This window comes from Sphingomonas sp., assembly GCF_003248515.1.
Taxonomy (GTDB): Bacteria; Pseudomonadota; Alphaproteobacteria; order Sphingomonadales; family Sphingomonadaceae; genus Sphingomonas_I.
Genome location: NZ_QFOB01000001.1, coordinates 56000 through 113670, shown reverse-complemented (window position 1 = coordinate 113670; position 57671 = coordinate 56000). Strand labels below are relative to the sequence as shown.

48 protein-coding genes and 1 tRNA gene (2 of these 49 running past the window's edge) are annotated in these 57671 nt (G+C 66.6%); 25 read left to right on the top strand and 24 right to left on the bottom strand.

What is annotated here, in order from left to right:
• Positions 1-161, bottom strand: the beginning of a protein-coding gene (locus tag DI605_RS00525; protein ID WP_293967777.1) for a response regulator transcription factor. It extends 481 nt beyond the left edge of the window; the window shows 161 of its 642 coding nt (coding positions 1-161); it begins with the start codon at positions 159-161; the stop codon falls past the left edge of the window.
• Positions 162-223: 62 nt separating this feature from the next.
• Here DI605_RS00525 and DI605_RS00520 point away from each other — a divergent pair, with 62 nt between their 5' ends.
• The 10 genes from DI605_RS00520 to DI605_RS00480 all read left to right on the top strand — a co-directional run bounded on the left by DI605_RS00520 (position 224) and on the right by DI605_RS00480 (position 14988).
• Complete coding sequence (locus DI605_RS00520; protein WP_293967774.1) at positions 224-1318, top strand: efflux RND transporter periplasmic adaptor subunit; 1095 nt, start codon at positions 224-226, stop codon at positions 1316-1318.
• Position 1319: 1 nt separating this feature from the next.
• Positions 1320-4388 carry a CusA/CzcA family heavy metal efflux RND transporter gene (locus DI605_RS00515; RefSeq protein WP_293967771.1) on the top strand — a complete coding sequence of 1023 codons (3069 nt, stop codon included), beginning with the start codon at positions 1320-1322 and terminating at the stop codon, positions 4386-4388.
• Entirely contained in the window at positions 4385-4687 is a 303-nt protein-coding gene (locus DI605_RS00510; protein WP_293967768.1) for a DUF3240 family protein, read from the top strand. Before DI605_RS00515 ends, DI605_RS00510 begins: the two co-directional genes overlap by 4 nt.
• Complete coding sequence (locus DI605_RS00505) at positions 4684-5934, top strand: TolC family protein (RefSeq protein ID WP_293967765.1); 1251 nt, start codon at positions 4684-4686, stop codon at positions 5932-5934. Before DI605_RS00510 ends, DI605_RS00505 begins: the two co-directional genes overlap by 4 nt.
• Before the next feature lie 124 nt (positions 5935-6058).
• On the top strand, positions 6059-8452 hold the full coding sequence (locus DI605_RS00500; RefSeq protein ID WP_293967762.1) for a heavy metal translocating P-type ATPase: 2394 nt from the start codon (positions 6059-6061) through the stop codon (positions 8450-8452).
• Between the two features lie 293 nt (positions 8453-8745).
• On the top strand, positions 8746-9957 hold the full coding sequence (locus tag DI605_RS00495) for a site-specific integrase (RefSeq protein WP_293967759.1): 1212 nt from the start codon (positions 8746-8748) through the stop codon (positions 9955-9957).
• A gap of 687 nt (positions 9958-10644) precedes the next feature.
• A complete protein-coding gene (locus DI605_RS21470; protein WP_367120011.1) occupies positions 10645-10827 on the top strand; it encodes a helix-turn-helix transcriptional regulator in 183 nt (60 codons plus the stop codon).
• The gene (locus DI605_RS00490; protein WP_293967757.1) at positions 10824-12893 is read left to right on the top strand and encodes a phage/plasmid primase, P4 family; all 2070 of its coding nucleotides are present in this window, start codon (positions 10824-10826) and stop codon (positions 12891-12893) included. Before DI605_RS21470 ends, DI605_RS00490 begins: the two co-directional genes overlap by 4 nt.
• A gap of 9 nt (positions 12894-12902) precedes the next feature.
• Entirely contained in the window at positions 12903-13355 is a 453-nt protein-coding gene (locus DI605_RS00485) for a hypothetical protein (protein WP_293967754.1), read from the top strand.
• An 835-nt stretch (positions 13356-14190) separates the two neighbouring features.
• Positions 14191-14988: a hypothetical protein gene (locus DI605_RS00480; RefSeq protein ID WP_293967752.1), complete on the top strand. Its 798-nt coding sequence runs from the start codon at positions 14191-14193 to the stop codon at positions 14986-14988.
• On the opposite strand, the gene DI605_RS00475 is transcribed toward DI605_RS00480, so the two are convergent.
• From DI605_RS00475 to DI605_RS00465, 3 genes are all read right to left on the bottom strand, one after another.
• Positions 14985-15146 carry a hypothetical protein gene (locus DI605_RS00475; protein WP_293967749.1) on the bottom strand — a complete coding sequence of 54 codons (162 nt, stop codon included), beginning with the start codon at positions 15144-15146 and terminating at the stop codon, positions 14985-14987. The genes DI605_RS00480 and DI605_RS00475 overlap by 4 nt on opposite strands.
• Complete coding sequence (locus tag DI605_RS00470; RefSeq protein ID WP_293967746.1) at positions 15143-16480, bottom strand: hypothetical protein; 1338 nt, start codon at positions 16478-16480, stop codon at positions 15143-15145. The genes DI605_RS00475 and DI605_RS00470 overlap by 4 nt, the downstream gene beginning before the upstream one ends.
• 325 nt (positions 16481-16805) lie before the next feature.
• Positions 16806-16882, bottom strand: a tRNA-Arg gene (locus DI605_RS00465).
• Between the two features lie 102 nt (positions 16883-16984).
• Here DI605_RS00465 and DI605_RS00460 point away from each other — a divergent pair.
• Positions 16985-17470: a hypothetical protein gene (locus DI605_RS00460; RefSeq protein ID WP_293967743.1), complete on the top strand. Its 486-nt coding sequence runs from the start codon at positions 16985-16987 to the stop codon at positions 17468-17470.
• 43 nt (positions 17471-17513) lie between these two features.
• Here the strand turns inward: DI605_RS00460 and DI605_RS00455 are convergent, their stop codons facing one another.
• The 5 genes from DI605_RS00455 to DI605_RS00435 form a co-directional block, all read right to left on the bottom strand.
• On the bottom strand, positions 17514-18029 hold the full coding sequence (locus DI605_RS00455) for a GNAT family N-acetyltransferase (RefSeq protein WP_293967740.1): 516 nt from the start codon (positions 18027-18029) through the stop codon (positions 17514-17516).
• Entirely contained in the window at positions 18026-19021 is a 996-nt protein-coding gene (gene hemB / locus DI605_RS00450; protein ID WP_293967737.1) for a porphobilinogen synthase, read from the bottom strand. Before hemB ends, DI605_RS00455 begins: the two co-directional genes overlap by 4 nt.
• A gap of 191 nt (positions 19022-19212) precedes the next feature.
• The gene (locus DI605_RS00445; RefSeq protein WP_293967734.1) at positions 19213-19740 is read right to left on the bottom strand and encodes an SMI1/KNR4 family protein; all 528 of its coding nucleotides are present in this window, start codon (positions 19738-19740) and stop codon (positions 19213-19215) included.
• Between the two features lie 96 nt (positions 19741-19836).
• Positions 19837-20850, bottom strand: a complete 1014-nt coding sequence (gene galE, locus DI605_RS00440; protein ID WP_293967732.1) for a UDP-glucose 4-epimerase GalE — start codon at positions 20848-20850, stop codon at positions 19837-19839.
• Between the two features lie 3 nt (positions 20851-20853).
• Positions 20854-22989, bottom strand: a complete 2136-nt coding sequence (locus DI605_RS00435; protein ID WP_293968838.1) for a penicillin acylase family protein — start codon at positions 22987-22989, stop codon at positions 20854-20856.
• Positions 22990-23234: 245 nt separating this feature from the next.
• Between DI605_RS00435 and DI605_RS00430 the strand changes: the two genes are divergently transcribed.
• Positions 23235-24458: an amidohydrolase family protein gene (locus tag DI605_RS00430; RefSeq protein WP_293967729.1), complete on the top strand. Its 1224-nt coding sequence runs from the start codon at positions 23235-23237 to the stop codon at positions 24456-24458.
• A gap of 50 nt (positions 24459-24508) precedes the next feature.
• Here the strand turns inward: DI605_RS00430 and DI605_RS00425 are convergent, their stop codons facing one another.
• The 9 genes from DI605_RS00425 to recR all read right to left on the bottom strand — a co-directional run bounded on the left by DI605_RS00425 (position 24509) and on the right by recR (position 34332).
• Positions 24509-24859: an ArsC family reductase gene (locus tag DI605_RS00425; RefSeq protein WP_293967726.1), complete on the bottom strand. Its 351-nt coding sequence runs from the start codon at positions 24857-24859 to the stop codon at positions 24509-24511.
• A 70-nt stretch (positions 24860-24929) separates the two neighbouring features.
• A complete protein-coding gene (locus DI605_RS00420) occupies positions 24930-25130 on the bottom strand; it encodes a DUF4169 family protein (RefSeq protein ID WP_293967724.1) in 201 nt (66 codons plus the stop codon).
• On the bottom strand, positions 25130-26014 hold the full coding sequence (locus tag DI605_RS00415) for a diacylglycerol kinase family protein (RefSeq protein ID WP_293967721.1): 885 nt from the start codon (positions 26012-26014) through the stop codon (positions 25130-25132). Before DI605_RS00415 ends, DI605_RS00420 begins: the two co-directional genes overlap by 1 nt.
• Before the next feature lie 67 nt (positions 26015-26081).
• Positions 26082-26282, bottom strand: coding sequence for a hypothetical protein (locus DI605_RS00410; RefSeq protein ID WP_293967718.1), 201 nt, complete (start codon positions 26280-26282; stop codon positions 26082-26084).
• A 134-nt stretch (positions 26283-26416) separates the two neighbouring features.
• The gene (locus DI605_RS00405) at positions 26417-28246 is read right to left on the bottom strand and encodes a diguanylate cyclase (RefSeq protein ID WP_293967715.1); all 1830 of its coding nucleotides are present in this window, start codon (positions 28244-28246) and stop codon (positions 26417-26419) included.
• An 87-nt stretch (positions 28247-28333) separates the two neighbouring features.
• Positions 28334-31006, bottom strand: a complete 2673-nt coding sequence (gene ppc, locus DI605_RS00400) for a phosphoenolpyruvate carboxylase (RefSeq protein ID WP_293967712.1) — start codon at positions 31004-31006, stop codon at positions 28334-28336.
• Between the two features lie 480 nt (positions 31007-31486).
• Entirely contained in the window at positions 31487-33142 is a 1656-nt protein-coding gene (gene groL, locus DI605_RS00395; RefSeq protein ID WP_293967709.1) for a chaperonin GroEL, read from the bottom strand.
• Between the two features lie 125 nt (positions 33143-33267).
• Complete coding sequence (gene groES, locus DI605_RS00390) at positions 33268-33555, bottom strand: co-chaperone GroES (protein WP_293967706.1); 288 nt, start codon at positions 33553-33555, stop codon at positions 33268-33270.
• 180 nt (positions 33556-33735) lie between these two features.
• Complete coding sequence (gene recR / locus DI605_RS00385) at positions 33736-34332, bottom strand: recombination mediator RecR (RefSeq protein WP_293967670.1); 597 nt, start codon at positions 34330-34332, stop codon at positions 33736-33738.
• A 258-nt stretch (positions 34333-34590) separates the two neighbouring features.
• Between recR and fmt the strand changes: the two genes are divergently transcribed.
• Together fmt and truA are read left to right on the top strand one after the other, a co-directional pair.
• Positions 34591-35502, top strand: coding sequence for a methionyl-tRNA formyltransferase (gene fmt / locus DI605_RS00380; RefSeq protein WP_293967667.1), 912 nt, complete (start codon positions 34591-34593; stop codon positions 35500-35502).
• Entirely contained in the window at positions 35499-36236 is a 738-nt protein-coding gene (truA, locus tag DI605_RS00375) for a tRNA pseudouridine(38-40) synthase TruA (protein WP_293967664.1), read from the top strand. The genes fmt and truA overlap by 4 nt, the downstream gene beginning before the upstream one ends.
• A 42-nt stretch (positions 36237-36278) precedes the next feature.
• On the opposite strand, the gene DI605_RS00370 is transcribed toward truA, so the two are convergent.
• The 3 genes from DI605_RS00370 to DI605_RS00360 form a co-directional block, all read right to left on the bottom strand.
• Positions 36279-36737 carry a DUF3617 domain-containing protein gene (locus tag DI605_RS00370; protein WP_293967661.1) on the bottom strand — a complete coding sequence of 153 codons (459 nt, stop codon included), beginning with the start codon at positions 36735-36737 and terminating at the stop codon, positions 36279-36281.
• 60 nt (positions 36738-36797) lie between these two features.
• Positions 36798-37808 (bottom strand): thioredoxin-disulfide reductase, encoded by a 1011-nt coding sequence (gene trxB, locus DI605_RS00365; RefSeq protein ID WP_293967658.1) that lies wholly within the window; start codon positions 37806-37808, stop codon positions 36798-36800.
• Positions 37809-38116: 308 nt separating this feature from the next.
• Positions 38117-38536, bottom strand: a complete 420-nt coding sequence (locus DI605_RS00360; protein ID WP_293968836.1) for a low affinity iron permease family protein — start codon at positions 38534-38536, stop codon at positions 38117-38119.
• 125 nt (positions 38537-38661) lie between these two features.
• On the opposite strand from DI605_RS00360, the gene def reads away from it, so the two are divergent.
• On the top strand, positions 38662-39195 hold the full coding sequence (def, locus tag DI605_RS00355; RefSeq protein ID WP_293967656.1) for a peptide deformylase: 534 nt from the start codon (positions 38662-38664) through the stop codon (positions 39193-39195).
• Positions 39196-39428: 233 nt separating this feature from the next.
• Here the strand turns inward: def and DI605_RS00350 are convergent, their stop codons facing one another.
• Positions 39429-39818, bottom strand: a complete 390-nt coding sequence (locus tag DI605_RS00350) for a four-helix bundle copper-binding protein (RefSeq protein WP_293967653.1) — start codon at positions 39816-39818, stop codon at positions 39429-39431.
• 122 nt (positions 39819-39940) lie between these two features.
• Between DI605_RS00350 and rmuC the strand changes: the two genes are divergently transcribed.
• The 7 genes from rmuC (at position 39941) to DI605_RS00315 (ending at position 53214) form a co-directional block, all read left to right on the top strand.
• Entirely contained in the window at positions 39941-41395 is a 1455-nt protein-coding gene (gene rmuC / locus DI605_RS00345; RefSeq protein ID WP_293967651.1) for a DNA recombination protein RmuC, read from the top strand.
• 98 nt (positions 41396-41493) lie between these two features.
• Positions 41494-42894 (top strand): APC family permease, encoded by a 1401-nt coding sequence (locus DI605_RS00340; RefSeq protein WP_293967648.1) that lies wholly within the window; start codon positions 41494-41496, stop codon positions 42892-42894.
• A 180-nt stretch (positions 42895-43074) separates the two neighbouring features.
• Positions 43075-44457: an efflux RND transporter periplasmic adaptor subunit gene (locus DI605_RS00335; RefSeq protein WP_293967645.1), complete on the top strand. Its 1383-nt coding sequence runs from the start codon at positions 43075-43077 to the stop codon at positions 44455-44457.
• Between the two features lie 127 nt (positions 44458-44584).
• Positions 44585-47779, top strand: a complete 3195-nt coding sequence (locus DI605_RS00330; RefSeq protein ID WP_293967642.1) for an efflux RND transporter permease subunit — start codon at positions 44585-44587, stop codon at positions 47777-47779.
• Positions 47780-47924: 145 nt separating this feature from the next.
• Positions 47925-51149 carry an efflux RND transporter permease subunit gene (locus DI605_RS00325; RefSeq protein ID WP_293967639.1) on the top strand — a complete coding sequence of 1075 codons (3225 nt, stop codon included), beginning with the start codon at positions 47925-47927 and terminating at the stop codon, positions 51147-51149.
• Positions 51146-52600: an efflux transporter outer membrane subunit gene (locus DI605_RS00320; RefSeq protein ID WP_293967636.1), complete on the top strand. Its 1455-nt coding sequence runs from the start codon at positions 51146-51148 to the stop codon at positions 52598-52600. The genes DI605_RS00325 and DI605_RS00320 overlap by 4 nt, the downstream gene beginning before the upstream one ends.
• Entirely contained in the window at positions 52561-53214 is a 654-nt protein-coding gene (locus tag DI605_RS00315) for a phosphatase PAP2 family protein (RefSeq protein ID WP_293967634.1), read from the top strand. The genes DI605_RS00320 and DI605_RS00315 overlap by 40 nt, the downstream gene beginning before the upstream one ends.
• A 21-nt stretch (positions 53215-53235) precedes the next feature.
• Here the strand turns inward: DI605_RS00315 and DI605_RS00310 are convergent, their stop codons facing one another.
• Together DI605_RS00310 and DI605_RS00305 are read right to left on the bottom strand one after the other, a co-directional pair.
• Positions 53236-54408 (bottom strand): S41 family peptidase, encoded by a 1173-nt coding sequence (locus tag DI605_RS00310; protein ID WP_293967632.1) that lies wholly within the window; start codon positions 54406-54408, stop codon positions 53236-53238.
• On the bottom strand, positions 54405-55388 hold the full coding sequence (locus tag DI605_RS00305; protein WP_293967630.1) for a hypothetical protein: 984 nt from the start codon (positions 55386-55388) through the stop codon (positions 54405-54407). The genes DI605_RS00310 and DI605_RS00305 overlap by 4 nt, the downstream gene beginning before the upstream one ends.
• On the opposite strand from DI605_RS00305, the gene DI605_RS00300 reads away from it, so the two are divergent.
• The 3 genes from DI605_RS00300 to dinB form a co-directional block, all read left to right on the top strand.
• Positions 55369-56379 carry an adenosine deaminase gene (locus DI605_RS00300; RefSeq protein WP_293967628.1) on the top strand — a complete coding sequence of 337 codons (1011 nt, stop codon included), beginning with the start codon at positions 55369-55371 and terminating at the stop codon, positions 56377-56379. The genes DI605_RS00305 and DI605_RS00300 overlap by 20 nt on opposite strands.
• Entirely contained in the window at positions 56376-56897 is a 522-nt protein-coding gene (locus DI605_RS00295) for a phosphoribosyltransferase (RefSeq protein WP_293967626.1), read from the top strand. Before DI605_RS00300 ends, DI605_RS00295 begins: the two co-directional genes overlap by 4 nt.
• A 72-nt stretch (positions 56898-56969) precedes the next feature.
• Positions 56970-57671: the 5' portion of a DNA polymerase IV gene (gene dinB / locus DI605_RS00290; RefSeq protein WP_293967624.1), read on the top strand. The gene runs 399 nt beyond the window's last position; 702 of the gene's 1101 nt are visible here — the first part of the coding sequence; the start codon lies at positions 56970-56972; the stop codon falls past the right edge of the window.

Genomic DNA, 57671 nt, shown 5'->3' with positions numbered 1-57671 from the left:
CCGCCCATTCCGGGCAGGCCGAGATCCACGATCAGCGCGTTGAAGCCGTCGCCCGCAAAGCCGGCCGCATCCTCCGCACTGGCGAGCCATTCGGCGGTGATGCCCGCGCGCGCGAGGCTGGCGATCGTGCGCCGCGCAAGCTCCGCCTCATCCTCGACCATCAAAATTCGCATGAGCGGCAAACTGACAGCATTTTGGCAGCTTCGCCAGATAGGGACGGGGCGTGGCCCACCTTTCCTTCTCGTCCGTCCGCGCGGTACCGCTCGTTCTTGCCGGCCTGCTCGCGGCCTGTTCGGGCGGGGAGGAGGCGAAGGCGCCGGAGCCCGCCGCCAGGCCCACGCCCAGCATGATCGCCCTCGCCCCGGCGGAGATGGCGCGGCTCGACATTGCCTTTGCGGCGGCGACGAACGCGACGGACATTCCCGTGGCGGAGGTGCCGGCGACGATCGCGCCGCCGCCCAATGCGCGCGTCGCGGTTGCGGCGACCATCCCCGGCGTCGTCACGCGGACGATGGTGGTGGAAGGCCAGCAGGTGCGCGCGGGCCAGCCGCTGGCCGTGATCGCCAGCCGCGAGGTGCTGGTGATGCAGGCGGCGATGGAGCGCGCGTCGGCCCGCGCCGGCGTGGCGCGCTCCACCGCGCAGAGGCTGGATCAGCTGGCCCGCGAGGGCGTGATCGCCGGTGCGCGCGCGGAGGAAGCGGCGGCATCCCGGCGCGAGGCGGAAGCGGATCTGGGCGAGCAGAGGCGGACGCTGGCCCTGATCCATGCCGGCCGCAGCGGCGGGAGCTACACGCTGGCCGCGCCGATCGCCGGCACGATCACCAAGGCCGCGATCCAGACCGGCATGCCGGTGGATGGGGCGAGCGCGCCTTATGTGATCGATGCGGCCGGCCGCTACGAGCTGACCGCGCAGCTGCCGGAGCGGCTGATCGGCGTGGTGCGCCCGGGCATGAAGGTGGTGCTGGATGACATGACCGGCACCGTCAGCAGCGTGGGATCCACCGTGGACATGCAGACCCGATCGGCGCTGCTGCGCGCGACCGTGCCCGCCTCGCCCGGCCTGGTCGCCGGGCGGGCGACGACCGTGACCCTGCTGAGGCCCGCCGATGCCGGCGCCATCGCCGTGCCGACCGACGCGATCGTCACGATCGACGGCAAGCCTGTCGTCTTCGTGCGCACGCCGCAGGGCGTGGCACGACGCGCGGTGACGAGCGCGGCCGCCGCCGGGGGACGCGTCGTGCTGCTGTCGGGCGTGAAGGCGGGCGAGCAGGTGGCGGTTTCGGGCACGAGCGAGCTCAAGGCGCTGGCGGCGAACTGAGATGCTGCGCGCGCTGGTCGCCTGGTCGCTTTCCTATCGATTGCTCGTGCTCGCGCTCGCGCTGGTCACGGCGGGGCTGGGCGCCTGGGCCTTCTCGACGCTGCCGGTGGATGCCTATCCGGATATCGCGCAGACGCAGGTGAAGATCATCCTCAAGGCGCCGGGGATGACGCCCGAGGAGGTGGAGACACGCATCATCGCCCCGATCGAGATGGAGATGCTCGGCCTGCCACGCCAGGCGGTGCTGCGCTCGACCGCCAAATATGCGGTGGCCGATGTCACGATCGATTTCGATGACGGGACCGATATCTACTGGGCGCGCCAGCAGGTTTCGGAGCGGCTGGCCGGGCTGCTGAAGGATATGCCGGAAAGCGTCTCCGGCGGGCTCGCCCCCATTTCCACCCCGCTCTCCGAAATCTTCATGTTCACGATAGAGGGGCCGCTCTCGCTGGCGGAGAAACGCGAGCTGCTCGACTGGACGATCCGCCCCGCGCTTCGCACCGTGCCGGGCGTGGCCGATGTGAATGCGCTGGGCGGCTATGTGCGCACCTATGAGGTGCGGCCCGATCCCATCCGGCTGGCGGCCGTTGGGCTGACGCCCGACGATCTGCGCCAGGCGGTCGAGCGCGGCAATCGCAACGATGGCGCCGGCCGCCTGGGCCATGGCGACGAGACGCTGATCGTGCGCGCGGTGGGCGCGATCCGCGATGCGGAGGATCTGCGCCAGATGGTGGTTGTCGCGAGGAACGACCGCATCGTGCGCCTTGGCGATCTCGCCATCGTCGGCGCGGGCAGCCTCACGCGCTATGGCGGGCTGACGCGCAACGGCAAGGAGGCGGTGGAAGGCCTCGTCCTGGCATTGCGCGGGGCCGACGCGCGCAAGGTGGTGGAGGGCGTGGAGGCGCGGCTGGAGGAGCTTCGCCCCGGCCTGCCGAAGGGCACCACGCTGGATGTATTCTATAATCGATCGGATCTGATCGAGCATGCGGTGGGCACCGTGCAGGAGGCCCTGCTCGAGGCGATCGTGCTGGTCGTGATCCTGCTGATCGTCTTTCTGGGCGATTGGCGTGCGGCGGCGATCGTGGCGACCACGCTGCCCATGGCGGCGCTCATCACATTCCTGATGATGCGCTACATGGGCATGTCCGCCAATCTGATGAGCCTCGGCGGGCTGGCCATCGCGATCGGCATGCTGGTGGATGGTGCGGTCGTGGTGGTGGAAAATGTCGTCGATCGGCTGGCCCATGCCGGCGAAAGCGCCGCGCCGCGCCTCAACATCGTGTTCCGCGCCGCTGCCGAGGTGATCCTGCCGGTTTCGGCCGGGCTGGTCATCATCGCGCTCGTCTTCCTGCCGCTGCTTTCGTTGCAGGGGCTGGAGGGCAAGTTGTTCGCGCCCGTCGCGCTGACGATCATGTTCTCGCTCGCGGCGGCGCTGTTGCTGGCGCTGACGCTGGTGCCCGTGCTGGCATCCTACGGGCTCCGGACCGGCCATCATGGCGAGCCGTGGATCATGCGCCGGCTCGCGCCGCTTTATCATGCGCTGCTGGTCTCCGCCTTTGCGCGCCGGCCAATCGTCTATGCGGTGGCGGCGATCGGGCTGCTCGTGGCGGTGCTGGCCTATGGCCGCGTCGGCAAGACCTTCATGCCGACGATGGATGAAGGCTCGGTGGTGATGCAGCTCACCAAGCTGCCCTCGATCGGCCTTGCCCGCTCGCTCGCCGTGGATGCGAAGGTGGAGCAGGCCGTGATCGCCGCCGTGCCCGAGATCGATGGCGCGATCGCGCGGACCGGGGCCGACGAGATCGGCCTCGATCCGATGGGCCTGAACGAGGGCGACATGTTCATGGCGCTGAAGCCGCGTTCCGAATGGCGCGGTACGAAGGAGGATATCGTCGCGGATCTGCGCAAGGTGATGGAAGGCATTCCCGGCATCGAGCCGGTCTTCACTCAGCCGATCGAGATGCGCGTGTCCGAGATGCTCACGGGATCGCGCGGCGATCTGGCGATCAAGATATTCGGGCCGGATCTGGCGACCCTTGCGGCTCTGGCCGGCCGCATCGAGGCGACCCTGCGTGGTGTGCGCGGCGCGGCCGAGGTGGTGACGGCGGCCACCAGCAACGTGGATTATCTCCAGCTCGACGTGGATCGCGCCGCGGCCGGCCGTTTCGGCCTGCCGGTCGATATGTTCGAGGATATGCTGCGCGCGCAGATAGAGGGCCTTCCCGCCGGCACCGTGATCGAGGCGCAGAAGCGCATCCCCGTCGTCATCAGGGGCGGTGACGAGATACGCGGCGATGCGGCCCGTTTCCGCGATCTGCAAATGGTGACCCCCACCGGCACCGTCGCCCGCGTGAGCGATATCGCCCGCGTGACCGAGACGCAGGGCCCCGTCATCCTGAGCCATGAAAGTGGCGGGCGCTATGCGCTGGTGCAGGCTTTCGTCTCCGGCCGTGATCTGGTCGGCTTCGTAGAAGAGGCGAAGGCGAAGGTGGCGGATGATGTGCCGTTGCCACCCGGCTATCGCCTCGTCTGGGGCGGCCAGTTCGAAAATCAGCAGCGTGCTGCTGCCCGGCTGATGCTGGTGGTGCCGGCCGCGCTGGCGATGATTTTCCTCGTCCTGTTCGCGACGCTGAAATCGCTGCGGGGTGCGCTGCTGATCCTCGCCAACATTCCCTTCGCGGCGGTGGGCGGGATCGTGTCGCTCTGGATTTCGGGCGATTTCCTGTCGGTGCCGGCATCGGTGGGCTTCATCGCGCTGCTGGGCATCGCCGTGCTCAACGGCCTCGTCCTCGTCTCCTATTTCCGGCAGCTGCGCGAGGAGGGCGTTCCGCTGGCCGATGCGGTCCGCCTGGGGGCCGAACGACGGCTGCGGCCCGTGCTGATGACCGCATCGATCACCGCCTTCGGCCTCGTCCCCCTGCTCTTCGCGACGGGGCCGGGATCGGAAATCCAGAAGCCGCTGGCGATCGTCGTCATCGGCGGGCTCGTGACCTCGACCTTGCTGACGCTGGTGCTGCTGCCCCTGCTGTACGAGCGCTTTGGCGAAAGCCCGGCGGAGAGCGCGCGATGACGGGCGACGTGCTGTTGCGGCTGACCTGCGCGACGGGCGATGTCGATCCGCTCGTCGATGCGCTGCGCGCCGTCAGCGCGCCGCCGATCCATGTGCGCGATGAAATGGTACGCGGGCTGGATTTCGCCGATGCCGGTACGGCCGAACGCGTGACGGGCGCGCTGCGCCGGAGCGCGATCGAGCTGACCGTGCACGACAGGGATCTGGATCGCCTGATCGATGCCGCCGCCGGCACGCGGCGGCGCCTGCCCGTGCGCTGGATCGTGCTGCCGGTCCTGCGCGGGGGGCGGATCGCATGAGGAAGTCTCTTGTGATCCTCGCCTTCTTCGTGCCGGCGTCGCTCGTGGCGCAAAGCGTGGGCGCGCCCCCGGGGGTGCAGCAGGCCGATCTGCCGCCGGTGGAGCGCGTGCGTGACGCGCTCGAGCATCATCCCTCGGTGATCGCCGCCGATGCGCGGGTGGAGGCGGCACGGGGCGGCGCCGATGCGCTGCGTGCGGGGCCGCACGAAGTGACGCTGCAGGGCACGATCTCGCGGCGTCGCGTGGATGCGGAGGGGCGCGATTATCAGGAGTTCGATGGCACGCTGAGCCGCGCGATCCGGCTGCCGGGCAAGGCATCGCTCGATCGCAAGGCGGGCGTGCTGGGCATCGAGATCGCGGAGAATCGCGCGGAGGATGCGCGCCACCAGGCGGCACTGGCGCTGGCCGAACTCTGGTATCGCTGGCTGGGGGCGAGCGCGCGGCATCGCAATGCCGTTGCGACATTCGAAAATCTCCAGAGCGCGGCGCGCGCCGTCGATCGGCGCGTGGCGCTGCGCGATGCGGCGGCGCTGGATGCCGATCAGGCGGGTGCGGCGCTGGCGGCGGCGGAGCTGCGGATCGGCGAGGAGGCCGCCACGCGCGACCGCGCCCGCGCCGAGCTGGCGGCGACCTTCCCGGCGCTGACCCTGCCGGGCGATGCGCCGGAGATCGCGGTGAGCGATCCGCCCGATTCCACGCTGGAAACGCTTGCGGCCGAGGCGGTGGAACGCAGCCACGACATCATCGCCGCGGATCGGGAAGCGGATCGGCAAGGCGCGCTCGCCCGCCGGTCGCGGCTCGATCGGGTGCCAGATCCCTCGCTCGGCTTCCGTGCCTTTCAGGAGCGTGGCGGCCAGGAAAAGGGGCTGGGCGTCTATGTCTCGATGCCGTTCGGTGGCGGTTATCGCAGGGCGCTGGCGGATCAGGCGGCGGGCGATGCCCGTGCCGCCACTGCCGATGCGGCGAATGTCCGCCTGGAGGTGGAGGCGCATTCGGCCGGCGATCTGGCGGAAACCCGCGCCCGGCTGAGCGCCTGGCGCAGCGCGCGGGCGGCGGTGGCCCGCGCCGACGCGGCGGCTGCGAAAATGGCGCGCGGGCAACAGGTGGGCGTGATCGATCTGGGCGATCGCCTTTATGCCGACCGGCTCGCTTATGAGGCGCGCGCGGCCGAGATCGATGCGCGCGTCGCGGCGGCCCATGCCGTGACCAGGATGCGCATCGACGCGCACAGCCTCTGGATCGAGTGAGCCGGGGCCTCCGGCTGCGCGAAAAGGGCGCCAGCCGCCATTTTTCGAGTGATGCATGCTAGCCAGGGGCCGGGCAAAAGGTGCAGTCTCCCGCCGTCAATTCCGGTTGGGAAGGAACAGCAGGATGAACGGTCCGCACGCCCATGAAGCGCATGGCGGTTCGGGCGGGGCGGTCGCGGCGGGGATGGAGACCGATCCCGTGTGTGGGATGCGGGTCGATCCGGCGGCGACCGCGCATCATGTGGAGCATGACGGCACGATCTATCATTTCTGCAGCGCCGGCTGCCGCGCGAAATTCATCGCCGATCCCGGCAAATTCACGGGAGGCGTGAAGCATGGCGGGGCGCCCGCGTCGCCGCATCCGCCAGCGCCGTCTTCGCGGCTGGCGTCGGGCTCCGTCTGGACGTGTCCGATGCATCCCGAGATCCGGAGGGATGGCCCGGGCACCTGCCCGATCTGCGGCATGGCGCTGGAGCCGGCCGAGCCGAGCGCCGCCGATGGGCCGAATCCCGAACTGATCGATTTCACCCGCCGTTTTTGCGTGAGCGCCGTGCTGGCGGTGCCGCTGCTGCTGCTCTCCATGGGCGCGGACATGTTGGGCGTGCATCTGGTGCCGATGCGCTGGTCGCCCTGGGTGCAGCTTCTGCTGACGGCGCCGATCGTGCTGTGGGCGGGCAAGCCCTTTTTCGAGCGTGGCTGGGCATCGCTCCGAAGCCGCCACTACAATATGTTCACGCTGATCGCGACGGGCGTTGGCGCGGCCTTTCTCTACAGCGTGGTGGCCACGGTCGCCCCGGATCTGTTTCCGCCCTCCTTCCGCGAACATGGCGGCATGGTGCCGGTCTATTATGAAGCGGCGGGCGTGGTGGTGGCGCTCGTGCTGCTCGGGCAGGTGCTGGAGTTGCGCGCGCGCGCCGCGACCGGCCGGGCGATCCGCGCGCTGATGAACCTCGCGCCCAAGACGGCGCGCCGGATCGGGCCCGATGGCGAGGAACGGGAAATCGGGCTCGATGCGGTGATCCGGGGCGATCGGCTGCGCATCCGGCCGGGCGACGCGATCCCGGTGGACGGGGCGGTGATCGAAGGGCGTTCCTCGGTCGACGAATCGATGCTGACGGGCGAGCCCGCGCCCGTGCTCAAGACGCCGGGTGCCACGCTCACCGGCGGCACCGTCAACGGGACGGGAAGCCTCGTGATGGAGGCGCGGGCCGTTGGCGCGGATACGATGCTGGCGCGGATCGTCTCCATGGTGGCGGAGGCGCAACGCAGCCGCGCGCCGATCCAGGCGGTGGCGGACAGGATTGCGGGCTGGTTCGTGCCGCTGGTGGTGCTGGTCGCGCTCGCCACTTTCCTGGTGTGGAATATCGTCGGCCCGCAGCCGCGCTTCGGCCATGCGCTGCTGAACGCCATTGCCGTGCTCATCATCGCCTGCCCCTGCGCGCTGGGGCTCGCCACGCCGATGTCGATCATGGTCGGCACGGGCAGGGGCGCGCAGGCCGGTGTGCTCGTCAAGAATGCGGAGGCGCTACAGGCGCTGGATGGTGTCGATACGCTGGTGATCGACAAGACCGGTACGTTGACCGAGGGCAAGCCCCGGCTGGTGGCGGTGGAGCCGGCCGCCGGATTCGAGGGCGATGCCGTGCTGGCGCTGGCGGCCTCGATCGAGGTGCGATCGGAGCATCCGCTGGCGCTTGCGATCGTCACGGGCGCCCGCGAGCGCGGGCTTGCTGTGCCTGTCGCGGAAGAGTTCGAATCGCAGACCGGGCTCGGCATCAGCGGCCTGGTCGACGGGCGGCGGGTGGTGGTGGGCAATGCGGCGCAGATGCGGCGCGTTGGCGCCGATGCCGCCATGCTGGATGGCGCGGCCGAACGACACCGGGCCGAAGGTGCGGGCGTGATGCTGATCGCGATAGATGGCGTCGCGGCGGGCCTGATCGCCGTCGCCGATCCCATCAAGGCATCGGCGGGCGAGGCGATCGCCGCGCTCCATGCCGAGGGGCTGCGCATCGTGATGCTGACGGGCGACAGCCGGATGACGGCCGAGGCCGTGGCCCGCACGATCGGAGGGATAGATGAGGTCCACGCCGATCTGCGCCCCGAGGACAAGGCCCGCATGATCGGGGAACTGAAGGCTGCGGGCGCGCGGGTGGCAATGGCCGGCGACGGCATCAACGATGCTCCGGCGCTCGCCGCCGCCGATGTGGGCCTGGCGATGGGGACGGGGACGGACGTGGCGATCGAGAGCGCCGGCCTGACGCTGACGAAGGGCGATCTTTCGGCGATGGTGCGCGCCCGCCGGCTGGCGCGGGCGACGATGGCGAATATCCGCCAGAACCTGTTTTTCTCGTTCCTGTTCAACGGGATCGGCGTGCCTGTGGCGGCCGGCGTGCTGTATCCCGTGGCGGGCATATTGCTTTCGCCAATGTTCGCCGGCGCCGCGATGGCGCTCTCGTCCTTCACCGTGGTGGGCAATGCGTTGCGGCTGAATGCCGTGCGCCTGGAGGGGGGCAGGCGGTGAAGCCGGCACATTGACCACCCCCAAAGGGATGCGTCTCGCCCGAAAGGAAGGGGATGCTTCGGCGAAGCGGACCCATTTCATCCCGAAGGAGAAAATGGCGCGCCCGGAACGATTCGAACGTCCGACCCTCAGATTCGTAGTCTCGCGATCGATCGTTTGATGGGCTGCGCTGCGTTGCGCTGATCATCGATATCTCTCTGTAATAGCCAGGAACGTGTTGCGGTTGACTGCGCTGGCTGTTGCGGTGGATTGCTGCTTTCTGCTACTTGATCGCTACCTAGCGGAGTGATGGCATGAAGGCAAAGCTCACTGTTCGATCGGTCGAGGCCATGAAGGCGGAGGCCAAGGACGTGATCCTGTGGGACAGTGAGCTTGCCGGATTTGGTTGCAAGCTCACGCCCGCCGGAAAGCGCTCTTACTTTCTGTATTATCGCACCAAGGACGGGCAGCAGCGACGGCCGACGATCGGCGCACATGGCCCGCTGAAGCCTGAGTCGGCGCGGACGATTGCTCGCGCTTGGCTTGCCGAAGTAGCGCAGGGGCGCGATCCTTCGCTGACCCGCGCGTTGGACAAGGCGGCGCCGACTTTCGACGCGCTGTGCGATCGGTATCTCAGCGACCATGCCGACGTGAGGAAGAAGGCCAGTTCGGCTGAGGGTGATCGACGGCTGATCCGGCTACACCTCCGCCCGGCGCTAGGACCGAAGAAGGTGGCAGCCATCACGCGCGGCGATATCCAGAGCCTCCATCATCGGCTCCGTGGCACGCCGTACGAGGCTAACCGCGTCCGCGCGCTGGCGAGCAAGATGTTCTCGCTGAGTGAGCGGTGGGGCATGCGCCCGGATGGCTCCAACCCTGCAACAAACATCGATCGTTACAAGGAAGAGAAGCGCGAACGATACCTGACCGGCGCTGAAGTGGCGCGCCTATGGCAGGAGCTGAACTCGGACGCGGCCGCCGCCAAGGTTTCGGCCAGCGCGATTGCGGCGATCAAAATGCTGATGCTGACTGGCCGCCGCTTGAATGAAGTGCTGGGCATGAAATGGGCTTGGGTGGACCTTGAGGCCAAGCTGCTGAAGCTACCGGATACCAAGGGTGGACGCCTTACGGTATCGTTGGGCGACGCTGCCGCAGCACTCCTTGCCGATCTAAAAGCGCAAGCCGGTAATCATCCCTACGTTATTCCGGGGGCGATTGAGGACAAGCCGTTGGTGAATCTTCAGAAGCCGTGGCGCGTCGTTCGGGCGCTGGCCGATTTGAATGACGTTCGTATCCACGATTTGCGGCACACCTTCGCCAGTGTGGGCGCGGGAATGGGCATGTCGCTACACATGCTCGGCCGTCTTCTCGGGCATACTCAGGCGGCGACGACGAGCCGGTATGCGCACCTCGCCCAATCGCCCGTACAGGCCGCTGCAGATGCGATCGGGGTGGAACTGATGCGGCTGACGACTGGTAGGGCAGACGGGCAGGCAACAGCACTGGCCTCCAGTACTAGGGCGTGAAGCAGTTTCTGGCTCGTTTGAGGTAACGACGCCCATCATACACCTCCAGCTTGCTGCCCATCGCACTGGCTGAAAGCCGCCAAACCGGGGGGTTCCGACCTGATAAAGTCTGAAGGGTCAGGAAGAATATCGACGTACTCGGCTCGGCGGCGTCGTTCACTGGATAGGCTGACACGCCAGCTACCAGCATGCAGCGCTCGACGTCTGGCTTAGATCTGGGCGAGGTCAGCATCTCTTTGACGGTCAACCCGTCAAAGAAGTCGGTGGCACTCGATGCGGCTGTGGCAACCGCAATCGCTGCTATCATCCCCACGATCGAGTATCTCACCGTCAGCCTCCATGTCTTTGGAGGCGTCCCGGCTGAAGCCGGCCGTTGGAACCCCTGCCCAAGGACAAGGCGATGCCGCTTTTGGGCTCTCACCTTGGACATGACGGCATCCAGCCGGCCGAGAAATCTCGACCGGGCCTTGAGCCATGAGGGTTCCACGCCTCGCGCGCGGGATTGACCGCCACGCATAAGCATCATGGCGCACGGGCAACGAGCGCGCAACGCCGCTCCGGGGCAGATACTGATCTGCTTTGAAAATCTGAGGGTGGTGATGCGCGGTTGACAGCCATTCCCTAGCATCGCGGATTCACGCCTGGGTAAGGCGGGGCTCGAAGCCAAACGCTTAGGAGAGCTACCCGATGCCTGCCCCCCACATGCTCCGAGAGACCGATGCTGCCGCATATCTTGGTCTTGCTCCCAAGACTCTCGCGCGCTGGCGATGGGCGGGCAAAGGGCCTGCGTTTCACAAGCTGGGTTCAGCCGTCCGCTACTCGGTCAGCGAGCTTGACGCCTTCATCTCTGGCGCGGCAGTCGCCCGGTGAACGCCCTTGCCGCAGCAGCATCGGAATATGGTGCGCAGGGACTTCCCGTCGTTGCTCTGCGGCCACGGAGCAAGGTGCCGGCGATGCGGCATGGCAAGAAGGATGCGACGCTCGACGCAGCATTGATCGCGCAATGGTTTCCGCCCGACACGGATAACAATGTCGCGGTCCTGACCGGCCAGCAATCCGGCTTGATTGTGGTTGACGTCGATACCCGTAATGATGGCGACGCTGGCTTTGACCGTCTCGAACGAACCTACGGCAAGCTGCCCGAAACAAGGCGGGCCAAAACCGGTGGGGGCGGTTTTCACCTCTACTTCCGCCTTCCCGATGAAACGGAGGGGGTCAGCGATCATACTCATGTCGCCGGCTTTCAGGGTGTCGATCTGAAGGCGGACGGCTACGTGGTCGCACCTCCCAGCGTCCACCCATCGGGGGCGTCATATGCTTGGGAGAACGACGCGCCGATCGCGGATGCCCCCGATTGGCTTATCGAACTGGCGAGGGGCGGCAAGCGCATCAAGTCTGCCACAACGTCATCTGGCGCCGGCGTTCTGGAAGGGGGGCGTAACTCGGCCCTGTTCAGCTCCGTCTGCGGGATGCGCGCGCGCGGCATGCTGCCTGAAGTCATTCTTGCCGCCGCGCACGCCGAGAACACCGTGCGTTGCGTGCCGCCGCTGGAGTCCGACGAAGTGGAGCGGATCGTGAGCAGTGCGATGCGGTATGAGCCGGGGTCGGAACACGCTGAAACGGAGCTGGGCAACGCACGGCGGCTGGTCGATCTGCTTGACGGGATGGCACGGTATGAGAGTGCCTCACGAGACTGGTTCGTCTGGTCCGATAATCGCTGGTCGCGCGATGATGAGGGAGAGGTCACGCGCTTGGCAAAGCGGGTGGTGGACGGGCTGCTTTCCGCCGCGAAGCTGATCAATGATCCGGAGACGCTGAAGCGCCGCCTTGCCTTCGCGCACAGGTCGCAAACGGCCGCGCGCATCGCCGGCATGATCGAACTGGCAAAGACCGAACCAGGTGTGCCGATCAAGTTCGACGCTTTCGATCGCCAGCCGCATTTTCTGAACGTCAGAAATGGCATGGTCGATCTGGCAACCGGCCGGCTGCTGCCGCATGATCGCAACGCCTTTATCACACACGTCATCGACATCGATTTCGATCCGGCCGCAGCCTGCCCGGAGTTTGAACGGTTCGTGGCGGAGGTGCTTGGGCGCGATCCTGAACTGATCGAATACGTTCAGCGGGCAGTCGGTTATGCCGCTACCGGCGACACGCGCGAGCAGTGCTTTTTCGTGCTTCATGGCGAGGGAGCAAACGGGAAAAGTACCTTCCTGAACGCGATCCGTTCGGTGCTGGGCACCTACGCCAAGCACACGCCCACGGACACTTTGGTCGCCAAGGCGGGCGGCGCGTCCAACGATCTGGCGCGGCTCGCCGGAACGCGGTTCGTCACCGCGTCCGAGGCCAATGCCGATCAGCGACTTGCCGACGCGCTGCTAAAGCAGGTGACAGGGGACGAGCCAATCGTCGCACGGTTTCTGTTTAAGGAGTTCATCTCCTTCCGGCCGACCTTCAAGTTGTTCCTCGCGACCAATCAGCTCCCGCAGGTCAACGGGAACGATCCGGCCATCTGGAGGAGGATTCGGACGGTCCCCTTCAACCGGGTATTCGGGCCGGAGGAGCAGGATCGTCAGCTGGCCGACAAGCTGGCAGCTGAGAAAGCCGGGATACTCGCCTGGATTATCCGAGGGGCGATAAGTTGGTACCGGGATGGCTTGCCCACCCCGGCAGCTGTGCGCGCTGCCAATGCCGAATATCGCGCCGACATGGATTCGGTGGGTCAGTTCATCGAGGAGCGATGCGAAATCGCGGTGGACGCGGCTGTGGCCGCATCGTCTCTCTATGCAAGCTACCGGCACCATTCGAACGACAACGGCCGCGCGCCCGTCAACACCACGATGTTCGGCCGCACACTGAGCAAGCGAGGCTTCGCGCCCGACAAGCGTGGCGGCGTTCAACATCGCGTCGGCCTCAAACTCCGTCACGGTTTTTAGGAGATATCAATGAACTACCGTTCTCACACCTTCCTGACCCTGCTCTCCCACGCGGCGAATGAGGGGTTTCGCACTGGTCGCTTCGACCCGAATGGACCGAATGGAGAACCGATCGCCCCGCGTGCGTCAGTGTTATTTGACGCACCGCTGGGGGCAATCCCGATCCGGGCATGGATCGCCGACTGGCGCTTCGACGAAGCTCGCGTCGTCGTGGCCGCGTGGCCTACGCTTGATGTCGATCGCTGGATTGAGGCTGCGGGAGCGGACGAGCTTGCCGGGGAGGTCTTTGCACGTGGCTGGCTGGAGCGCGGTTCGAGGCTGCGGCTGGTCAACGTCTTCGAACCATCGATCTTTATGCGGCAAAGCCGTATCGCGACCATGAAGGGGCTGCCTGTCCCGGATGAGGTATGTGATCCGCTCGGCCTGTATCCATCGTACCTGCGCCATGCCGCTGCTGCATAGGACGGTAGGACGGTTAGGAGGGTTGATCGCGACGCTGTCCCATTCGCCGTTCACCGGACGATTAATGTGAAAACCGTCGTAACTGTCCTACCGTCCTGCCTTCCGAAAATGAGCCGACAGTGACGAGGCAACATGAAAGCGCGGTTTCGACGACCAATTCTCACTCAGGATCGACGGTAGCCGCTGACGAGATGTTGTGGCAGCCGGTCCGTCCGCCGAGACGAGGAGAGCCGCGCACGGCCTTTCACGCTCAGATGCTGATGCCGGGCTTCTCTCTCGCTTTTCATGCGGCTGCCCTAGGCCGCTCTCGCACGTCGATTATGTCATATCGCGCAGCAGCGATTGAGGCTGCGCGATCTGATCCAAGGGTTCTGGAGGCGGTCGATGCGGCTATTTGGGCGATGCGCCCGGAACATGGGCTCGCTATGGCCCAAGCTCGCGGCACGGCACAGCTCCCTTATTGGTCAAGGCTGGCGATATGCGACTATCGGAAGCGGGGGCTGTCTCGCCCTGCTATAGCTAACGCTTTTAGATGCTCGCTCGGCACGGTCGCCAACGTGCTGCAGGGCAAGGGCAGCTCCTACTCTCTCTTCTCAGGCGTACGCTGTCTCACCTCAGCCCAGCGCAATCCCCCGCGACGAATGAGAAGACCAGCACACAGAGTCGCCCCATCTGACCGGGCAGCCTAATCAGATTTGGGCGCTGGTTTAGAAGGCTTGCGGGGAGGCTTATTAGGGGCGGGGCGCCCTTGGCTTCCCTTACTGCTACCCTGTTCGATTGGGCCTCGTTGCTGTCGCTCTGGTTCTTTAGCCATATCTCAGGATAGAACACGAGCATGAGCTATGACAACAGGGTCGGAGAGCTAACGGTCCTCTGCGACGAAGTGCTTGAACAGGTCGTTCGGGAAGCCGAAACTCTAATCGCCGCGCAACTGGTTGTTGCTGGTGCAGCAGATCAGCGTGCAATGACCTTCGCTGGCTTTTTGATTGCCGCTGCAACTGCCGCGATCGGCGGCGTCGTGGCGCTGATTTTGAGCGACAAACCCGATTGGTCGGTGGTCACGATCGGCACGTCATATTCGCTGCTGATGGTAGTCGCATCGGGATGTGCGATTTGGAGCGCTAAGCCCGGGCCTTTTTCATTTCCCGGCAACGAGCCGTCGTGCTGGCACCCTGATCAGTGGCATGCTGGTGCATCTGGACCGCACGACCTCCACCAAGCTCGCGTGGAGCAGGCCGTTACGCTGCAAAGTCAGCTGGGAAAAAACAAGCGCTCCCTTGCGAAGAATAGCCGATGGATGCGTGTGGCAATGGCGCTGGCTTTTCTTGCGACGCTCGCAGGGGCGGTAGCCGTTGGTTGGTGGGGCGTTCATCGACGACAGACCCCCTCTGCGACGCGATCTGACAGACCCGGCGCCGCAACAGGGCCTCATAATCAAGAATGTGCATTCATTCCCGATAGAAAATCGGCGAGCGGTAAGGCCTCGAACGATCACTACGCTGCGCCCCCGGGCACTCCGATCGCAAGCCGTATGGCTCATATGGGTCGCAAAAAGCCTATGGCTCGCAGGCAAGGGGCCGAAAGCTCCCGCTGTACAGAAGCTCCCGTTTTGTCGGAAATTACAATGCGTTAGGCGTGCTGGAGAAACCGCTCGTTGGCCTGCCGTGTCAGCGTACAAACCATCTCGTCGATCGATCGGCGAGTTACGTCCTCAACCCGACGATCCAGATCCTGACGGCCGCCGATGCGATCACGGCTCGGCGCGGAATCCTGTGCGCTGCGCTTTCTCATCCTGCTTCTCCTCCGGTCCTGAATGCGGAAACTCGCGATAGGTAGCGCGGGTTCAACTCAGCCTTGAAATGGTGCTTGCGCTTGATCCACACAAACCCCTCGGCGCGCGTTATCAGGGCAACATCGATGGGTCCACCTACCGTGCCAGCATCGCGGGTCGCTTTTCTCTCCACGGCTGTAATGCTCACTAACGCCTCGGCTAACTCTATCAGCTCCTGTTTCGGCATCAAGGAGATTGTCTGCTTGAACTCACGTTCGATCTCATCGCGAACCCGATCCACAAACACGTCATATAGGGCTGGCAACTTTTCCTGCAAAAAGCTTGCCATATCGTTGATGGGAATTGCGCCGCCATTGGCATCCGAAATGTTCCACCCGAGGCCAGCAAACATGGCAGGAAGAGCCTTCCCCGCGAACTGATCTAAAAATTCTCTGCTACGGTATATAAGCCTAGCATCGCCTCCCCGGAGCAGGCGTTCGATAACATCAGTCTGGGCAAATGAAATGGCTGTCCCTAGCTCTTTCGTGCGGCCATTTGGCATCTGATCACGAGTAATTTCCACGTCATGAGTGACCTCGTAACGAAGGCGACCATTAAGAACACCATCTAAGATTACCGCATGAAGCGATGGAAATAGATCGTCTCCACCAAATCCGCAAACTACTAAACCGGTCCGGGTATCCTCATCTAATGTAACTAACATTTCTTTTAGCATTAATCCCTTGACGGATTTGGCATCTTTTTTTGTGATTCCTTTTTCGCCAAACATCTCGCCTATGATAGTCGATATTAGATCGCCATACTTTTTATCAGTATCCGACAGATTAACCGCATCAAGACTTTTAAGTTTACTAGTTTCGTCTAATTTCGATGACCGAACGTTTATCGCAGAAATAAGCAACTCGGAAACGACTGAGCGTTTTATGGTCCTTTTGCCCGAGCTAAACAGGTCTTGGATGTTTTCCATCACCGTCGCCTGCAGAAACGAAATTCGACTTTGAACAAATCGTCGTATAAAGTCGTTAGACTGATTCTCATTTACCGCTCGGTGGCGTCCCGCAAAATCAAGAAACGCTATTGACCATTCTTCAATTGAGGATGGTCTCTTATCAAATTTCTCTGTTCTGAAGTCCTTGATTATTAGTTCCCAAGGAACTCCCAAAAAATCAAGATTCCCGTTCACCATTATTGCTATTGGTTCGTCGGGCATAAGCTCAAACAGCTTGTCGCCGGTATCGAAAACCTTCTCTTGACCGTATCCGGTAATCGTAACAGCGCTATCCGCCGCGAGTGCTACACCAAGACGGTTGATTACAGCTATTTCGGTTGTCATTTTGCTTGGCTAGCTGGCAAATAGCTTCCTCGCAATGATCGTACGTAATCTGACGCATGGGGGGGGCATCGGGCAATCGGCCGCGCGCCGACGTGGAGGGGCGATCGACACGTACGGCAAGATAATGCCAACGCCTTGATGTCCGTATGAGCGGACCAAAAAAGCCGAAAATTATGAGCGATTGCCTGAGCTGACTATTGCATGGACGCAGCGGTGCATTGGGAAAAAGGGTGTTACCCTTTTGCGATCTGAGCCGGCAGCTACCTAAATGCTACTTAGCCCCGACCCGCTCGTCGGCGGATCCGGGCTAAGTGCATGGAAACTATGGCGCGCCCGGAACGATTCGAACGTCCGACCCTCAGATTCGTAGTCTGATGCTCTATCCAGCTGAGCTACGGGCGCTTGGGAGGCGCTCCACTAGTCGAAGGGCCGGAGGTGCGCAACCCGGCAATTGCGGGTTTCGTACGATTGTCGATTTGGGCGCGGGCCGATAAAGGCACGGCCATGCGCTCCGCCCTTCTTCTCCTGCTCGGCGGCCTGGCGCTCGCCGCCTGTTCGTCGACCCTGCCCGACGCGCCCGGCCTCGGCCCGCGCGCGATCGAGCATCGGCCGATCCTCCCGCCCGATGCGGCCAGCGAAGCGGAAACGCCGGAGAGCCCGGCGTTGGCCCAACGGCTGGCGAAGCTCGTCGCGGAGGCGAAAGAGGGCCATGCCACTTTCGAGAGGGAGCGCGCGGGCGTCGCCGGCGCGCTGGCGCGCGCGAAAGGATCGGCCGAGGGCAGCGAGGCATGGATTGCGGGGCAGGAAGCGCTGAGCGCGCTGGATGCCGCGCGGGCGACGGTGCGCAACGTGGCCGGCGAGATCGACGCGCTGAGGGTGGACCCGGCCTATCTCGGCACGGGCGACCGCGCCGCGATCGAGGCGGCGGCGGAGACTGTCGCCGCGCTTTCGAATGCCGAGGCCGATGCGGTGGACGGGCTGACGGGCTGATATCGGCCCGCCGATTTGCGCGCCGCGACGCCCTGTCGGCCGTTCACCGTCCCGATTCGCCGGCCAACCCCGCCGGACGCTCCGCCGCATAGACGATGTGCGCCGAGAGCGGATGATCCGCGGGGAAGGCCGGATGGGCGAAATCCAGATCGGGGCGGTGGCGCATGCCCAGCCGCCCCATCAGCGTCCACGACGCCCGATTGGCGGGCACTGTCCAGGCGAGGATGCGCGCGTGGGCCGTATGCGCCCAGCCCCAGGCGTCGCGCCGCAGCCGCCAGCCTATCTCCAGTTCGTCGACGACCGGCGTGCCGGCATGGCCGCCGGGACGGACGCCGCAGAAGCCCAGAAAGGCGCCGTCATCCCGCCGCTCGATCGCCCAGAAGCAATGGCCGATCCGATCCTGAAAATCGCGCTGGCGGGCGATGGCGGCCTCCACTTCGGCCAGCGACTGCGGGCCGCCGAGATGGGCCATGACCTCGCCGTCCGCGCACATCGCCGCGAAGGGCGCGATATCGCCATCGCGCCAGCCACGCAGGATGAGACGCCCCGTCTCGATCATCCGCCCATGAGCCGGGCGGCATGGAGCGCGTGATAGGTGAGGACGCCGGATGCGCCCGCCCGCTTGAACGCCATCAGCGTTTCCATGACGAGGCCATCGCGCTCACCGGCGCCGGCCGCGACCGCCGCCTCGATCATCGCATATTCGCCGGACACCTGATAGGCGAAGACCGGCACCTCGAACCGCCGCTTCACCAGCGCGACGATATCGAGATAGGGCAGGCCCGGCTTCACCATCACCGTATCCGCGCCTTCGGCCAGATCCAGCGCCACCTCGCGCAGCGCCTCCTCGCTGTTGGCGCTGTCCATCTGGTAATTCTTCTTGTCGCCTTTCAGCAGCCCGCGCGAGCTGACCGCATCGCGGAAGGGGCCGTAGAAGGCGGAGGCATATTTGGCGGCATAGGCCATGATCTGGACGTTGATCAGGCCCTCCTGCTCCAGCGCGGCGCGGATCAGGCCGATGCGCCCGTCCATCATATCGCTGGGCGCGATGATATCGGCGCCGTTGCGCGCCTGGTTGAGCGCCTGTTCGACGAGGATCTCCATCGTCTCGTCATTGAGGACGAGGCCTTCCCCGTCGAGCAGGCCGTCATGGCCGTGTGCCGTATAGGGATCCAGCGCCACATCGGTGAGGATGCCGATCGGCACGCCGGCTTCCTTGATGGCGCGCGACGCGCGGCACATCAGATTGTCCGGATTGAGCGCTTCCTCACCGCGCTCGCTGCGCAGGGCGGCGGGCGTGTTCGGGAACAGGGCGAGACAGGGTATGCCCGCGGCGGCGGCCTCCTTCGCCCGCTCCACCAGCAGATCGACCGACCAGCGCGAGACGCCGGGCAGCGTGGAGATCGGCTCTTCCACCTGCGTGCCCTCGGTCACGAAGAGGGGCCAGATCAGATCGGCGGGGGTCAGGATATTTTCCGCGACCATTGCCCGGCTCCAGGCATGGCGACGGGTGCGGCGAAGGCGGAGGGCGGGATAGGCGGCGTGAGTCATGCGCACGCCCTAGCGCCAAAGCGGGTGCGGTTGAACCGGATCGCGACGGCCGGAGGCGCGCTGAAGCGAACGAGGTCCATGCGACGCGCGCCCTCTCTCCGGAAGGCGATTTGGCATTCTACATCGTCGATGCGGAGGCCAACCCACCCCTCGAACACGGGTCTAAAAATCGAGGCTTGCAGCAGGCCTCGCTAGCTGACGGAAAGCCAATCGCTGACATATCGATCGACAAATTCCGAAAAGGAGGCTGCCACGACCTTCTCAGGGCCTCCGATCGTCACGATCGAGCCATAGGTGGCGTCATCTGCGCAGGAGATCGCCCAAGCCCAGCACCAGACGCAATGATCCAGAAAAAACAGATATTTATCCGCGTTCTCGGGTGTAAATCGAGAATCGTATTCTTCCGGGATATTTTTTATCCGTGAGAAGGGCCACCAGTTGCCCATTTCCTCATCCCAATTCTGGCGGACCGGAGAGGATTCGGAAAGGTAGGCTCGAAAGTCGGGCGGCAGCCTGATTTTATACCGTGCCTCGAGAGCGACGATTCGATCATCCGATATTCTCTCGATCGGCACCAAAACACCGGTCTTCGCCCACCATTCCTTCAGTTTCGAATGGGCGCTCACGGTTTGAGTTTCTCGCACCAGCGCCCAGCCGTCAAACATCAACAATCTTGGTGTCACGAAGATGCGATTGCGTGGCGTTGCCGTAAAAAGCATCTTCCGAACGCCGCTGTGCGAAGAGCGGAAGAGGTTGTCGCCGGACTATCGGGGGTCATGGCGACTGCGACGCGAGATTCCGCTCGCTCTAGTTCCTCAGCCTTCGCTGCGGCGTTCGGCCAATATGCGCTCCCAGGCGAGTGCGTGATCGACGATCAGGGCGAGATCGTCGCGCTTCGGGCGCCAGGGCAGGGTTTCGAGGATCAGGCTGTTATCCGCCACCAGCAGATCGGGATCGCCCGCCCGGCGCGCCTCCATCTTGCGCGTGATCGGCGTATTGGTGACGCGATCGACGGTATCCAGCACCTCCAGCACCGAATAGCCGCGCCCATAGCCACAATTCATGATGCGGCTTTCGGAGGGGTTTTCGATCAGCCATTCCAGCGCCGCGACATGCGCCTCGGCCAGATCGGAGACGTGGATATAATCGCGCACGCCGGTGCCGTCGGGCGTGGCATAATCGGTGCCGAACACGCCGACATGGGCGCGCTTGCCCGTCACCGCTTCCACCGCGATCTTGATGAGATGCGTGGCGCCCGCCGTGGACTGGCCGGATCGGCCGGCCGGATCGGCCCCGGCGACGTTGAAATAGCGCAGCGCGCAGAAATTCATCGGGTGCGCGGCCGTCACGTCGCGCAGCATATGCTCCGTCATCAGCTTCGACGTGCCGTAGGGATTGATCGGCCGGTTCGGCATGCCCTCGCGGATCGGCACCTCATCCGGAATGCCATAGGTGGCGGCGGTGGAGGAGAAGATGAAGTGCGGCACGCCCGCCTTCACTGCCGCCTCGATCAGGGCGCGGCTGGCGGCGGTGTTGTTGCGATAATATTTGAGCGGATCGATCACCGATTCCGGCACAACGATGGAGCCGGCGAAATGGAGGATCGCGCCGATCGCGTGTTCGGCAAGCGCGCGGCCGACGAGATCCATGTCCGCCACGTCGCCCTGCACGAAGCCCACGCCTTCCGGCACGGCCCAGCGGAAGCCGGTGGAAAGATCATCCAGCACCACCACCTGCCAGCCGGCATCCAGCAGGGCCAGCACGGCATGGCTGCCGATATAGCCGGCGCCGCCGGTGACCAGGACGGGGAAGGGCTTCGGACCACTCATGCGTTACTCTCCGGGGTGATAGGTGCGGGCCGCGTGGGCGGCGATGTCCGCAGGGTAGAAATGGACGGGGCGGAGCGCGCCCCCGGCATAACGTGATACCTGATCGGTGAAATGGGGCGAGGCCGGATCGCCGCTTTCGCCGCCCGCCGAGACCGCCCAGGCGCGCAGCCGCGGCCCGAACTCGACCACCGCCACGAAGCTGTTGCCGCTGGTGCCATACCATTTCTTCGTGCCGGGATAGGGCTTTGCCCCGAACGAGGCGAGCGAGCCCCAGAGCGCGGAGGCGAAGGGCACGGGCGAGGAGGGCTTCGCATCGTCGAACGTCTGCACGATCGCGCCGTCATTGCGCTGGAAGCGATTGATGTCGCCCCATTTCACGCGCCAGCCGCCGAACAGGCCGGTCAACTCCGCAACGGCGCGATCAAGCGCCGCGAGGCGCGCGGGATCGTCCAGCGCGTCCATGCGCGCCCAGGGCGATTTGCCCGCCGAACAGGGCCCGTCGAGGATTGCGGTGCACATCTGCGTGCCCCAATAGACGGCGAGTGTGGTGGCTTCGGACGCGGCGCCCCAGCGATCGTCCCAGTCGCGCAGCAGGGCGACGGGATCGGCCAGCCTGGCCTTGGCGGTATCACCCGGGGCCAGGCGATCCCAGGCGGCGGTGAGCAGGGGCACGTTGGTGGCGAAGGTGGGCAGCCAGCTGTCATACGCGGCGGCGATCAGGCCGGGGGCATCGAAATCGTGGCGCCCGGTCAACAGCTTCGTCGCATGTTCGCCGCGCGGATTTTCGCCGACCATATCCATGTAGCGCGGGAAATCGGCCTTGCGGATGCTCCCCGGCCCGGCTGCGCCCCACGGCTCGTTATTCGTGTTCATCGCCCAGCCGCTCGGCGGATTCACCGCCCGGGGGAGTTTGGAGAGCGGGGTGAGGCCCTTCCAGTCGGTGGCGGGATCGCTGCCATCCACGGGGCGGCGATAATCGAAGCGATCGTCGCGCACCGGCACGAACTGGGGGTGGAGATAGGCGATCTCGCCCTTGTCATCGGCGAAGAGCGTGTCGTTCGAGCTGTTCGCCTGCAGGCCGGCGACCTTCAGGAAGCCCGCATAATCCCTCGTCTTGGTGCGCAGATAGCTTTGCTGGAGCGCGGGCACCGGTTTCCACATCATGCGGAAGGCGATGGGCTTGCCCATTTCCATGCGCACGAGCGGCCCGTGCGAGGAATAGAGGACGCCGAAGACGCGCCGGGCCTGCCTGCCGTCCGCGCCCTTGTAGGCAAGGGTGATCTGCCGGCTGGTGAGCGGGCGCCATTCCGTGCCGTAGCGGATCCCCTTCACGCCATTTCGCGTCTCGATCGTCTCGGCATATTCGTCCACCGCGTCGACCGTGCTGGAGGTGTGCATCCAGCCGGCATGATCGTTGAAGCCCTGATAGAGGAAGAACTGGCCCCAGGTGGCCGCGCCATAGGCATTCAGGCCCGCATCGCTCGTCATCTGCAGTTCGGAGCGGAAGAAGAAGCTGGTGTGCGGATTGATGAGGAGAAGGGCGTGGCCGTCCTTCGTATTTTTCGGCGCGATAGCGATGCCGTTGGAGCCGGTGGGCTCGATCAGGTGGCGGTCGGCGGCGAGGAGGATTTCAGGCTTTCCGGTGTAGAGCGCCTCCAGCGCCTTCAGATCGATCCGCTCAATGTCGCCGCCGATGCTGCCCTCGGTGAAGGAGAGCGCCATCCATGGCTCGAAACGGGTGAGGACGCGCGGGCGCACATCGGGGTGGGTGGCCAGATAGTGATTGAGGCCGTCCGCCCAGGCATCCATCAGATCGCGCAGCCATTGCGGGCTGGCGTCATAATCGCGCTGGAGCTGATCGGGATCGACATAGAGGCGCTGGCGCAGATCGGCCCAGATCGCCTTTTCGCCCTCGGCCTCCGCCGTGCGGCCCAGCGCCGTCAGATAATTGGCCTCGATACGGGGGAAATCATCCTCGGCCTGCACATAGATCATGCCGAAGACGGCATCTGCATCCGTCTTTCCATGAACGTGGGCGACGCCCCATTCGTCTCGGGTGATGGTGACGCGGGCGGCCCGTGCGGTCCAGGCCGCTTTCTCCACCTTGTCGCCGATCGCGCGCGCCTGATCCGGTGCCATGCCGGTCTGGCCCCAATAGACCATTCGCGGTTTCGCGAATGCGGGTGCGGCATGGACGGCCGATGTGCACAAAGCGAGCGCAAGGGGCAGCCGTAGCCACCCGCCTTTGGCCCACCCGCCTCTGGCCATGTGCTTCGTCCCCTTTATGCTCGGGTACGGATGGCTACCGGCGATGGTGCGGCGCGGCAAGGAGGGAAAGATTGGGAAAGTGGCGGAAACGGGCGGGATGCTGCCTCGCGCTCCTGATGGCGTCTCCGCTCCCGGCGGCCGGCCCGGCCATCCTGCTGAAGCCCGCCCGCATCTTCGATGGCGTCACGCCGGGCCCGCATGAAGGCTGGCAGCTTCTGGTGGAGGGCGATCATATCGCTGCGGTCGGCCCCGCGCTGGCCGTGCCGGCGGGAACGCGGACGATCGACCTGCCGGGGATGACGCTGGCACCCGGCCTGATCGAGGGGCACAGCCACCTGTTCCTCCATCCCTATGACGAGACGCCGTGGGACGATCAGGTGCTGCACGAGCCGCTGGCGCTGCGCACCGCGCGCGCCGTGGCGCAGGCGGAGACGACGCTGCGGGCGGGCTACACCACGGTGCGCGATCTGGGCACGGAGGGCGCTGGCTATGCCGATGTCGGCCTCAGGCTGGCGATCGACCGGGGCATCGTCCCCGGCCCGCGCATCCTGGCGGCAACGCGCGCGATCGTGGCGACCGGCGCCTACGGGCCCAAGGGATTCGAGCCGGGCGTGCCCGTGCCGCAGGGCGCGGAGGAGGCGAGCGGCGTGGACGGCGTGGTGCGCGCCGTGCGCGGCCAGATCGCGGCCGGGGCGGACGTGGTGAAGCTCTACGCCGATTATGCCTGGGGCCCCGGCGAGCCGCGCCGGCCGACCTTTTCGCAGGCCGAACTCTCCGCCGCCGTCGCCGCCGCGCACGATGCCGGGCGGACGACCGCCGCCCATGCCTCGACCGAAGAAGGCATCCGGCGCGCGATCCTCGCCGGTTTCGACACGATCGAGCATGGCGACGGGGCGACGCCGGAACTGATGCGGCTGATGGCGGTGAAAGGCACGGTGCTGTGCCCCACGCTGGCCGCCACCGATGCGATCCAGCATTATCGCGGCTGGAACGGCGCCGAGCCCGCGCCCGCTGCCGTGCAGACCAAGCGGCGCGAACTGGCGGAGGCGATGAAGGCGCATGTGCGGCTGTGCGTGGGCGGCGATGTCGGTGTGTTCGCGCATGGCACGAACGCGCGCGAGGCCGAACAGATGGTGGCGGCCGGCATGGCGCCGGCCGAAGCGATGATCGCGCAGACATCGGGCAATGCGAAGGCGTTTCGCATCGATGACAAGGTGGGCGCGGTGAAGGCGGGATTGCTCGCCGATCTGGTGGCGATGGAAGGCGATCCGACCCGGGATATCGCGGCGCTCACGAAGGTCCGCTTCGTGATGAAGGGAGGCGCGGTGGTGCGGGACTAGGCGGCGCGGATTCGTGCTCCCGTGCGGGCAGGGGCACGACCTTCCAGGGATCAGCCCGGCAGGGCGGCGGCGTAGACATCCGGCTTGAAGCCCACGATGCGGCGATCGCCGAGATCGAGGATCGGGCGCTTTATCATCGAGGGCTGCTCCAGCATCAGAGCGATCGCCTTTTCCGCATCCAGCCCCTCGCGCTCGGCCTCGGGCAGCTTGCGAAAGGTGGTGCCGGCGCGGTTCAGCACTTTTTCCCAGCCATGCTCGCTCACCCAGCCCGCCAGCGTCGCACGATCGATCCCGATCTTCTTGTAATCATGGAAGGCGAAGGCGACGCCATGATCGTCGAGCCACGTACGGGCCTTCTTGATCGTGTCGCAATTGGGGATGCCGTACATGGTGATCGCCAAGACATGTCGCCTTTCATCCGGTTCGTCATGTCGGCCTTCGCCGGGATGACGGGGCGGGGTCAAGGCGGCTTCAGTCGCTCTCGCCCCGGTTCTCGTCTTCGTCCAGCTTCGCGCCGTCCACGATCCGGGCGAGGCGGGTGGCGTCGTCGCGATCACGCTTCCTTTCGGCGGCGGTGCGGCCGTGGAGAGCGCGATTGGCATCCGCCTGCGTCCTGGCCGCCGTGCGCATCCTGGCCTTTCGAGCGGCGCGGAGATTGACGACATCACCCATCAGGCGGGCACTACCATCTGGATCGCCCGGGCGGAAACGGCGGCTTTGACGGGTGTGCGCGCGAGCACCTCGCCATCGATCGAAATGGGAAGCGGGGGATCGGTTTCGATCCGGAAACTCTTGCCCCGAAATTCGCGCAGCGTGCCGCGCGCCGTCTTCGGCCCGATCAGGCTGAGGCCCCAGCTCCATAGCAATTTCGTCCGCGCCGTGCCGATCACGGCCTGCACGACGATCTCGCCATTTTCGACATCGGTTTCGACGAGTTCGGTGCCGCCATGATAGGCGCCGTTGGCGATGCGCACCTCCAGCGCGCGCAGCGTCTCGCTGCCGCCATTCCCGCTCACCGTGAGCGAAAAGGGCCTGAAACGAAGCATCTGCAGCGCCGCCCAGGCGAGATAGCCCGGCCGGCCGAGCCATTTCTTCAGGCCGTGCGGCACCGATTCCGCGATCAGGGGCGAGATGCCGATCGCGGCGCAATTGGCGAAATAATCATCGTCGATCATGCCGAGATCGATGCGGCGAACCTGTCCGTCGACGATCACGCGGACGGCGTCCTCCACATCCAGCGGAATGCCCAGCGTGCGCGCGAAACTGTTGGCGGTGCCGAGCGGCAGGAGCGCGAAGACCGTCTTTTCCGCGACGAGATGATCGACCGATCCGGAAATGGAGCCGTCCCCGCCGCCGACGATCACCATCGGCACGCCCGAGCGGACGGCGCCCCGAACCTCGCCATCGAGCTTCGAGGGATCGCGCACTGCCTTGGCCGAGACGAGTTCGATGCCGGCGGCCTTCAGCAGCCTGCACGCATCCCTGAAGGCTTCCCGCCCCTTGCGGGACTTGCCGTTGACGATAAGCGCCGCCTGGCGCGGCGGATTCAGGATCATCCCGCTTCAACGCGGTCGAACCGTTTTGGATGCGTAAGGACATTCAGGGCGCGCGGGCGCCCCTTCCTCAGGTGGTGATGCCCGTCAGCAGCAGGAATGCAGCATAGCCCAGAAGCAGCGTGCCCATCACCGCCGAGAAGGACAGCAGCACCCAGCCGAACAGGGTGACGATCGGCGGATTGATCCGCTCCTCCCGCCTGTTGCGTGAGACGCTGGCCATGATGAAACTCGCGAGCACGCCATAAAAGAGCGCGGCAACCTCAATCATCTTGATCCCCCCGGATCGCTGTTCGGACTCGGGCATATGGTTAACACCCATCTCCTCAAGGATGGGTTAATGCTGCAGTGCACGCAACATCGAGGGGACGAGAAAAGCGCCGGACCGGACGCCGCCCAGGGCGATCAGGCGGCGAGCTTCACGCGATTGCGGCCGCTGCTCTTGGCCGCATAGAGCGCGCGGTCGGCGCCGGCGAGCAATGCGCCCGCATCCTGATCCGGCAGGTGCGCGGCGATGCCGACGCTGACCGTGACGACGGGAAGCTTCTCGCCTCCGGGCTCTCCCGGCCGCTCGATGATGCCGCGCAGCCGCTCGGCCACCGCCGTCGCATCCTCCGGGCTCGCGCCGGGCATCAGGATCGCGAACTCCTCGCCGCCCAGTCTGCCGACCAGATCGCCGCTGCGCACCACGCTGATCGATCGATCGGCGACGCGTTGCAACACGCGATCCCCGATGCCATGGCCGTGCGAATCATTGACCAGCTTGAAATGATCGACGTCGAAGATGGCCACGGCGAGCGCCCAGCCGAATTCGTTCGCCGCTTCCACCTGCCGCTCCAGATGGCGCAGGAAGGCACGCCGGTTGGCGAGGCCGGTCAACTCGTCCGTGGAGGCGAGCAGGGTGGCCTCGCGCGCCTGTTCCTCGGCACGGCGCTTGGCCGACATCACATGCTCTTCCAGCTTCTTGCGATCGTCGATGTCGCGCAGCGTTCCGGTGGTGCCGACGACATGGGCGGTCGAATCGCGCAGCGCCTGGATCGAAAGCTCCATCCAGCGGACCTCGCCGCTCGCCGTGCGGAAGCGCAGCAGCCGGCGCGTATTGTGCACATCGCCATCCAGCACGGGCTGCGCCCATTCACTGAATTCCGCGCGCTCGCTTTCCTCGATCCAGTCGAGCCAGGAGCGGTGCTGGCTTTGCGCGACCGGATAGCCGGTCAGCGTTTCCCAGGCGGGATTGAGATAGGTCCAGCGGCCCTTGCGATCGGTGCGGAAGATCACCTCGCCGATATTCTCGACGACGGTCATGAAATGATCGGCGAGCAGATGCGCTTCCTCGCCGCGCCGATCACTCTGGGTGAGCGCGGCGGCGACGGGCAGCGAGGTGAGGAAGTTCACCGCGATGAAGAATTGCAGCAGCAGCAGGTGCCCGGCCGTATCGCGGCCGCCATGCACGGCGATCGGCCCGTGGCCCTCCGCCGTGGCGCGCGCGGAAATGAAGGCGACGATGATGATCGCCGCCGCCGCGCCGAACTGGCGCAGGCGGAAAGTGGCGAGCAGCACGACCGGCAGCATCAGGAACAGCAGCGGCAGGCGCGTGCTGTAGAAGATCAGGAAGGAGACGAGGGCGACCAGACCGAGCACGAATATGGCTTCGGCTATGCGGCCGCCCGAAATCTCACTGATGTTCATCGTCTCGCGAAAGCGGCTGATGACGATCACGGCGGGCGCGATGATGGCGAGGCTGAGCGCGGCCGCGCCATACCAGTTTATCAGGGCTTCGCCGAAGGCGGCCGAGGTCGCCAGATGGAGCGCCGTAGCGCCGATCAGCGCCGAGAAAAGCGGCGCGATGAGGCAGGCGGCCGCGAAGACGAGCACGTCGCGCGTCCGCTCGAAGGCGCCCGAAATGCCGCCAAAGGCGCGCACGAGCAGCGCCGCGCCCGCCGCTTCCACGATGTTCGCAACGGGAAAGAGCATCGTCAGCGCGACCGGCTGATCGCGGACGAGGGACGCCACCAGATTGCCGGCGATCGCGCCGAGCACGATCCAGATGCGATCGTCGCTGCTGCGGCCCTGGGCGATGAGGAGGCCGAGCAGGATGCCGTTCGCGGGCCACAGGGAGGTGAGGCCCGAAGCCTGCGAGGCGACGAACTCGCTCGTCATGGCGGCGAGCAGAAACAGGAATGCGCTGATACACGCCAGGCGCGCATGCCGCCCGGCGCTTTCCCCCCTAGCCATGGCCCCCCATGAATGACTCATCGCAACCTCGCACGCCATTATGGCTCCGAGGCTGTTAATGGGGCCTTACGCGCGGGTGGCGCGGCGTCAACCGCTGTTGCGCAGGGCGGTCGCGATGGCGTTGATCGAAAGCTGGATGCCCTCGCCGATACGCGGATCGTCCTCACCGGCACGATGGCGCTTGATGAGTTCGATCTGGAGCAGGTTGAGCGGCTCGATATAGGGCAGGCGCAGCCGCACCGATTCCTCGAGCTTGGGGCTCTTTTCCAGCAGGCGGCTTTCGCCCGTCAGGCCGAGCAGGCCATCGCGTGCGAGTTCCCAACCCTCTCGGATACGGGCGAAAATCGCCTCGCCCGCGGCCTTGTCCTCGACGAGCGCGAGATAGCGTTCGGCGATGGCCATGTCGGATTTGGCGAGCACCATTTCGAGGTTGGCCAGCGTTGTCTGGAAGAAGGGCCAGCGCGCGGCCATGTCCTTCAGGAGGGCCTTGTCCTCGAACCCATCCAGCGCGTGGCCCACGCCATACCAGCCCGGCAGCATCACGCGCGCCTGCGCCCAGCTGAACACCCAGGGAATCGCGCGCAGATCCTCGATCCGATCCGATTTCGTGCGACTCGCGGGGCGCGATCCGATCTTGAGGCCGGCAATCTCGTTGATCGGCGTGAACTGGCGGAAGAAGGTGCGGAAACCCTCCGTCTCATAGACCAGGCCGCGATAGGCGCGGAACGCGGCGCCCGAGATTTCGCGCATCGCCGCGTGGAAACGCTGCTCGCCCTTCACCTCCCCCGGATCGAGGCTGGTGAGCAGGGTGGCAGCCGCCATCGCTTCCAGATTCAGCGCGGCGGCGGGCTTGGTGCCATATTTGGCGGCGATCACCTCGCCCTGTTCGGTGATGCGGATGCGGCCCTTTACCGTGCCCGCCGGCTGGGCGAGGATCGCGCCAAAGGCCGATCCGCCCCCGCGCCCCACGGCGCCGCCCCGGCCGTGGAACAGCTGCATCGCGACGCCGGCCTTCTCGAATACGGGCTTCAGCGCGCGGCTTGCCTCGTTCAGGCTCCAGACGGAGGTGAGATAGCCGCCATCCTTGTTGCTGTCCGAATAGCCGACCATCACCTCCTGATAGCCGCGCGCCACGACGCGGGAGGAGACTTCGGGCAGATCGAAATAGGCCTTCATGATCGCCGGGCCGTTTTCGAGATCCTCGATCGTCTCGAACAGCGGCACGACCATCATCGTGGAGGAAGCGGGATCGTCGGCGCGATAGAGGCCGACCTCCTTCAGCAGGATATCCACTTCCAGCAGATCGGAGACGGTGGCCGTCTTCGAGATGATGTAGGTGGTGATCGAGGCGGCGCCGTAGCGTGCATGCGCCTCGGCGGCGGCCTTGGCGATGGCGAGTTCGCACGCCGTTTCCTCGCTATAGGACAGATGCGTCCCGGTGAGCGGGCGCGGCGTGCGCAGTTCGCGGCGCAGCAGCGCAACCTTGGCGGCCTCGTCCAGCGAGATATAGTCCGGCTCCACGCCGGCCACCTTGAGCAATTCCGCCACGACGCGTTCGTGGACGTCGCTATTCTGGCGCAGATCGAGCGTGGCGAGGTGGAAGCCGAACGTCTCCACCGCGCGGATCAGCCGCCCCAGCGCGCCGCCGGAAGAGAGCAGGCCGCCGCCATTGGCGGCCAGGGCATGGGCGAGATCGACGAGGTCGCGGCGCAGCTCGGCCGGATTTTCGTAGCGCTCGGCGGGGTGGGCGGGCGTGCGGGCGGGCTGCTTGCCGCTGATCGCCGTATAGGTGGCGGCGACGCGCGCATAGATTCCGGTGACGGCGCGGCGATAGGGCTCGTCGGCGCGGGCGGGGCCATCGTCATGCGAAAGCTCGGCCAGCGCCGCGACTTCGCCGGTGACGGGGGCGAGCTCGCTGGAAATGGAAAGCTCGCCGCCCAGCGCGTGCAGCAGCTCGCAATAATGGGCGAGGACCGCCTCGGAAGAGCGGCCCAGCGCGAGGCGCAGCGTCTCCGCCGTGACGTAAGGGTTGCCGTCGCGATCGCCGCCGATCCAGCTGCCGGGCTTGAGAAAGCTTTTCGGCCGGGCGCCCAGCACGCGCTCCCACCGGGCATAGAGGGCGGGGAGGACGGGCAGGAAGACATCGCGCAGATAGGAAAGCGCGGTATCGATCTCGTCCGCCACGAACAGCCGCTCGCGGCGCAGCGGCCGCGTCTGCCACAGAAGCGCGATCTGGCGGACGATCGCTTCCTCGATCACGTCGCCGTCCGGCGTTTCGGTCAGTCCGCCGTCGCGCAGTCGCATCAGATCGGCGATGCGATTGCGGTGATCGATCATCGATTTGCGGCGCACCTCGGTGGGGTGCGCGGTCAGGACGGGCACGATCAGGCCATGATCGAGCATGTCGATCGCCTTGTTCGCGCCGATGCCGTGGCCGGAAAGCCGATCCAGCGCGGCCGCGAGATCCGCATCGGGATCGGAGGCGACGCCCTGCCTGTCCTCCGCGAGATTGGCGAGCATCGAGAAGAGCATGAAGCCGCGCGTGAAGGCCAGCGTATCGTCGATGCCCAGCGCATCGAGGCCACTGTCCACCTCGCCGGCCAGCCCGCGCGCGCGATCGACCGAGGAGGAGCGGATATATTCGATCCGGCGGAACAGCGTATCGCCGCCATAGGCCCGGATCACGTCGCCCAGCAGGCGGCCGAGATAACGGATATCGGGATTTTGCGTGATGGGCGGGGGAGGGGCAGCGTCAGCCATGATTCCCATGCTGCGCCGCAACGTGAAACCGGTCAATGCGGATGGCGCGATTAGCTGCAGATTATGGCGCATGCGCCACGCTTATGGCTGGTCAGCGCCCCGGGGCATGGTCTGGTGAGCGCTGGAGCCCAAGGTGGCGGGCGCGCCGCCCGATGGTTGTCGTTCCCGCCAGTTCGGAAGCGGGGCGATTCGCTGTGATGCGGAATCGGCGTCGATCTGATCCGGGGGGCGAACCGTTCCTCGCTGTTCGAAGGGGCAGGATGCGGGATCAGGCCCGGCATGACGGACAGGGCCGGGATGAGGCACAGAAAAAGGCCGGAGGATTTCTCCCCCGGCCTCTCCCTTGTCGGTGTTCGGTCTGGATCGGCCGATAAGGGGGCAAGCCCCGTATCGTCGAACGGAGGCGACGATGCCGCCTCCGCCGGCCGGCCCCTGGGCGGATCTACGCCTGAACAGGTCAGGCGCAGCCGCCCAAGCGGCTTAGAAGTCCATGCCGCCCATGCCGCCCATTCCACCCATGCCGCCGGGCATGCCGCCGCCGGCCGGGGCCTTGTCCTCCGGAGCGTCGGAAACCGCCGCTTCGGTGGTGATGAGCAGGCCGGCGACCGAAGCCGCATTCTGCAGCGCGGTGCGGACCACCTTGGTCGGATCGATCACGCCGGCCGCGACGAGATTCTCGTACTTGTCGGTCTGCGCGTTGAAGCCGAGCGTGGTGTCGTTGCTCTCGAGCAGCTTGCCCGAAACGACCGCGCCATCATGGCCCGCATTCTGCGCGATCTGGCGAACCAGAGCGGTCAGCGACTTGCGGATGATGTCGATACCGCGGGTCTGATCGTCATTCGCGCCGACGACGCCGTCCAGCGCCTTCGAAGCGTAGAGCAGGGCCGTGCCGCCGCCGGGGACGATGCCCTCTTCGACAGCCGCGCGGGTCGCGTGCAGCGCATCGTCGACGCGATCCTTGCGCTCCTTGACCTCGACTTCGGACGAACCGCCGACCTTGATCACGGCAACGCCGCCGGCGAGCTTGGCGAGACGCTCCTGGAGCTTCTCACGGTCGTAATCGCTGGTGGTGTTCTCGATCTGCTTGCGGATCGCCTCGACGCGGCCCTTGATCGACGCTTCCTCACCGGCGCCATCGACGATGGTGGTGTTGTCCTTGTCGATCGAAACGCGCTTCGCGGTGCCGAGCATGCCGAGCGTGACGCTCTCGAGCTTGATGCCGAGATCCTCGGAGATCACCTCGCCCTTCGTCAGGATCGCGATGTCTTCCAGCATCGCCTTGCGGCGATCGCCGAAGCCCGGCGCCTTGACGGCCGCGACCTTCAGGCCGCCGCGCAGCTTGTTCACGACGAGCGTGGCCAGGGCCTCGCCCTCGATGTCCTCGGCGATGATGAGGAGCGGACGGCCCGACTGGACGACGGCTTCCAGGATCGGAAGGATCGCCTGCAGGTTCGAGAGCTTCTTCTCGTGGATCAGGATGTACGGATCGGTCAGCTCGACCGTCATCTTGTCCGGGTTGGTGATGAAGTAGGGCGAGAGGTAGCCGCGGTCGAACTGCATGCCCTCGACGACGTCGAGCTCGAATTCGAGGCCCTTGGCTTCCTCGACGGTGATGACGCCTTCCTTGCCGACCTTCTCCATCGCCTCGGCGATCTTCTCGCCGACGACGGTGTCGCCGTTCGCGGAGATGATGCCGACCTGGGCGACTTCCTGGCTGCCCGAGACGGGCTTGGAGCGCGACTTCACGTCCTCGACGACCTTGGCGACGGCGAGATCGATGCCGCGCTTCAGATCCATCGGGTTCATGCCGGCGGCGACCGACTTCATGCCCTCGCGCACGATCGCCTGGGCGAGAACGGTCGCGGTGGTGGTGCCGTCACCGGCATTGTCGTTGGTCTTCGAGGCCACTTCGCGCAGCATCTGCGCGCCCATGTTCTCGAACTTGTCCTTGAGCTCGATCTCCTTGGCGACGGTGACGCCGTCCTTGGTGATGCGCGGCGCGCCGAAGCTCTTGTCGATCACGACGTTGCGGCCCTTGGGGCCGAGCGTGACCTTCACCGCGTCGGCGAGGATGTCGACGCCGCGCAGGATGCGCTCACGGGCGTCGCGCGAAAACTTTACGTCCTTCGCTGCCATGTTCTGAATTCCTTCTTCCTGAAAGACCCGCTCGTGCCGAGCGAAGTCAAAGCACGTGTTCAAGCGCCCCGCCCACTGTCCCTGCCTCGCCTTCGCTCGGAACGGACGGGGGCGGAGCCGTCAGGTCAGCCGACGATCCCCAGGATGTCGCTTTCCTTCATGATCAGCAGATCCTTGCCGTCCACCTTGACCTCGGTGCCGGACCACTTGCCGAACAGGATGCGATCGCCTTCCTTGACGTCCAGCGGCGTGACCTTGCCGTCCTCGGCCTTCGCGCCGGTGCCGACGGCGACGACCTTGCCCTCCTGGGGCTTTTCCTTGGCGGTGTCGGGGATGATGATGCCGCCGGCCGTCTTTTCCTCGGCCTCAACGCGTTCGACGAGCACGCGATCGTGCAGCGGTCGGAAACCCATGTCTGTCCCTTTCCTGCAATGAAGGCAGGGTAAAAGGCTGCAAGCCCCCCGATCCCCGCCCGTTGCTTCAAAACCTGTTGGCACTCGCCTGCGGTGAGTGCCAGCGCGCATATGTGGAGGGGGTCGGGCAGTGTCAAGCGGACCGCCGAAAGAGTCTGGCGGGGTGCCCGCAGGGCGGGTTCAGCCGACCGGGCGGCGGGCGCGCAGTGCCTGCGCGAGCGTGCCCTCGTCCAGATAATCCAGCTCGCCGCCCACGGGCAGGCCATGTGCCAGCTGGGTGACGCGCACCGGAAAGCGCTCGATCCGCTCGGCCACATAATGGGCGGTCGTCTGGCCTTCCAGCGTGGCGTTCATCGCCAGCACCACCTCGTCGATGCCGCCCGCCTCGATCCGCCCGATCAGGCGATCGATGCCGAGATCCTCCGGGCGGATCCCCTCGAGCGCGGAAAGGCGCCCGCCGAGAACATGGAAGCGGCCGGGGAAAAGCCGCGTGCGATCCAGCGCCCAGAGATCGGCCACCTCTTCCACCACGCAGAGCATGCGCGCATCGCGGCGCGGATCGGCGCAGATGGCGCAGGGGTCGGTCGTGTCGACATTGCCGCAGGTGGAGCAGGTGGCGAGCTTCTCGTCCACGGCCTCCAGCGCGCGCAGCAACGGCGAGAGCGCGGTTTCGCGCTTCTTGAGGAGATGCAGCACGGCACGCCGCGCCGAGCGCGGGCCGAGCCCCGGCAGACGGGAGAGCGCTTGCGTCAGCGCATCGATTTCGGGGGAGGCCATTGCGGGGAGAGATAGGGGCTTGCCGTGCCGCCGTCGACATCCGGAGCCGGATGCCGAAACAAGTTCGGTGAGACGGTGCGGGGAGTTTGTTTGGAAATGCGCGGAAGAGCGCATTTCGGAGGCGGCACCGGCCCGCTCCCCCACCCGGCCTCCCATCTAGGATATTCTGTTTGGGAGGCCGGGTGGGGGAGCGGGCCGGCACAGCCTTACGCCGAACGCGCATTCTCAAACGGCCCCCAAGGCTCTAAGCGGCCAGGCATGCGCCTCGCCTTCATGGGAACGCCCGATTTCGCGGTGCCGACGCTCGATGCGTTGGTGGCGGCCGGGCATGATATCGCCGCCGTCTATTCGCAGCCGCCGCGCCCGGCCGGGCGCGGCAAGGCGCCGCAGCCGGGGGCCGTGCACAAAAGGGCCGATGCGCTGGGGCTGGAGGTGCGCTGCCCGGTATCGTTGCGTGATCCGCAGGCGCAGGCGGAATTTGTGGCGCTGGGCCTCGATGCGGCGATCGTGGCGGCTTATGGCCTGATCCTGCCGCAGCCCGTGCTGGATGCGCCCAGGCTCGGCTGTCTCAACGTGCATGGCTCGCTGTTGCCGCGCTGGCGGGGGGCGGCGCCGGTGCAGCGCGCGATCCTCGCCGGCGATGTCGAGACGGGCGTGACGATCATGCAGATGGAAAAGGGGCTGGATACCGGCCCGATGCGACTGATCCGCTCGACGCCGGTGGCAGGCAAGACGGCGGGCGAGCTGACCGCCGAGCTGGCGGCGATGGGTGCCGCAATGATGGTGGAGGTGCTGGCCGATTTCGATGCCTTTCCGGCGATCGCGCAGCCGGATGAGGGCGTCACCTACGCGGCCAAGATCGAGAAGGCCGAGGCGCGGATCGATTTTTCGGCGCCGGCCGGGCAGGTCGTACGGCAGATCCTCGCCTTCAATCCGGCGCCGGGCGCCTTCTTCGAGACGCAGGGCGAGCGCGTGCGCGTGCTGGCGGCAGAGGTGGCCGACGGCCGTGGCGAGCCGGGAACGGTGCTGGATGACGCGCTGACCATCGCGTGCGGCACAGGCGCGATCGCACCCGGCAGGGTTCAGCGCGCGGGGCGGGGGGCGATGTCGGTTGCGGAATTGCTGCGCGGTTTCGCGGTTCCCGCGGGCACGCGGCTGGCGGGCGCGTGACGCGTTTCCGCCTTGCCGTGGAGTTTGATGGCGGGCCTTACATGGGCTGGCAGCGGCAGGCGCACGGGCCGAGCGTGCAGCAGGCGATCGAAGTGGCTGTTCACGCGGTGACCGGCGAGGAAACCGCCGTCCACGCCGCCGGGCGCACCGATGCGGGCGTGCACGGGCTGGGCATGGTGGCGCATGTCGATGTCGCGAAGGACATCGCGCCCTTCCGGCTGATGGAGGCGCTGAACGCGAAGCTGAAGCCGCAGCCGGTGGCGATCCTGGCGTGTGAGGCGGTGGCCGATGACTGGCATGCGCGCTTCTCCTGCCTCGGCCGTTCCTATCTCTACCGGATCGTGAACCGGCGCGCGCCGCTCGCGCTGGAGAGGGGGCGGGCCTGGCGGATCGCGCGGCCGCTGGACGCAGCGGCGATGCACGCGGCCGCGCAGATCCTGGTCGGCCGGCACGATTTCACCACCTTCCGCTCGGCGCACTGCCAGGCGGAAAGCCCGGTCAAATCGCTCGACCGGCTCTCCGTGCGGCGCGAGGGCGATCATGTGCTGGTGGAAGCGGGGGCACGCTCCTTCCTCCACCATCAGGTGCGCTCGATGGTCGGTTGCCTCGCCCTCGTGGGGCAGGGGCAATGGAGCGCGGCGGATCTCAGCGCCGCGCTGGAGGCGCGCGATCGCGCCGCGCTGGGGCTGAACGCGCCGCCGGACGGCCTGTATTTCGTGGATGCGACATATTGAGGGACGATGGCGCGCGACACCGCACGGTGAAGGGAACCCTCCCTATTTGCAGGGCCCCACGCGCTTGCCGCTGAGCGTGGCGGTCATGGCCATCGCCATCTGGCCGGTGGCCTTCGTCTGGCTGCGCGCGGTGAAGCTCGTCGGCGTGTAGCGGCCGGAGGAGCTTGCCGTCATCGTGCCGGTGGGGCGCTTGCAGGTGATTTCGCTGTCAAACGCGCCGCCCACCATCCTGTAGCGCGTGACGGTGCAGCTCTTGTCCCCCTTCATCATCTCGCGCGGGCCCTGTTGGGCCTGATCGGGCGTGACGCAGCTGCGGATGCTGGTGGGCCGGCCGCGCATCGCCTGCGCGACGGCGGGTGGCGCATTGGGGATGCTGATCGTCTCCACGCGCGAGGTGATTTCCCACAGGCCGGGCTGGATCGGCCCCGCCTGCGCCGCGCCGGCCGCCAGCATGGCCGCCGGCACGAACCATGCCGCGAAAGCCCGCATCCCCATCGCCATCCTCTCCCCTCTCGAGTCCGGCGATCCTACGCCGGGCAGCGGGCGTGGTGAAGCGGGTGCCTATCCCGCATGCTCGATCATCGGATCGACGGGATGGCCGGCCGCCTCGTCCTCCGGCACGGGATAATCGGCTGCCTGGAGGAAGCGTTCGGCATCCAGCGCGGCCATGCAGCCCGTGCCGGCGGCGGTGATCGCCTGGCGATAGACCTTGTCCATCACGTCGCCCGCCGCGAACACGCCGGGAATGTTGGTGAGGCTCGTGCCGGGGCGGGCGTTGATATAGCCCTCCTCGTCGAGATCGAGGCCCGTGCCCTGGAAGATGGCGGTGGCCGGCGAATGGCCGATCGCGACGAAGCCGCCGTCCACGTCCAGCAGGCTGAGTGCGCCCGTCTGCGTGTCGCGCAGTTCGATCGCGACCAGACCGGCCGCGCCATCGCCTTCCACGAAGCGGGCGACCTCCTTGTTCCACAGCACGTTGATCGATTGATGCTTGAACAGCCGCTCCTGCAGGATCTTCTCGGCGCGCAGCGAATCGCGGCGGTGGATGAGCGTCACGTCATGGCTGTGATTGGTGAGGTACAGCGCCTCTTCCACGGCGGTGTTGCCGCCGCCGATCACGGCCACCTTCTTGCCGCGATAGAAGAAGCCGTCGCAGGTGGCGCAGGCCGAGACGCCCTTGCCGCCCAGCTCCGCCTCGCCAGGTGCGCCCAGCCACTTGGCCTGCGCGCCGGTGGCGATGACGAGCGTGTCGCATTTATAGACGGTGCCGCCATCGCCCTTCAGCGTGAAGGGGCGTTCGGAAAGATCGACATCGACGATCGTATCCCACATCATCGTGGCGCCGACATGTTCGGCCTGGGCCTGCATCTCCTCCATCAGCCAAGGCCCCTGGATGACTTCGCGGAAGCCGGGATAATTTTCGACATCGGTGGTGATGGTGAGCTGGCCGCCGGGCTGGAGCCCCTGGACGACGATCGGCGAAAGGCCGGCGCGCGCGCCATAGATGGCGGCGGAAAGCCCGGCGGGGCCTGATCCCAGGATCAGCATGCGGGTGGAGTGGACGGCGGTCATCAATGGCCTCTTGCAGCGCGGTTCGTGGCCCCGAGATAGGGATCACGACCCCGGCTAGGCAACCGCCGAAGGGCAAGATGCTCGCCGCGGCCGAAACGGGGCCGCGGCGAGCGGCTATGCGCACGCAACGATACTGGAATGATCTTCGGATGGAGGCCGAGGGGACGTTCGGCCTGCACGATCTTCTCTAGGGTGAGTCGGTTAATTCCAGCCTAAGCGTGATTAGACAAAGGTCGAAAAGCACGGTTTTCCGGGCCACGGGAGTCCCGCCCGGAAATGCATGAATATTCGGGATTCCGGCAGGGATATCAGCGGCGGCGGATAAGGTGGCGGAGATATTCGTTGCTGTTCGGCTTGTTCGACGCGATCTCCTGATCGTCCTGACATTCCAGTTCCAGCTCGGCGCGAATCTTCTCGATCTCGCGTTCCGTCTTGTGTTCGATGCCGATGAACTGGCCGCGCGCATCGTCGATCGCGCGAATCAGCTCGTCCAGCTTGGCCTGCATCGCGGCGGCATCGCGATTCTGCGAATTCTGGATCAGGAACACCATGAGGAAGGTGACGATCGTGGTCGCGGTGTTCACTACGAGCTGCCACGTATCGGAATAATGGAAGATCGGGCCGGTCAGCCCCCATAGCAGGATCACGCTCAGTGCCGCGACGAAGGCGAGCGGTTGGCCGGTGGCGAAGGCGATCTTCGACGAGATCCACGTGAATATCCTGTCCAGCATCGCCGTCTTCCCAATTTCCCATGCCCAGCCCCGCTGCTCTGCCGGGGCCATGCGGAAGGATCGATCATGCTGATCGATCGTGGCGGGTTGAAGGCGGTTTCACCCGCGCATAAATAGCCGGCATGGCCATTCGCCCGATCCTTGAGGCGCCGGATCCCCGGCTGCGCGTGAAATCCGTTCCCGTGGACACGGTGGACGACGATCTGCGGGCGCTGATCGCGGACATGTTCGAAACGATGTATGACGCGCCGGGCATCGGCCTGGCGGCGGTGCAGATCGGCGTGCCAAAGCGCGTGCTGGTGATCGACCTGCAGGAGCAGGAAGGCGAGGATGGCGAGCGCATTCGCGAACCGCGCGTCTTCATCAATCCCGAACTCAGCGATCCGGCCGAGGACAAGTCCGTCTACAATGAGGGCTGCCTCTCTGTGCCCGATCAATATGCCGATGTGGAGCGCCCGGTGGCGATCCAGGCGCGCTGGCTGGACGAGGATGGCGTGCAGCATGACGAGCGTATCGAAGGCATGCTTGCCACCTGCCTCCAGCACGAAATGGACCATCTGGAGGGCGTCCTCTTCATCGATCACCTGTCGAAGCTGAAGCGCGACATGGTGCTGAAGAAGCTGGAAAAGGCCCGCAAGCTGCGCCGCGCGGCATAAGCCGCCCCCGGGCTCGCTTCATGCCGGGCCTATTTCGGCATCCCTGATCCAAGGCGTGCGCCGGGCAGCGATGCCGGTGCCGGAAGCCCGAAACGGGTTCGATCCATACCTTTCGAGCGAGAAGCCGGCCTGCTCCCGCGCATTCGGGAGCAGGATAGTCCGCGATCCCCCCGTTCCTGATGAACGGAGGCCCGAGCGGTTCACGGCGGGGTGGATGGGGTCGAGGGCCTTCCTCAGTGCAGGGTGGCCAGCGCCTCGCGGCAATCATCGGCGCATTCGCGGCACATCGTGGCGCACAGCGCGCAATGTTCGTGCGCATGCTTGTCGCATTCGGCGGCGCAGATCATGCATGCCTCGATGCAGGCGGTGAGCGTGGCGCGCACCATCGCATCGTCATCCCCGGTCATGCGCGTCGCCACCTTCGCCGCCGCCGTGCACACGTCCGCGCAATCCATGCAGGTGCGGATGCACTGCGACATGTCCATGCCTTCGGCCGAGCAGGCATCGGCGCAGGAGGTGCAGAAGAGGGCGCAATACATTGCGTGCTTGGCGGCGAGCGCGAGAGGCTCGTTGATGTGGCCGGCAACCTTGGGGTGAAGACCGATCATCTTGCGGACGGACATGGGCGCTCTCCTGCTCGCGGGCCATTCTTTCCCCCAACAGCGGGGGCGGCCCTGCGTTCCTGCCAGCTTGCAATTGAACGGGCGCCGAGGCAAGTTCGCATAATGTTCCGGATGAGGTGTGGATGTCGATCGCGGTGGTCCTGATCGCGCTGGGAGCGCTGCTGCTGGGGGCGGCGATCGGCTGGCTGCTGCGGGCAGGCCCGCTGGCGGCTGCCGAGCGGAGTGCCGCCGAACTGCCGCCCCTGCGGCTGATGGTGGAAGGGCTGACCCGCGAGCGGGATGTGTGCCGTGCCGAGCGTGATGCGGCGCGGCTGGATCTGGTAGAGGCGCGGACGATCGCGGGCCGGGTCGATGCGCTGGAGGCGGCGCTCCGTGAGGAGCAGGGGCGCGCAAATGGCCTTGCCGCCGAGAAGGCTGCGTTCGAGCGGGGCGAGGCGGAGCGCGCGCGGGCGCATGCGGCGCAGATCGATCAGATGCGCGACATGGGCGCGCAGCTCGACGCGCGCTTTCAGGAACTGGCCGGCAAGGCGCTGGGCGACGCGCAGAAACAGTTTCTGGAGCGCGCGGACCAGCGCTTCGCGCAGGCGGGCGAGAAAAGCGAGGCGCAGTTGAAGGCGCTGCTCCAGCCGGTCGAGACGACGCTGAAGCAATATGACGAGAAATTGGGCGCGATCGAGAAGGCGCGCGTCGATTCCTATGGCGGGCTGAAGGAGGCGGTGGCCCAGCTTGCGCAGGGCAATGAAGTGGTGCGGCGCGAGACGGCACGGCTCACGAACGTGCTGCGATCCAGCCCCAAGCATCGCGGCCGCTGGGGCGAGGAGCAGCTGCGCACGATCCTCGAATCGGCGGGGATGACCGAGAATGTCGATTTCTCGCTGCAGACGAGCATCAGCGATGGCGAGCGCCAGCTGCGCCCCGATTGCGTGATCAACCTGCCCGGCGGGCGCACCATCGTGGTCGACGTCAAATGCCCGCTCGTCCATTTCGAGCAGGCCTATGACGAGGAGGATGAGGCGGTTCGCGCCGCGCTCCTCCTGAAACATGCCGATGCGATGAAGGCCTATGCCGCCGATCTCGGCCGCAAGGGATATTGGCGGCAATTCGATCTTTCGCCCGATTTCGTCATCATGTTCGTGCCGGGCGAGCATTTCCTGTCCGCCGCCGCCGAGCGTGCGCCGGACCTGATCGAGCAGGCGTTCCGATCGGGCGTGATCATCGCCTCGACGATCAACATGCTGGCGCTGGCCAAGGTGATGGCCGGCATGTGGCGGCAGGAGGGGTTGGCGCGCCAGGCGGAGGAGATCGGCAAGCTCGGCAAGGATCTCTATGCCCGCCTCGCCAAGATGGGCGATCATGTGACGCGGCTGGGCAAGAACCTGAATCAGGCGACCGGCGCCTACAATGATTTCGTGGGATCGCTGGAAAGCCAGGTGCTGACGCAGGCCAAGCGCTTCGAGGCGCTGAAGATCGACACGGCCGGCAAGAGCATCGATCCGCTGCCGATGGTGGAGCAGACGGTGCGCCCGCTGACGAAGCTGGCGACCACGCCCGAACTTCCGGCCGAAGCGGCGGAATAGGCGCAGCGGGACGACGGAATCGGACGGGGCCGGGGGGCTATGGCGGGGAATGATCGAATCGGCGGCCCTCCGGGGGTGCCCCCGGCGCGATCGCGCTGATGGAGATCGAACCGCACAAGCTGCCGCCCGTGCCCCACGGGCTGCCGGGCCTGCCCCGCTCGCTCGGCGTGGCGGGCGTCCTGTTCCTCACGCTTTCGGCGACGACGCCGGCATCCTCCGTCTTCGTGATCGTGCCCGGCATGCTGCGTGCGGCCGGATCGGGCACGCTGATCGCGCTGGCGATCGCCGCGCTCGTCTGCGTCGCGACCGCTTATGTCTATGCGGAGCTTTCCTCCGCCTGGCCGATCGCGGGCGGCGAATATGTGATGGTGGCGCGCACCCTCGGGCCGACGACGGGCTTCGTCGTGCTGGGCGTGAACGTGGTCAACAATCTGATTTTCACCCCGGTGGTGGCGCTGGGGGTGAGCGACGTGCTCGCCCGCGTTTTTCCCGGCCTGCCGCAGGTGCCGGTCGCGCTCGCGCTGGTGGCAGTGGCGACCGGCGTGGGGCTGCTCAACATCCGCACCAACGCGCTCGTCACCGGCCTCTTCCTGATCGTGGAGCTGATCGCGCTTGCGGCCCTGGTCTGGGCGGGATTGGCCGTTCCCGCGCACGATCCCCTCGCCCTGCTCCTCCATCCGCAGATGCCGGGTGCGTCGGGCCTCGTGCCCGCCACTCCGGCCGCGATCGGCACCGCCACGACGATCGCGATCTTCGCGCTCAACGGCTATGGCATGGCCGTCTATTTTGGCGAGGACATGCGCGATGCCCCGCGCCGGATCGGCGGCGTGGTGCTGCTCGCGCTGGTGCTGGTGCTGGTGACGGAGATCGTGCCGGTCGCCGCCGCGTTGATCGGCGCGCCGGACCTCGGCACCTTCCTCACCGGCGAGGATCCGTTCGGCGCGCTGGTGGCGATGCGCGGCGGCAGGGCCATGGGGAATTGGGTGGCGGCTGGCGTGGCACTCGCGATCGCCAATGCGGCGATCGTTTCGGTGTTGGCGTTCGCGCGATTCTTCTATTCCACCGCGCGCGATGGCGTGTGGGGCGGCCGGCTCGATATCCGGCTGCAGGCGATTCACCCTCGTCTGGGCTCGCCCTGGATCGCGACATTGGTGATCGGCGCTGCGGGTCTGCTCTGCTGTCTGCTGCCGCTGGATCTGCTGCTGGTGCTGAGCGGCGCCGGCCTCGTCCTCACCTATGCCGCCATCGCGCTGGCGGCGCTCGTCGGGCGCAGGACGGGCGCGACAGCGCATGCCGTCTATCGCATGCCGCTGTTTCCGCTGGCACCCGTCCTGACGCTGGCGGCGCTGATCTATGTGGTCTGGGCGAGCTGGTGGGATGTCGAGGAGGGGCGGCCGGGCCTGATCGCCACGGGCGCGCAGGTGGCGATATCGATCCTTTATTACCGCTTCGTCATATGCCGGCGCGGCGTCTGGACGACGCGCGATCCACGCAATTAGCCGATTCCTGCCGGACAATAGTCAGCGTTCGTTCAAGAAGGTTGGATTTTCTGCGCCCAGCGCGGATACCTTATTCTTTCTCGAGCGCAATTCCGCGTTGCAGTGCTGCAATCTTACGACGAATAAGGCGATCAAAGGGGCAGGGCTGCATACGAGCGGCCCAGGGTTCGAAGGTGACAGATGGAAGATAACAGGGACGAGCCGGTAGCCCGCTCACCGCATGCGCGACGCAATGCCTGGATCGTGATCGTGGTGCTCCTCGTGGTGGCGGGTCTGGCCTGGGCGTTCACGCGCAGCGGCGGCTCCGGCGGAGCGGGCGCATCGGCCCGCGCTGGCGGGGGTGCCGGCGGCCCTGGTGGGCCGGGTGGCCCCGGAGGCCCGGGCGGCGGCGGACGGCGCCAGGCGGCGACGGTGGGCACCGCGACCGTGACGGCGGCGGACATGCCGGAGACGATCGCCGCGATCGGCACCGTCACACCCATCGTGACCGCCACCGTGCGCCCCCAGCTTTCGGGCAACATCTTCACGATCAACTTCACCGAGGGACAGATCGTGCGGCAGGGCCAGCTGCTCGCGCAGATCGATCCGCGTCCCTATCGCCTCGCGCTGGCGCAGGCCCAGGCGAATCTAGAGCGCGATCTCGCCCAGCTCAACCTCGCGCAGGTGACGCTCAAGCGTTACCAGACGCTGCTTTCGCAGGATTCGATCGCGCGGCAGGAGGTGGACACGCAGGCCGCCAGCCTCAAGCAATATGAGGGCACCGTCGCTGCGGATCGCGCGGCGATCGGCACGGCGAAGCTCAACCTGCAATATACCTCGATCACGGCGCCCGTTTCGGGCCGGATCGGCCTGCGCCAGGCGGACATCGGCAATTATGTGACCCCCGGCGACACGGCGGGCATCGCCGTCATCACCCAGACCACGCCGATCGACGTGGCCTTCGCCCTGCCGCAGGCGGATCTCCAGCGCCTGATCGCGCGGCGCGCGGGCGGCGGCGCCCTGCCGGTGACGGCGAAGGACCAGGGCGGCACGACCGTTCTGGCAGAGGGCAATTTCCTTACCTTCGACAACCAGATCGATGCCACCACCGGCACGGTGAAGGCGAAGGCGCGCTTCACCAATGCGGGCAGCACGCTCTTTCCCAACCAGTTCGTGAATGTCGTGCTCGTGGCGGATACGCTGCGCGGCGTGGCGACCGTGCCGGTGACGGCCGTACGCCATGGCGCGAACGGCGATTTCGTGTTCACGCTCCAGCCTGACAAGACCGCCAAGCTGGCGCTGGTGAAGACCGGCCCCGCCAGCGGCACGCGCATCGCCGTGCTTTCCGGCGTGAAGACGGGCGAGACGGTGATTACCGAGGGCGCCGACAATCTGGATGACGGCTCTCCGGTGCTGCTGCCCGGCGACAAGCGGCCGGAATTCACCCGCAAGAGCGGCGGCTTCTTCTCGCGGCTGTTCGGCGGCGGCTCTTCGGGCGGCAAGAAGGAAGGCGCCGGAGCGGGCCAATCCGGCGAGCGGCGAGGCGAAGGCCAGCGCCGCCAGCAGCAGGGTGGCGGCCAGTGACGATCGCGGCAGCGCCGTTCCGGGCGGGTTCCGGCGGCCGTTTCGCGACGCGCCTCGCCTGTGAGGATGCGTCCGGCGGCGGCGGCCGCATCGCGGCCGGCCTGAAGCCCCGCGGGAATCGCGCCGCATGAACGCGCCCGTGCCCGTGGAGCAGGAAGAGCTGATCGAGATCGGCCAGGGCCGCGCCAATCCCTCGCGCGGTTTCATCCTGAGGCCCGTCGCGACGACATTGCTGATGATCGCGATCCTGCTCGCGGGCCTGGTCGCCTATCGCTTCCTGCCCGTGTCCGCGCTGCCGCAGGTGGATTATCCCACGATCCAGGTGCGGACGCTCTATCCGGGTGCCAGCCCGGACGTGATGAGCCTGACGGTCACGGCGCCGCTGGAGCGCCAGTTCGGCCAGATGGCCGGGCTGTCGCGCATGTCCTCCGTCTCCTCGGCGGGCGCGTCCGTCATCACGCTCCAGTTCAATCTCGATCTGACGCTGGATGTCGCCGAACAGGAAGTGCAGGCGGCGATCAACGCGGCCAATACGTTGCTGCCGTCGGATCTGCCCGCGCCGCCCGTTTACGCGAAGGTCAATCCCGCCGACGCGCCCGTCATCAGCCTGGGCGTGACGAGCGCCACGCGGCCGCTGGCCGAAGTGCAGAATCTGGTCGACCAGCGCATCGCCAACAAGATCGCGCAGATTTCGGGTGTCGGCCTCGTCTCGCTTTCGGGCGGCCAGCGGCCGGCGGTGCGCATCCAGGCCAATGTGCAGGCGCTGGCCACGCGCGGCCTTTCGCTGGATACGCTGCGCACCGCGATCGCGGCGGCCAACGTGAACGGCGCCAAGGGGAGCTTCGACGGGCCGACGCGCAGCTGGTCGATCGATGCGAATGACCAGCTTGCCACCGCGCAGGAATATAAGGACCTGATCGTCGCCTATTCCGGCGGCGCCCCCGTGCGGCTGAGCGATGTCGCCAAGGTGATCGACGGATCGGAGAATATCCGCATCGGCGCGTGGATGAACCGCCAGCCGGCGATCGTGGTGGACGTGCAGCGCCAGCCGGGCGCCAACGTGATCGGCACGGTGGACGCCATCAAGGCCTATCTGCCGGCGCTGGAGGCGACCATGCCTTCGGACGTGCACGTGACGCTGCTCACCGATCGCACCACCGGCATCCGCGCCTCCGTGCACGATGTGCAGATGGAACTGGTCTTCGCGGTCGTGCTGGTGACGATCGCCATCTTCCTGTTCCTCGGCAGTTTCGAGGCGACGATCATCGCCTCGATTGCCGTGCCGCTGTCGATCGTCGGCTCGTTCGCGGCGATGCACCAGCTGGGCTACAGCCTGAACAACCTGACGCTGATGGCGCTGACGATCGCGTCCGGCTTCGTCGTCGATGACGCGATCGTGGTGACCGAGAATATCGCGCGCCATCTGGAAGCGGGCAAGAAGCCGCTCGCCGCCGCGCTGAAGGGCGCCGAGGAGATCGGCTTCACGATCATCAGCCTGACCGTGAGCCTCGTCGCGGTGCTGATCCCGCTCCTGTTCATGGGCGATGTCGTCGGGCGCCTGTTCCGCGAATTCGCGGTGACGCTGGCGGTGACCATCCTGATCTCGGCCGTGGTGGCGCTCACGCTCGTGCCCATGCTCTCGGCACGCTGGCTGAAGAGCGAGGCGGAGACGAAGCGCCCGCATTTCATCGAGAAGACGATCGAATGGCTCGACAAGGTCTCGCACGAATATGCGCGCTGGCTGGACTGGGTGCTGCTGCGGCAGAAGCTGACGATGCTCGTCTTCGCGGGATCGCTCGTGCTGACGGCGCTGCTGTTCGTCGCCATCCCCAAGGGGCTGTTTCCGGTGCAGGATACCGGCCAGTTGCAGGTGGTGGTCGCGGCGCGGCAGGGCATCTCCTTCCCGGCCATGTCGGAGCTTCAGGGCAAGATCGCCGACGCGATCCTCGCCGATCCGGACGTGGCGAGCCTCAGCTCGAACGTGGGCGTGGACGGGCAGAATCCCGCGCTCAACCAGGGGCGCATGCTCGTCAACCTGAAGGAGGATGGCGAGCGCACCACCAGCCAGACCCGGCTGATCCGGCGCCTGCAGGAGCGCGCGGCCGATGTGGCGGGAGCGACCCTCTACATCCGCCCCGTGCAGGATCTGACGATCGACGCGGAAGGCGGGCCGACCCAGTATCGCTTCGCGCTTCAGGGCGCCGATCAGGCGATGATCGAAGGCTGGGCCGCAAAGCTGATGGCCGAGCTCAAGACGCTGCCGGAGCTCACGAACGTCACGTCCGACGTGCAGAATGACGGCCGTGCCGTGACCGTGAAGATCAATCGCGACACGGCTTCGCGACTGGGCATCTCGGTCGCCACGATCGACAGCGCGCTGTACAATGCGTTCGGCCAGCGCATCATCTCCACGATCTTCACGCAGACCACCCAGTATCGCGTGATCCTGGAAAGCCAGCCGGGCATGCTTTCCAGCCCGCAGATGCTGAACCAGCTCTACGTGGCCACATCGAGCGGGACGGCCGTGCCGCTTTCCACGGTGGCGACCTTCGTGGAAGGATCGGCGCCGCTGCAGGTGGCGCGCGTCGCCCAGTTTCCGGCGGTGACGGTGGGCTTCGATCTCGCCCGGGGCGCCAGCCTCGGCCATGCGGTGGACGCGATCACGGCGGCGGAAAAGCGGATCGGCGTGCCCGAAGCCTCCATCACGACGACCTTCCTCGGCGCGGCCAACGCCTTCCGCGCGAGCCTGCAAAACGAGATCTGGCTGATCCTGGCGGCGATCGTGGTCGTCTATATCGTGCTGGGCGTGCTCTATGAGAGCTTCGTCCATCCGCTGACGATCCTTTCCACCCTGCCTTCGGCCGGCGTCGGCGCGCTGCTGGCGCTGTGGCTGACGGGCAATGATCTGGGCGTGATCGGCATCATCGGCATCGTGCTGTTGATCGGCATCGTGAAGAAGAACGCGATCATGATGATCGATTTCGCGCTGGAGGCGCAGCGCGAGGAGGGCCGCGATCCCGATACGGCGATCCGGCAGGCGGCGCGCCTGCGCTTCCGCCCGATCATGATGACGACCTTCGCGGCCCTGTTCGCGGCTTTGCCGCTGATCTTCGGATCGGGCATGGGCGCCGAACTGCGCCAGCCGCTGGGCCTTTCCATCGCCGGCGGCCTGATCGTGAGCCAGGCGCTGACCCTGTTCACGACGCCGGTGATCTTCCTCCAGTTCGAGGCGCTGTCGCGCCGCTGGGGCCGGAAGGCGCAGCAGCGCGAACTGCCGCTGGAGGCGCCCCCGGCGCCCTCCGCCGCGGGAGCGGAGGCGTGATGCCCGCCCGAAATGCCTCGCCGGAAGGGAAGGGGGGCGATCGCGCTGCGATGACGGCGGGACACAGGCTCCCGCGCGATCATCCCGCCTTTCCCCGCCCGCTGCGCGCGCGATCGCCCGCCTCCGCCAGGCGGGGACGCTTCCGGTGAATCTCTCCGCGCCCTTCATCCGGCGGCCGATCGGCACGCTGCTGCTGACGATCGGCCTGATGATGGCCGGCGTCGCGGCCTTCTTCGCGATGCCGGTATCGCCGCTGCCGCAGGTGGATTTCCCGACCATTTCGGTTTCGGCCAGCCTTTCCGGCGCGAGCCCGCAGACGATGGCGACGAGCGTCGCCTCGCCGCTGGAAAAGCGGCTGGGCACGATTGCGGGCGTGACCGAAATGACCTCGCAATCGGGGATCGGATCGGCGCGCATCACGCTGCAATTCGATCTTTCGCGCAACATAGACGGCGCCGCGCGCGACGTGCAGGCGGCGATCAACGCGGCACGCGCGGACCTGCCGACGACGCTGCGCACCAATCCCAGCTATCGCAAGATGAACCCGGCCGACGCGCCGATCATGATCATCGCGCTGACTTCCGACACGCGCAGCCCCAGCGAAATCTACAATGCCGTTTCCAACGTGGTGCAGCAGCGCCTGCTGCAGGTGCAGGGCGTGGGCGATGTGGAGCTGGGCGGGGCGGCGCTGCCGGGCGTGCGCATCGACATGAATCCGCTGGCGCTCGCCCGCTACGGCATTCCGCTGGAGGATGTACGGACCGCGCTTTCCTCCGCCAGCGCGAACCGGCCGCGCGGCGTGCTGGAAGGGCAGGGCAATGCCTGGCAGATCTATGGCGACATGCCCGGCCTGAAGGCCGCCGATTATGCGCCGATCGTGATCGCGTGGCGCAACGGCGTAGCCGTGCGCCTGAGCGATATCGCCAAGGTGTATGACGGGCCTGAGGACATCAACACGATGGGCCTCTTCAACGGCAAGCGCGCCGTGACCGTCATCATCAGCCGCCAACCGGGCGCCAACATCATCCAGACGGTGGATTCGGTGAAGGCGCAGCTGCCGGCGCTGGCGGCCGCGATCCCGCCCGACATCAGCCTCGCCGTCGCCTCCGACCGCACGACCACGATCCGCGCGTCGCTCCGCGAAGTGGAGGTGACGCTCGTGATCGCCACCCTGCTGGTGGTGGCGGTGGTGTCCGTCTTCCTGCGATCGCTGCGCGCGACGATCGTGCCGGCGGTGGCCGTCGTCGCGTCGCTCTGCGGCACGATCGGCGTGATCTATCTGCTGGGCTTCAGCCTCAACAATCTCTCGCTCATGGCGCTCACCGTGGCGACGGGCTTCGTGGTCGACGACGCGATCGTCGTGCTGGAAAATATCAGCCGGCACATGGAGGAGGGCATGCCCCGCCGGCAGGCGGCGCTGATCGGGGCGCGGCAGGTGGGCTTCACCGTGCTCTCCATTTCGATCAGCCTGGTCGCGGTCTTCATCCCGCTTCTCTTCATGAGCGGGCTGATCGGGCGGCTGTTCCGCGAATTCGCGGTGACGATGACGGTGGCGGTGCTCATCAGCCTCGTCATCTCGCTCACGACGACGCCGATGCTCGCCTCGATCATCCTGAAGGAGCATGATCCCGAGCGTCGCGAAAATCGCTTCGCGGCCTTTGCCGAGCGCCAGTTCCAGAGGCTGGCGGCGCGCTATGAACGCGCGCTGGACTGGGCGCTGGCGAACCGGGGCGCGATGCTGATCCTGCTGGGCGGGGCGGTGGCGCTCAACATCTTCCTGCTCGTGATCGTGCAGAAGGGCTTCTTTCCCGAGCAGGATACGGGATCGCTGATGGGCGGCCTGCGCGCCGATCGCAGCATCTCCTTCCAGGACATGCAGAAGAAGCTCACCTCGATCGTGGGGATCATCCGCAAGGACAAGGACGTCGATACGGTGGTGGCCTTCACCGGCGGCAGCCGCGCGGGCGGCGGCTTCATGTTCGTGAGCCTGAAGCCGCAGCGCCAGCGCGACAGTTCGCGCGTGGTGATCGATCGGCTGCGGCCCAAGCTTGCGAAGATCACCGGCGTATCGACCTTCCTGATGCCGGTGCAGGACATGCGGGTGGGCGGCCGCAGCGGCAATTCCACCTATCAATATTCGCTGACGGCCGACGACACGAAGATGCTGCGCGACGCCGCCGACAAGCTGACCGTGGCGATGAAGAAGGAAAGCGGGCTGACCGACGTGGACAGCGACCGCGCCGATGGCGGTGCCGAAGTCTATGTGAAGGTGGATCGCGATGCCGCCCGGCGGCTGGGCGTGACCACCCAGGCCGTGGACAATGCGCTGTATGACGCTTTCGGCCAGCGCCAGGTTTCGACCATCTATTCGGGCCTTAACCAATATCATGTCGTGATGGGTGTGGCGCCCGAATATACCGGCTCGCCCGAGGCACTGGAGGATGTCTACGTGCCGGGAACCGGCACCGCGACGACCACCGCCACGGCATCGACGACGGCGGGCACCACCTCGAACGTGACGGGATCGACGCCGGTTTCCACCACGGGCCAGCGCGACACGACCACCGGATCCGCCGTCAATACGAGCGTGGCGACGATGATGCCGCTCTCGTCCATCGCCGACTGGGCGACGGGATCGACCGATTCGCAGATCAACCATGATGGCGGTGCGCCCGCCACCACCATCTCCTTCGCGACGGCGACGGGCGTCTCGCTGGGCGAGGCATCGCAGCGCATCGCGCAGATCCAGCGCGACCTGCACCTGCCGGTGGGCGTGGTGGGGAGTTTCGCGGGCACCGCGAAGGTTTTCCAGCAATCGACCGCCTCGATGCCGATCCTGATCCTCTCCGCGCTGGTGGTGATCTATATCGTTCTGGGCATCCTCTACGAAAGCGCGATCCATCCGCTGACCGTGCTTTCCACCCTTCCTTCGGCCGGGATCGGCGCGGTGATCGCGCTGATGCTGTCCGGATCCGCCTTCGATCTCATCGGCCTGATCGGGCTCATCCTGCTCATCGGCATCGTCAAGAAGAACGCCATCATGATCATCGATTTCGCGCTCGATGCCGAGCGCACCCGCGGGCTTTCGCCGATGCAGGCGATCCGCGAGGCAAGCCTGCTCCGCTTCCGCCCCATCCTGATGACGACGCTGGCCGCCGCCTTCGGCGCGCTGCCGCTCGCGATCGGCTTCGGCGAGGGCGCGGAGCTTCGCCGCCCGCTGGGCATCGCCATCATGGGCGGCCTGGTCGCCAGCCAGTTCCTGACGCTGCTGACGACACCGGTCGTCTATCTCGCGCTCGATCGCTTCCGGAAACGCTCGCCGCGCGAACGGATGCTCGCACGGCTCGGTTCAGAAGGGCTGCCGGCATGAGCCGCGTGCGCAGCGGGATTTCCGCCGTCCTGATGTTAGCGCTGGCCGGATGCAGCATGGCGCCCACCTACAGGCCGCCGGCCGTGGCGGGCACGCCGGCCTTCAAGGAAGCGCCGGGCTGGCAGCCGGCGCGGCCGGCCGACGATGTGGCCAAGGGCGAGTGGTGGAAATTGTTCGCCGATCCCGTGCTGGACGATCTGGAGGCGCGGGTGGCGGCGCGCAACCAGAATGTCGCCTCCTTCGCCGCCTCCTATGCCCAGGCGCGCGCCGCGGTGCGCGAGGCGCGGGCCTCGCTCTTCCCCTCGGTCGATCTTTCCGGGCAGAGCACGCGCGCCGGATCGTTCGGCGATACGCAGACGACCATCATCGGCAGCAACGGCACCACCACCAGCGGCGGATCGGGCAGCCGGCGCTTTTCGGTCTCTCTGGGAGGTACGTGGGAACCGGACGTGTTCGGCCGCATCTCCTCCGGCGTGCGGCAGCAGAAGGCGCTCGCGCAGGCGAGCCAGGCCGATCTGCTCAACGCGACGCTGGCGGCCCAGGGCGAACTGGCCACCAATTATGTGCAGCTGCGCGGGCTGGATCAGCAGAAGATCGTCTATGAGGAAACGATCGCGGCCTATGAGCGCGCGCTGAAGATCACCACCAACCGCTACGATCAGGGGCAGGTGGCGCGGGTGGACGTGCTGCAGGCACAGACCCAGCTCGCCAATGCGCGCGCCACCTCCGCCGATATCGATCGCCAGCGCGCGGCCTTCGAACATGCGATCGCGGTGCTGGTGGGCGAGAATCCGTCGAGCTTCGGCCTGCCCGCCGGCCGGTGGAGCCGGGCCGTGCCGCAGGTGCCCGGCATCCTGCCCGGCACGGTGATCGAGCGCCGGCCGGATATCGCGGCGGCGGAGCGGCGCGTGGCGGCGGCCAACCAGGGCATCGGCGTGGAGCGCGCGGCCTTCTTCCCGACCTTCACGCTGACGGGCGATCTGGGCACCCAGACGAGCCGGCTCAGCTCGCTCTTCACCGCCGTCAGCAGCATCTGGTCGCTGGGCGCCTCCACCGCGCTGACGCTGCTCGATTTCGGCGGGCGATCGGCCCGCGTGGCGCAGGCGCGCGCCTCGTTCGATCAGGCGGCGGCCAGCTATCGCCAGACGACGCTCACCGCGATCCAGCAGGTGGAGGACGAACTGGCCGCGACCCGCGTGCTGCAGACCGTATCCGAACAGCGCGTGACGGCGGCGACGGCGGCCAACCGGGTGGAACAGCTCACCCAGAACCAGTATCTCTCCGGCCTGATCGTCTATACCGACGTCATCACGGCGCAGGCGACCGCGCTTTCGGCGCGGCAACAGGAGATACAGGCGATCGTGGACCGGCAGGTTTCGGCCATCACCCTCATCCAGGCGATCGGCGGATCGTGGCCTGCCTCCGCCCCGGCGCAGGCGTCGGGCGGCTGAGCCGGCGCGGCCGCCTGATCGCGGCGGCGGCTTTCCTGCTCCTGCTGTTCGCGCTGGATGCGTGGACGGCGCTGGGCGGAGCCTCCGCCCGGATCGATCGGTTCGCGCTGGTCTGGCTGCGCGATCCGGGTGACGCGCGCTCGCTGATCGTGCCAGCCTGGACGCTGCGGGCGGCGATCGCGATCACGGAAATCGGCGGAGCGACGATCCGCGCGCCGATTGCGGTGGCGGCGGCCGTCTGGCTCTACGTGGCGGGCCGGCGGCGCGAGGCGATCGCCTTCACGCTCGCGGTGGCGAGCGCGGCGATCGCGCTGCCCTTCATCAAGATCCTGTTCGCCCGCGCCCGGCCCGATGCGATGTGGCAGCTGGTGGCGGAGGGCAAGCAGAGCTTTCCCAGCGGTCACGCGCTGGGGGCGGCCGTGACCTTTCCGCTGATGGGTCTCTTCCTGCGCGGCAGGGGCGCGATGCTGGCGGGCGTGGCGCTGGCGCTGGCGATCGGGCTCAGCCGCGTCTTCCTCGGCGTCCACTGGCTGAGCGACGTGGCGGGCGGCTGGCTGCTCGGGGCGGCGTGGGCGTGCGCCACGCTCGCCCTGATGGGGACGCGGCGGCGCTGACGCGCCCATCCGCGCGCACCATCATCGGGCCGCGATCTGCGCCCTCAGCAATTGCCGGGCCTTTTCCAGCGCCGGATCGCGGCCCGCGCGCCGATCGGCCAGCGTGGGGGCGACAGGCACGCGCGGCAGGAAGCCCGTGCCTTCCAGGCGGCGGCCGGCGCTGGTGCGAATATCGAATTCGGCGACCGAGACGATCCCGCCATCCGGCAGCGGATATTCGGCCGCCCCGGTGAGGGCGCCCGCCGTGCGCTGGCCGATCGTGATCCCGCGTCCGCTCTCCTCGATCAGGGCGGCGAGCGCCTCGGCGCCGCTGGCGCTGTCCGGCCCGACGAGCACGGCGAGCGGCCCGAGCCAGGAGCGCGGCCCCGCGCCGCGCGTCGTCTGGTCGCTCTCGCGCGCGGCGATGCGGCGGACGAGCAGGCGATTCTCGGCGAAGAAGGCGCCGGCCACGCGCGCGATCACGTCCGCGTCGCCGCCACCATTGTCACGCAGATCGAGGATCACGGCGGCGGGGGCCGGCTGTTCGAAAATATGATCGGCGAGCCAGCGATCGTCGCCGCGATCGAAGCCGTCCAGCCCGAGCAGCAGCACATTGCCCGGCAGGCGCTCCGCACGGCGGACGGGCGAGGGGGCCTCCATCCCGGCCTCCAGCGTCGCGGGATGATGGCGGCCATCCTCGTCGACGAAATCGAAGCGGGCGCGCTCGCCCGCGCGCGGCACGAAATCGATGTCCACCGGCTGGCCGTCCACCGCGGCCACCTCCCAGCCTATCTCCACGCCCGCCCGCGCGGCCGGGCCATCGGGGCGGACCGAGCGGACGCGCCAGACGTGCGCGCCATCGGGCAGCATGGACATGCCGAAGCCCGCCTCCTCCTCGCCGCGATCGCGCGCGCGGCCGATCGCGATCTGGCGCGGATCGATCACATAGACGTGGCTGTCATGCAGCGTATCCAGCATGTCCCCGATCAGGGCATAGACGGCGCGCCGATCGGGGGCGGCCACGACGCGGGCGCGATACCCGGCGCGGATCGATTCCAGCCGCGCGATGGCGGGCCTGTTCCAGTAGCGGCGCTCGACGATCGAGATGGCGCGATCGAAGATACGGCCGTTCATCTCCGGCCCGTAAGCGGGGGGCGAGGCGGCAGGCAGGAGGGCGAGCAGGCTCGCCAGCAGGGGCAGTCTTGCGATCTTCATTCATGATCGAACGCGCAACGCAGGGTGAGGGTGCGTGGCCGCGCGGAATAAGCGATTTCGGCGCAGCGCGAGAGGCGGTCCCGCCCGATCGTCACCCACGGCTCCGCGCCTTGCGGCCGTTCGCGCCGCGCGACGACGATATCGGCCTCCAGCGATTCGTCCGGCAGGGCATTGTCGCCCCGGAAATCGGCGGTGCGCACCAGCAATTCGGGGAAGCGGAAGCCGGCCATGAGCGGCGGCCGGCCGAAGGCGATCGGCCGCGCCGGCCGCGAGACGCCGAGCATGATCGGCAACGGCCGGGAGACGCCCGCGAAATGACCGTCATAACGCTGGGCGAGGATCGCGCCCGCCGCCGCCGTGCCGCTGGATCGCGCGGTGCCGAGCGAGAAGCGGAGCGTCATGTCCGGCCCGAGCGCGGGCGCGGGCGCGAACAGGCCGGTCCGCTCGTTCAGCGTGATCGGCAGGACGATCGTGCCGGTATCGGCGGGTGCCGTGGCGCTGCGCCAGAGGATCGTTGCATAAGGCAGCAGATCGGGGCCGATCGTGCCATCCGCCCCTTCCGCCGCGATCCGGCGATGTTCGGCCACCAGCACGGGCCGCTTCACCCCGGCGATCACCAGCCGCGTATCGGCGATGCTGCCCCACAGGGTGACGCGGCCGACCGAAATGTGGCGGCCGGCGCTCCATGCGACAGGCAGGCGCGCGGCGGCATCGGGATTGAGCTCGATCGAATCCCATTGATCGAGATCGACACGGAGGCGGAAGGGCTGGCCCGCCAGCTCCGCATCGATCACCGGATCGGCCGCGTCGAGGATGATCTGGTCGATCATCGGCTTGCCGCGCGCGTCGGACGGCGCGGCGTGCGCGGCCGCCAGCAGCATGATCGCAAGAGCGGCCCTGTACGGACGCGGGCGGCTCGGGCTAGGGAAAGCACAGAGCGACCACCAGCGAACGGCCTGCATGACCGACAGCGACTTCATCACTGGCCTGCCCAAGGCCGAACTCCACCTCCATATCGAAGGCAGCCTCGAGCCCGAGCAGATGTTCGCGTTCGCACGGCGCAATCGGATCTCCATCCCTTTCTCCAGCGTGGAGGAGCTGCGCGCCGCCTACAGCTTCAGCCGCCTCCAGGACTTTCTCGATATCTACTATCAGGGAGCGGACGTGCTCCGCACAGAGGAAGATTTTCGTGATCTGGCGCTGGCTTATTTCGAGCGCTCCCATGCCGATGGCGTCACGCACGCCGAAATCTTCTTCGATCCGCAGACGCATACGGCACGCGGCCTGCCCTTCGGCGTCGTCGCGGACGGGCTGCTGGCGGGCATGAAGGAGGCGGAGGAGCGATTCGGCCTCACCTCCAAGCTGATCCTCTGCTTCCTGCGCCATCTGGACGAGGACGATGCCTTCCGCACCTTCGCCGATGCCGAACGCTGGCTGGACAGGATTGCGGGCGTGGGTCTCGATTCGTCCGAGGTGGGGCATCCCCCCTCCAAGTTCGCGCGCGTGTTCGAAGCGGCGGGGCGCGAGGGGCTGAAGCGCGTCGCGCATGCGGGCGAGGAAGGGCCGCCGGCCTATGTGCTGGAGGCGCTGGACCTGCTGCACATCGATCGGCTGGATCATGGCAACCGATCGCTGGAGAGCCCGGAACTGGTGACCCGGCTGGCGCGCGAAGGGATGACGCTCACCGTCTGCCCGCTTTCCAATCACAAGCTCTGCGTTGTCGAGGACATGGCCCGGCATCCGATCGCGGACATGCTGGCACACGGCCTGCGCCCCACGATCAATTCGGACGATCCGGCCTATTTCGGCGGCTATGTGGCCGACAATTATCGCGCGGTGGCCCCGCTCCTGACGCGCGACCAGATGGCGACGCTGGCGCGCAACAGCTTTCTCGGCTCCTTCCTCGACGATGCCGCGGTCACGCGGCATATCGCCGCGATCGACGCCTTCGTTTCCGGAGAAGTGCAATGACCGAACCGACCCTCGTTCCGGTCGCCTACGAACAGTTCGTCTCGGACGTGCACATGATCGCCATCGCGATCGCCGCGAGCCAGTGGCGCCCCGATCATATCGTGGGCATCGGGCGCGGCGGCCTCGTGCCCGGCGCCTATCTCTCGCACCGGACGGGCATCTCGCTCCTGTCGGTGGATTACAGCGCGGGCGTCCCCGGCTTTTCGGACGAGCTGCTGCTGAAGCTGGCGGCCGAGACGAAGGCGGGCGTGCGCATCCTGCTGATCGACGACATCAACGACAGCGGCAAGACGATCGTCGCGCTGAAGGGGGCGATCCTGGGGGCCGGCGGCGATCCGGCCTGCCTGCGCGTGGCCGTGCTGATCGATAATGTGCGATCGCCGGCCAAGGTGGATTATCGCGCGCGGACGATCGACCGATCCGAGGACAAGAGCTGGTTCGTCTTCCCGTGGGAGGCGATGGCGCCCAAGGAAACCCTGATCGAGGAAGCCGAAGAGGTGCCGGAGCGGCTGGCCTGAGGGACGCCCCGCCCGTTTCTTCGGTGAAGAACGGAATGGGAACGATCACAAAGACCGGCTAAAGGGGAGGATATGGGCGCCGACGCCTCCTCCTCCGATACACCGCCTGCCGACGATCCGCCGCGCAAGATCATCCATGTCGACATGGATGCCTTCTACGCGTCCGTCGAGCAGCGCGATCATCCTGAATTGCGGGGCAAGCCGGTGGCGGTGGGCGGCACGCGCGAGCGCGGCGTGGTGGCGGCGGCAAGCTATGAGGCGCGGGTGTTCGGCGTGCGATCGGCGATGGCATCGGCCACGGCGCGGCGCAAATGCCCGGACCTGATCTTCGTGAAGCCGCGCTTCGACGTCTATGCCGAGGTCTCGCACCAGATCCGCGCGATCTTCGCCGATTATACGGACGCGATCGAGCCCCTCTCGCTCGACGAAGCCTATCTCGACGTGAGCGGCGTCGAATCCGCGCGCGACGTGGCCGAGGCGATTCGGCGACGGATCCGGGCGGAAACCGGCCTGACGGCATCGGCCGGGGTTTCCTACAACAAGTTCATCGCCAAGCTCGCCTCCGATCAGAACAAGCCTGACGGGCTGTGCGTGATCCCGCCGCACCGGGGCGCCACCTTCGTGCAGGGCCTGCCGGTCAAGCGCTTCCACGGCGTTGGCCCGCGCACGGCCGAGAAGATGGCGCGGCTCGGCATCGGCACGGGCGCGGATCTCGCCGCGCAGAGCCTGCCCTTTCTGGAAGCGCACTTCGGCAGCTTCGCCACCTATCTCTAC

What these genes read in the sequence shown, in the direction of transcription:
- ppc (WP_293967712.1), bottom strand. Translation starts at nt 31,006, where the DNA reads ATGGCTGACGCTGCCCCTCCCCCGCCCATCACGCAAAATCCCGATATC.
- DI605_RS00515 (WP_293967771.1), top strand. Translation starts at nt 1,320, where the DNA reads ATGCTGCGCGCGCTGGTCGCCTGGTCGCTTTCCTATCGATTGCTCGTG.
- def (WP_293967656.1), top strand. Translation starts at nt 38,662, where the DNA reads ATGGCCATTCGCCCGATCCTTGAGGCGCCGGATCCCCGGCTGCGCGTG.
- DI605_RS00445 (WP_293967734.1), bottom strand. Translation starts at nt 19,740, where the DNA reads ATGCTTTTTACGGCAACGCCACGCAATCGCATCTTCGTGACACCAAGA.
- DI605_RS00405 (WP_293967715.1), bottom strand. Translation starts at nt 28,246, where the DNA reads ATGGCTAGGGGGGAAAGCGCCGGGCGGCATGCGCGCCTGGCGTGTATC.
- DI605_RS00500 (WP_293967762.1), top strand. Translation starts at nt 6,059, where the DNA reads ATGAACGGTCCGCACGCCCATGAAGCGCATGGCGGTTCGGGCGGGGCG.
- DI605_RS00340 (WP_293967648.1), top strand. Translation starts at nt 41,494, where the DNA reads ATGGAGATCGAACCGCACAAGCTGCCGCCCGTGCCCCACGGGCTGCCG.
- DI605_RS00295 (WP_293967626.1), top strand. Translation starts at nt 56,376, where the DNA reads ATGACCGAACCGACCCTCGTTCCGGTCGCCTACGAACAGTTCGTCTCG.
- DI605_RS00330 (WP_293967642.1), top strand. Translation starts at nt 44,585, where the DNA reads ATGAACGCGCCCGTGCCCGTGGAGCAGGAAGAGCTGATCGAGATCGGC.
- DI605_RS00495 (WP_293967759.1), top strand. Translation starts at nt 8,746, where the DNA reads ATGAAGGCAAAGCTCACTGTTCGATCGGTCGAGGCCATGAAGGCGGAG.
- groES (WP_293967706.1), bottom strand. Translation starts at nt 33,555, where the DNA reads ATGGGTTTCCGACCGCTGCACGATCGCGTGCTCGTCGAACGCGTTGAG.
- DI605_RS00300 (WP_293967628.1), top strand. Translation starts at nt 55,369, where the DNA reads ATGACCGACAGCGACTTCATCACTGGCCTGCCCAAGGCCGAACTCCAC.
- fmt (WP_293967667.1), top strand. Translation starts at nt 34,591, where the DNA reads ATGCGCCTCGCCTTCATGGGAACGCCCGATTTCGCGGTGCCGACGCTC.
- DI605_RS00350 (WP_293967653.1), bottom strand. Translation starts at nt 39,818, where the DNA reads ATGTCCGTCCGCAAGATGATCGGTCTTCACCCCAAGGTTGCCGGCCAC.
- rmuC (WP_293967651.1), top strand. Translation starts at nt 39,941, where the DNA reads ATGTCGATCGCGGTGGTCCTGATCGCGCTGGGAGCGCTGCTGCTGGGG.
- DI605_RS00370 (WP_293967661.1), bottom strand. Translation starts at nt 36,737, where the DNA reads ATGGCGATGGGGATGCGGGCTTTCGCGGCATGGTTCGTGCCGGCGGCC.
- DI605_RS00435 (WP_293968838.1), bottom strand. Translation starts at nt 22,989, where the DNA reads ATGGCACCGGATCAGGCGCGCGCGATCGGCGACAAGGTGGAGAAAGCG.
- hemB (WP_293967737.1), bottom strand. Translation starts at nt 19,021, where the DNA reads ATGACTCACGCCGCCTATCCCGCCCTCCGCCTTCGCCGCACCCGTCGC.
- DI605_RS00460 (WP_293967743.1), top strand. Translation starts at nt 16,985, where the DNA reads ATGCGCTCCGCCCTTCTTCTCCTGCTCGGCGGCCTGGCGCTCGCCGCC.
- DI605_RS00510 (WP_293967768.1), top strand. Translation starts at nt 4,385, where the DNA reads ATGACGGGCGACGTGCTGTTGCGGCTGACCTGCGCGACGGGCGATGTC.
- galE (WP_293967732.1), bottom strand. Translation starts at nt 20,850, where the DNA reads ATGAGTGGTCCGAAGCCCTTCCCCGTCCTGGTCACCGGCGGCGCCGGC.
- DI605_RS00480 (WP_293967752.1), top strand. Translation starts at nt 14,191, where the DNA reads ATGAGCTATGACAACAGGGTCGGAGAGCTAACGGTCCTCTGCGACGAA.
- groL (WP_293967709.1), bottom strand. Translation starts at nt 33,142, where the DNA reads ATGGCAGCGAAGGACGTAAAGTTTTCGCGCGACGCCCGTGAGCGCATC.
- trxB (WP_293967658.1), bottom strand. Translation starts at nt 37,808, where the DNA reads ATGACCGCCGTCCACTCCACCCGCATGCTGATCCTGGGATCAGGCCCC.
- DI605_RS00505 (WP_293967765.1), top strand. Translation starts at nt 4,684, where the DNA reads ATGAGGAAGTCTCTTGTGATCCTCGCCTTCTTCGTGCCGGCGTCGCTC.
- DI605_RS00335 (WP_293967645.1), top strand. Translation starts at nt 43,075, where the DNA reads ATGGAAGATAACAGGGACGAGCCGGTAGCCCGCTCACCGCATGCGCGA.
- DI605_RS21470 (WP_367120011.1), top strand. Translation starts at nt 10,645, where the DNA reads ATGCCTGCCCCCCACATGCTCCGAGAGACCGATGCTGCCGCATATCTT.
- DI605_RS00430 (WP_293967729.1), top strand. Translation starts at nt 23,235, where the DNA reads ATGGCGTCTCCGCTCCCGGCGGCCGGCCCGGCCATCCTGCTGAAGCCC.
- DI605_RS00485 (WP_293967754.1), top strand. Translation starts at nt 12,903, where the DNA reads ATGAACTACCGTTCTCACACCTTCCTGACCCTGCTCTCCCACGCGGCG.
- DI605_RS00470 (WP_293967746.1), bottom strand. Translation starts at nt 16,480, where the DNA reads ATGACAACCGAAATAGCTGTAATCAACCGTCTTGGTGTAGCACTCGCG.
- DI605_RS00420 (WP_293967724.1), bottom strand. Translation starts at nt 25,130, where the DNA reads ATGGGTGATGTCGTCAATCTCCGCGCCGCTCGAAAGGCCAGGATGCGC.
- recR (WP_293967670.1), bottom strand. Translation starts at nt 34,332, where the DNA reads ATGGCCTCCCCCGAAATCGATGCGCTGACGCAAGCGCTCTCCCGTCTG.
- DI605_RS00415 (WP_293967721.1), bottom strand. Translation starts at nt 26,014, where the DNA reads ATGATCCTGAATCCGCCGCGCCAGGCGGCGCTTATCGTCAACGGCAAG.
- DI605_RS00455 (WP_293967740.1), bottom strand. Translation starts at nt 18,029, where the DNA reads ATGATCGAGACGGGGCGTCTCATCCTGCGTGGCTGGCGCGATGGCGAT.
- DI605_RS00410 (WP_293967718.1), bottom strand. Translation starts at nt 26,282, where the DNA reads ATGATTGAGGTTGCCGCGCTCTTTTATGGCGTGCTCGCGAGTTTCATC.
- DI605_RS00475 (WP_293967749.1), bottom strand. Translation starts at nt 15,146, where the DNA reads ATGAGAAAGCGCAGCGCACAGGATTCCGCGCCGAGCCGTGATCGCATC.
- DI605_RS00310 (WP_293967632.1), bottom strand. Translation starts at nt 54,408, where the DNA reads ATGAAGATCGCAAGACTGCCCCTGCTGGCGAGCCTGCTCGCCCTCCTG.
- DI605_RS00305 (WP_293967630.1), bottom strand. Translation starts at nt 55,388, where the DNA reads ATGAAGTCGCTGTCGGTCATGCAGGCCGTTCGCTGGTGGTCGCTCTGT.
- DI605_RS00320 (WP_293967636.1), top strand. Translation starts at nt 51,146, where the DNA reads ATGAGCCGCGTGCGCAGCGGGATTTCCGCCGTCCTGATGTTAGCGCTG.